Source organism: Ancylobacter oerskovii (genome assembly GCF_018390555.1).
GTDB lineage: Bacteria > Pseudomonadota > Alphaproteobacteria > Rhizobiales > Xanthobacteraceae > Ancylobacter > Ancylobacter oerskovii.
The window spans coordinates 1-56,383 of record NZ_JAHBGB010000027.1 but is presented as its reverse complement, the minus strand read 5'-3'; the positions used below and the strand labels follow the sequence as shown (position 1 = coordinate 56,383).

The 56,383-nt window shown below is 67.8% G+C and carries 49 protein-coding genes and 1 pseudogene (1 of these 50 cut by a window edge); 26 read left to right on the top strand and 24 right to left on the bottom strand.

The window, feature by feature from the left end:
* The 6 genes from KHC19_RS12130 to KHC19_RS12105 all read left to right on the top strand — a co-directional run.
* Window positions 1–928, top strand: partial view of an extracellular solute-binding protein gene (locus KHC19_RS12130; protein WP_378297110.1) — the 3' portion only. Its footprint begins 125 nt before the window's first position; 928 of the gene's 1,053 nt are visible here — the last part of the coding sequence; the start codon falls outside the window, past its left edge; its stop codon occupies window positions 926–928.
* A 220-nt stretch (window positions 929–1,148) separates the two neighbouring features.
* Window positions 1,149–2,015: an ABC transporter permease gene (locus tag KHC19_RS12125; protein WP_213352789.1), complete on the top strand. Its 867-nt coding sequence runs from the start codon at window positions 1,149–1,151 to the stop codon at window positions 2,013–2,015.
* Entirely contained in the window at window positions 2,015–2,809 is a 795-nt protein-coding gene (locus tag KHC19_RS12120) for an ABC transporter permease (RefSeq protein ID WP_213352618.1), read from the top strand. Before KHC19_RS12125 ends, KHC19_RS12120 begins: the two co-directional genes overlap by 1 nt.
* Window positions 2,810–2,812: 3 nt before the next feature.
* Window positions 2,813–3,934 carry an ABC transporter ATP-binding protein gene (locus KHC19_RS12115; RefSeq protein ID WP_213352617.1) on the top strand — a complete coding sequence of 374 codons (1,122 nt, stop codon included), beginning with the start codon at window positions 2,813–2,815 and terminating at the stop codon, window positions 3,932–3,934.
* A 25-nt stretch (window positions 3,935–3,959) separates the two neighbouring features.
* Window positions 3,960–5,345, top strand: coding sequence for an NAD(P)/FAD-dependent oxidoreductase (locus KHC19_RS12110; protein ID WP_213352616.1), 1,386 nt, complete (start codon window positions 3,960–3,962; stop codon window positions 5,343–5,345).
* 59 nt (window positions 5,346–5,404) lie between these two features.
* Window positions 5,405–5,764: a cupin domain-containing protein gene (locus KHC19_RS12105; RefSeq protein ID WP_213352615.1), complete on the top strand. Its 360-nt coding sequence runs from the start codon at window positions 5,405–5,407 to the stop codon at window positions 5,762–5,764.
* A gap of 50 nt (window positions 5,765–5,814) precedes the next feature.
* Here the strand turns inward: KHC19_RS12105 and prpB are convergent, their stop codons facing one another.
* The 4 genes from prpB to KHC19_RS12085 are packed head-to-tail and all read right to left on the bottom strand — an operon-like array spanning window position 5,815 to window position 9,711.
* Entirely contained in the window at window positions 5,815–6,720 is a 906-nt protein-coding gene (gene prpB / locus KHC19_RS12100; RefSeq protein WP_213352614.1) for a methylisocitrate lyase, read from the bottom strand.
* 41 nt (window positions 6,721–6,761) lie between these two features.
* On the bottom strand, window positions 6,762–8,276 hold the full coding sequence (locus tag KHC19_RS12095; protein WP_213352613.1) for a tripartite tricarboxylate transporter permease: 1,515 nt from the start codon (window positions 8,274–8,276) through the stop codon (window positions 6,762–6,764).
* A 1-nt stretch (window position 8,277) separates the two neighbouring features.
* Entirely contained in the window at window positions 8,278–8,718 is a 441-nt protein-coding gene (locus KHC19_RS12090; protein WP_213352612.1) for a tripartite tricarboxylate transporter TctB family protein, read from the bottom strand.
* 9 nt (window positions 8,719–8,727) lie between these two features.
* The gene (locus KHC19_RS12085) at window positions 8,728–9,711 is read right to left on the bottom strand and encodes a Bug family tripartite tricarboxylate transporter substrate binding protein (RefSeq protein ID WP_213352611.1); all 984 of its coding nucleotides are present in this window, start codon (window positions 9,709–9,711) and stop codon (window positions 8,728–8,730) included.
* Window positions 9,712–9,823: 112 nt separating this feature from the next.
* On the opposite strand from KHC19_RS12085, the gene KHC19_RS12080 reads away from it, so the two are divergent.
* Window positions 9,824–10,504 carry a GntR family transcriptional regulator gene (locus KHC19_RS12080; RefSeq protein ID WP_343207703.1) on the top strand — a complete coding sequence of 227 codons (681 nt, stop codon included), beginning with the start codon at window positions 9,824–9,826 and terminating at the stop codon, window positions 10,502–10,504.
* Window positions 10,505–10,582: 78 nt separating this feature from the next.
* On the opposite strand, the gene KHC19_RS12075 is transcribed toward KHC19_RS12080, so the two are convergent.
* The 4 genes from KHC19_RS12075 to KHC19_RS12060 form a co-directional block, all read right to left on the bottom strand.
* Window positions 10,583–11,212, bottom strand: a complete 630-nt coding sequence (locus tag KHC19_RS12075; protein WP_213352788.1) for a pyridoxamine 5'-phosphate oxidase family protein — start codon at window positions 11,210–11,212, stop codon at window positions 10,583–10,585.
* Between the two features lie 114 nt (window positions 11,213–11,326).
* A complete protein-coding gene (locus tag KHC19_RS12070) occupies window positions 11,327–12,223 on the bottom strand; it encodes an alpha/beta fold hydrolase (RefSeq protein WP_213352609.1) in 897 nt (298 codons plus the stop codon).
* Between the two features lie 203 nt (window positions 12,224–12,426).
* Entirely contained in the window at window positions 12,427–13,323 is an 897-nt protein-coding gene (locus tag KHC19_RS12065; RefSeq protein WP_213352608.1) for a LysR family transcriptional regulator, read from the bottom strand.
* Between the two features lie 122 nt (window positions 13,324–13,445).
* Entirely contained in the window at window positions 13,446–14,123 is a 678-nt protein-coding gene (locus KHC19_RS12060) for a GntR family transcriptional regulator (RefSeq protein ID WP_213352607.1), read from the bottom strand.
* Between KHC19_RS12060 and KHC19_RS12055 the strand changes: the two genes are divergently transcribed.
* From KHC19_RS12055 to KHC19_RS12020, 8 genes are all read left to right on the top strand, one after another.
* Complete coding sequence (locus tag KHC19_RS12055) at window positions 14,122–14,835, top strand: tripartite tricarboxylate transporter TctB family protein (RefSeq protein ID WP_213352606.1); 714 nt, start codon at window positions 14,122–14,124, stop codon at window positions 14,833–14,835. The genes KHC19_RS12060 and KHC19_RS12055 overlap by 2 nt on opposite strands.
* 10 nt (window positions 14,836–14,845) lie before the next feature.
* Window positions 14,846–16,360 carry a tripartite tricarboxylate transporter permease gene (locus KHC19_RS12050; protein ID WP_213352605.1) on the top strand — a complete coding sequence of 505 codons (1,515 nt, stop codon included), beginning with the start codon at window positions 14,846–14,848 and terminating at the stop codon, window positions 16,358–16,360.
* Complete coding sequence (locus KHC19_RS12045; RefSeq protein WP_213352604.1) at window positions 16,360–17,265, top strand: isocitrate lyase/PEP mutase family protein; 906 nt, start codon at window positions 16,360–16,362, stop codon at window positions 17,263–17,265. The genes KHC19_RS12050 and KHC19_RS12045 overlap by 1 nt, the downstream gene beginning before the upstream one ends.
* A 45-nt stretch (window positions 17,266–17,310) precedes the next feature.
* Window positions 17,311–18,276 (top strand): Bug family tripartite tricarboxylate transporter substrate binding protein, encoded by a 966-nt coding sequence (locus KHC19_RS12040; RefSeq protein ID WP_213352603.1) that lies wholly within the window; start codon window positions 17,311–17,313, stop codon window positions 18,274–18,276.
* A gap of 74 nt (window positions 18,277–18,350) precedes the next feature.
* On the top strand, window positions 18,351–19,181 hold the full coding sequence (locus KHC19_RS12035) for a sugar phosphate isomerase/epimerase family protein (RefSeq protein ID WP_213352602.1): 831 nt from the start codon (window positions 18,351–18,353) through the stop codon (window positions 19,179–19,181).
* A gap of 33 nt (window positions 19,182–19,214) precedes the next feature.
* On the top strand, window positions 19,215–20,258 hold the full coding sequence (locus tag KHC19_RS12030) for an AbrB family transcriptional regulator (protein WP_213352601.1): 1,044 nt from the start codon (window positions 19,215–19,217) through the stop codon (window positions 20,256–20,258).
* 16 nt (window positions 20,259–20,274) lie between these two features.
* Window positions 20,275–21,240, top strand: coding sequence for an isocitrate lyase/PEP mutase family protein (locus KHC19_RS12025; RefSeq protein WP_213352600.1), 966 nt, complete (start codon window positions 20,275–20,277; stop codon window positions 21,238–21,240).
* Window positions 21,241–21,537: 297 nt separating this feature from the next.
* Window positions 21,538–22,401: a CPBP family intramembrane glutamic endopeptidase gene (locus KHC19_RS12020; protein WP_213352599.1), complete on the top strand. Its 864-nt coding sequence runs from the start codon at window positions 21,538–21,540 to the stop codon at window positions 22,399–22,401.
* 122 nt (window positions 22,402–22,523) lie between these two features.
* Here the strand turns inward: KHC19_RS12020 and KHC19_RS12015 are convergent, their stop codons facing one another.
* From KHC19_RS12015 to KHC19_RS12005, 3 genes are all read right to left on the bottom strand, one after another.
* Window positions 22,524–23,615, bottom strand: coding sequence for a patatin-like phospholipase family protein (locus KHC19_RS12015; RefSeq protein ID WP_213352598.1), 1,092 nt, complete (start codon window positions 23,613–23,615; stop codon window positions 22,524–22,526).
* A gap of 115 nt (window positions 23,616–23,730) precedes the next feature.
* Window positions 23,731–30,051, bottom strand: coding sequence for an autotransporter outer membrane beta-barrel domain-containing protein (locus KHC19_RS12010; RefSeq protein ID WP_213352597.1), 6,321 nt, complete (start codon window positions 30,049–30,051; stop codon window positions 23,731–23,733).
* Between the two features lie 169 nt (window positions 30,052–30,220).
* Complete coding sequence (locus KHC19_RS12005) at window positions 30,221–31,360, bottom strand: LysR family transcriptional regulator (RefSeq protein ID WP_246548777.1); 1,140 nt, start codon at window positions 31,358–31,360, stop codon at window positions 30,221–30,223.
* A gap of 250 nt (window positions 31,361–31,610) precedes the next feature.
* Between KHC19_RS12005 and KHC19_RS12000 the strand changes: the two genes are divergently transcribed.
* Together KHC19_RS12000 and KHC19_RS11995 are read left to right on the top strand one after the other, a co-directional pair.
* Window positions 31,611–32,573 (top strand): VOC family protein, encoded by a 963-nt coding sequence (locus KHC19_RS12000; RefSeq protein WP_246548776.1) that lies wholly within the window; start codon window positions 31,611–31,613, stop codon window positions 32,571–32,573.
* A 29-nt stretch (window positions 32,574–32,602) separates the two neighbouring features.
* Window positions 32,603–33,028 (top strand): putative quinol monooxygenase, encoded by a 426-nt coding sequence (locus KHC19_RS11995; protein WP_213352596.1) that lies wholly within the window; start codon window positions 32,603–32,605, stop codon window positions 33,026–33,028.
* A 209-nt stretch (window positions 33,029–33,237) separates the two neighbouring features.
* Here KHC19_RS11995 and KHC19_RS11990 read toward each other — a convergent pair whose 3' ends face one another.
* The 5 genes from KHC19_RS11990 to KHC19_RS11970 are packed head-to-tail and all read right to left on the bottom strand — an operon-like array spanning window position 33,238 to window position 38,657.
* Window positions 33,238–34,215 carry an oligopeptide/dipeptide ABC transporter ATP-binding protein gene (locus KHC19_RS11990; protein WP_213352595.1) on the bottom strand — a complete coding sequence of 326 codons (978 nt, stop codon included), beginning with the start codon at window positions 34,213–34,215 and terminating at the stop codon, window positions 33,238–33,240.
* Complete coding sequence (locus tag KHC19_RS11985; RefSeq protein ID WP_213352594.1) at window positions 34,208–35,212, bottom strand: ABC transporter ATP-binding protein; 1,005 nt, start codon at window positions 35,210–35,212, stop codon at window positions 34,208–34,210. Before KHC19_RS11985 ends, KHC19_RS11990 begins: the two co-directional genes overlap by 8 nt.
* Before the next feature lie 4 nt (window positions 35,213–35,216).
* Window positions 35,217–36,059, bottom strand: coding sequence for an ABC transporter permease (locus KHC19_RS11980; RefSeq protein ID WP_213352593.1), 843 nt, complete (start codon window positions 36,057–36,059; stop codon window positions 35,217–35,219).
* Window positions 36,056–37,060 (bottom strand): ABC transporter permease, encoded by a 1,005-nt coding sequence (locus KHC19_RS11975; RefSeq protein WP_213352592.1) that lies wholly within the window; start codon window positions 37,058–37,060, stop codon window positions 36,056–36,058. Before KHC19_RS11975 ends, KHC19_RS11980 begins: the two co-directional genes overlap by 4 nt.
* Window positions 37,061–37,088: 28 nt before the next feature.
* On the bottom strand, window positions 37,089–38,657 hold the full coding sequence (locus tag KHC19_RS11970; protein WP_213352591.1) for an ABC transporter substrate-binding protein: 1,569 nt from the start codon (window positions 38,655–38,657) through the stop codon (window positions 37,089–37,091).
* A 363-nt stretch (window positions 38,658–39,020) separates the two neighbouring features.
* Between KHC19_RS11970 and KHC19_RS11965 the strand changes: the two genes are divergently transcribed.
* A complete protein-coding gene (locus KHC19_RS11965) occupies window positions 39,021–41,876 on the top strand; it encodes an ATP-binding protein (RefSeq protein WP_213352590.1) in 2,856 nt (951 codons plus the stop codon).
* A gap of 271 nt (window positions 41,877–42,147) precedes the next feature.
* Window positions 42,148–43,260: an alkene reductase gene (locus tag KHC19_RS11960; protein WP_343207702.1), complete on the top strand. Its 1,113-nt coding sequence runs from the start codon at window positions 42,148–42,150 to the stop codon at window positions 43,258–43,260.
* Window positions 43,261–43,379: 119 nt separating this feature from the next.
* Here KHC19_RS11960 and KHC19_RS11955 read toward each other — a convergent pair whose 3' ends face one another.
* Window positions 43,380–44,963, bottom strand: a complete 1,584-nt coding sequence (locus KHC19_RS11955; RefSeq protein WP_213352588.1) for a Na+/H+ antiporter — start codon at window positions 44,961–44,963, stop codon at window positions 43,380–43,382.
* Between the two features lie 33 nt (window positions 44,964–44,996).
* Window positions 44,997–45,881 (bottom strand): alpha/beta fold hydrolase, encoded by an 885-nt coding sequence (locus KHC19_RS11950; RefSeq protein WP_246548773.1) that lies wholly within the window; start codon window positions 45,879–45,881, stop codon window positions 44,997–44,999.
* A gap of 255 nt (window positions 45,882–46,136) precedes the next feature.
* Here KHC19_RS11950 and KHC19_RS11945 point away from each other — a divergent pair, with 255 nt between their 5' ends.
* Genes KHC19_RS11945 through KHC19_RS11935 form a run of 3 tightly spaced genes read left to right on the top strand, consistent with a single transcriptional unit; the run spans window position 46,137 to window position 49,437 of the window.
* A complete protein-coding gene (locus tag KHC19_RS11945; protein ID WP_213352586.1) occupies window positions 46,137–46,619 on the top strand; it encodes a (2Fe-2S)-binding protein in 483 nt (160 codons plus the stop codon).
* Window positions 46,616–48,772: a xanthine dehydrogenase family protein molybdopterin-binding subunit gene (locus tag KHC19_RS11940; RefSeq protein WP_213352585.1), complete on the top strand. Its 2,157-nt coding sequence runs from the start codon at window positions 46,616–46,618 to the stop codon at window positions 48,770–48,772. The genes KHC19_RS11945 and KHC19_RS11940 overlap by 4 nt, the downstream gene beginning before the upstream one ends.
* 5 nt (window positions 48,773–48,777) lie before the next feature.
* Window positions 48,778–49,437 carry an Isoquinoline 1-oxidoreductase subunit gene (locus tag KHC19_RS11935; RefSeq protein WP_213352584.1) on the top strand — a complete coding sequence of 220 codons (660 nt, stop codon included), beginning with the start codon at window positions 48,778–48,780 and terminating at the stop codon, window positions 49,435–49,437.
* Window positions 49,438–49,650: 213 nt separating this feature from the next.
* Here KHC19_RS11935 and KHC19_RS25900 read toward each other — a convergent pair.
* Window positions 49,651–49,983, bottom strand: a pseudogene (locus tag KHC19_RS25900) (helix-turn-helix transcriptional regulator); the annotation flags it as partial.
* Here KHC19_RS25900 and KHC19_RS25895 point away from each other — a divergent pair.
* The 4 genes from KHC19_RS25895 to KHC19_RS11915 all read left to right on the top strand — a co-directional run bounded on the left by KHC19_RS25895 (window position 49,948) and on the right by KHC19_RS11915 (window position 53,133).
* Window positions 49,948–50,373: an alcohol dehydrogenase catalytic domain-containing protein gene (locus KHC19_RS25895; RefSeq protein ID WP_343207701.1), complete on the top strand. Its 426-nt coding sequence runs from the start codon at window positions 49,948–49,950 to the stop codon at window positions 50,371–50,373. The pseudogene KHC19_RS25900 and the gene KHC19_RS25895 overlap by 36 nt on opposite strands.
* A gap of 60 nt (window positions 50,374–50,433) precedes the next feature.
* Window positions 50,434–51,006: an alpha/beta fold hydrolase gene (locus KHC19_RS11925; RefSeq protein ID WP_465252704.1), complete on the top strand. Its 573-nt coding sequence runs from the start codon at window positions 50,434–50,436 to the stop codon at window positions 51,004–51,006.
* A gap of 328 nt (window positions 51,007–51,334) precedes the next feature.
* On the top strand, window positions 51,335–52,297 hold the full coding sequence (gene dusA / locus KHC19_RS11920; RefSeq protein ID WP_246548771.1) for a tRNA dihydrouridine(20/20a) synthase DusA: 963 nt from the start codon (window positions 51,335–51,337) through the stop codon (window positions 52,295–52,297).
* Window positions 52,297–53,133 carry a sulfite exporter TauE/SafE family protein gene (locus KHC19_RS11915; RefSeq protein WP_213352582.1) on the top strand — a complete coding sequence of 279 codons (837 nt, stop codon included), beginning with the start codon at window positions 52,297–52,299 and terminating at the stop codon, window positions 53,131–53,133. The genes dusA and KHC19_RS11915 overlap by 1 nt, the downstream gene beginning before the upstream one ends.
* A 27-nt stretch (window positions 53,134–53,160) precedes the next feature.
* On the opposite strand, the gene KHC19_RS11910 is transcribed toward KHC19_RS11915, so the two are convergent.
* The 5 genes from KHC19_RS11910 to KHC19_RS11890 are packed head-to-tail and all read right to left on the bottom strand — an operon-like array spanning window position 53,161 to window position 55,881.
* On the bottom strand, window positions 53,161–53,889 hold the full coding sequence (locus KHC19_RS11910) for a retropepsin-like aspartic protease family protein (protein WP_213352581.1): 729 nt from the start codon (window positions 53,887–53,889) through the stop codon (window positions 53,161–53,163).
* Window positions 53,886–54,068, bottom strand: a complete 183-nt coding sequence (locus KHC19_RS11905; protein WP_213352580.1) for a DUF1289 domain-containing protein — start codon at window positions 54,066–54,068, stop codon at window positions 53,886–53,888. Before KHC19_RS11905 ends, KHC19_RS11910 begins: the two co-directional genes overlap by 4 nt.
* A gap of 13 nt (window positions 54,069–54,081) precedes the next feature.
* A complete protein-coding gene (gene cobS / locus KHC19_RS11900; protein ID WP_213352579.1) occupies window positions 54,082–54,876 on the bottom strand; it encodes an adenosylcobinamide-GDP ribazoletransferase in 795 nt (264 codons plus the stop codon).
* Window positions 54,877–54,891: 15 nt separating this feature from the next.
* Complete coding sequence (gene bluB / locus KHC19_RS11895) at window positions 54,892–55,524, bottom strand: 5,6-dimethylbenzimidazole synthase (RefSeq protein WP_213352578.1); 633 nt, start codon at window positions 55,522–55,524, stop codon at window positions 54,892–54,894.
* Between the two features lie 60 nt (window positions 55,525–55,584).
* Window positions 55,585–55,881 carry a HigA family addiction module antitoxin gene (locus tag KHC19_RS11890; RefSeq protein ID WP_213352577.1) on the bottom strand — a complete coding sequence of 99 codons (297 nt, stop codon included), beginning with the start codon at window positions 55,879–55,881 and terminating at the stop codon, window positions 55,585–55,587.
* Window positions 55,882–56,383 lie beyond the last annotated feature (502 nt).

Sequence of the window (56,383 nt, the reverse complement as noted above, 5' to 3'; positions counted from 1 at the left end):
CATCTACCAGGACGGGCAGATCGCGGCGCTGCAGGATTTCGTGCAGAAGTCCGGCGTGCGGCTGCTCAGCGACGGCCCGACCGAGATCGCCAAGGTGCAGGCGCAGGTCGAATCCGGCAACGTCACCTGGGACGTCGTCGACACCGCCGATTTCCCGCCCTACGTGCATTGCGGCACGCTGTTCCAGAAGCTCGACATGTCGAAGCTCGACGTCTCGCACATACCGAAGGGACAGGTCGGCGAGTGCAGCGTGCCGGCGATGAATTACGGCGTGATCATCATGTACAACAAGGACAAGTACAAGGATAACCCGCCGAAGGACTGGAAGGACTTCTTCGATACCGCCAAGTTCCCCGGCGTGCGAGCCATCGACGGCAGCGGCGATCCCGTTCCCGGCCTGATCGAGCAGGCCTTCATCGTCGATGGTGGCGACGTTTCGAAGATGACGCCGGCGGACATCGGCAAGGGCATCGCCAAGATCAAGGCGCTCGGGCCGGACACCATCTTCTGGAAGACCGGCGCGGAATCGCAGCAGCTCGCCGAATCCGGCGAAGCCGACATGATCATGATGTGGACCGGCCGCGCCATGACGGCGGCGAAGAACGGCGCCAACTACGCGCCGGTGTGGAAGAACTGGCTGGTGGTGATGGACCAGATCACCATTCCGGTTGGCGCCAAGGACACCGATGCCGCCTATGCGCTCATCAATGCCTATCTCGGGAAGAAGGCGCAGGAAGTGCTGACCGAGAAGACCTCCTATTCGCCGATCAACACCGAGGCGAAGCCGAAGGTCGACGACTTCACCGCCGCCTATCTCACCAATACGCCGGAGCGCGTGGCCCAAGGCTACCAGTACAACATGCCGTTCTGGGTGAAGAACTATGCGGCGGCCGGCGAGAAGTGGACGGAGTTGATGGCCGGCAACTGAGGCCGCCGCATCGGCTTCCGGCGGCGATGCGGGATGAGGGCGGCGGTGACGATGTCCCGCCGCACCGATCCGGCCGCCTCGTCGCCTTCGCCTCCACATGCGTTTTCCTCGCCATGGCCTGGAGAAGGCGCCCTGCGGGCCGCTCCAGGTGCCCATCCGGCAGCCATCTGCGCAAGGTGATCCCGTGAGCCTCCCCACGTCAGATCCGGCCGCGGCCCCCATGCCGGCAGCGCCACCCGCGAAGGGAGCGCGCAAGGCGCCGCGCTTCATCGCCGGCCCGCTCTGGCTCACCGTGCCGGCGCTGGTGCTGCTGGTGGCGGTGGTCGGCTATCCGCTGCTCATCATCGTGCTGCGCAGCTTTTCCGAGCCCGCCTGGGGCGTGCAGAACTATGTCTGGTTCTTCGGCACGCCGGTCAATCTCGTGGTGCTGCAGCGGACCTTCGAGGTATCCGCCTGGGTGACGCTGGCCTGCGTGATCTCAGCCTATCCCTATGCCTACATGATGACGGTCGTCGGCCCGGCGATGCGCATGCTGCTGATCCTCTGCGTGCTGGTGCCGTTCTGGGTCTCGGGGGTGGTGCGCACCATGGCCTGGGTGATCCTGTTGCAGGATTCCGGCGTCATCAACTCGCTGCTGAAATGGGCCGGCCTCGGCACCGTCCGGCTCATCCGCACCCAGCTCGGCGTGGTGATCGGCATGACGCAGGTGCTGCTGCCCTTCATGATCCTGCCGCTCTACTCGGTGATGCGGGGGATCGACCTGCGGCTGGTGCAGGCGGCGCGCAGCCTCGGCGCCCGCCCGTCCCGCGCCTTCCTGCAGGTCTATCTGCCGCTGTCGCTGCCCGGCGTCTATGCCGGGGCGATCATCGTGTTCATCCTGGCGCTCGGCTTCTACATCACCCCCGCCCTGCTGGGCGGCCCGCGCAGCGTGCTGCTGTCGACGCTGATGCAGAACCAGGTGCTGAGCCTGCTCAACTGGGGACGCGGCGGCGCCATGGGCGTGGTGCTGCTGGTCGCGACCTTCGTGCTGCTCGCGCTCGCCGCGCCGCTGATGCGGCAGCGGCACAAGCAGGGGGCGCGCCGGTGATGCCGATGCAGAAACACACCCGCCTCATCCTCGGCCTCGTCTGCCTGCTCGTCGCCGTCTGGCTGGTGGCGCCGACGCTGGTCGTCATCCCCATGTCGTTCAACGCCAACAAGTCGCTGGCCTTCCCGCCGGTCGGCTTCTCCTGGCAATGGTACGAGAACTTCCTCACCAATCCGGACTGGTCGTCGAGCTTCTTCAACTCGCTGAAGGTGGCGACCCTCGTCGCCGTGCTGGCGACCGTGCTGGGCACGCTCGCCGCCTTCGGCCTCGACCGCATGCGGAGCGCGACGGCGAGCGGGATCCTGCGCATGCTGCTGATCACGCCGATGGTGGTGCCCGGCGTGGTGCTGGCCATCGGCATCTACGCCGTCTATCTCGACGCCCATCTGGTCGGCACGCTCGGCGGCTTCGTGCTGGCGCACACCATCCTGGCGATCCCCTTCGTGATCATCGCCGTCTCCGCCAATCTCGAGGTGTTCGACAAGCGGCTGGAGACCGCCGCGGCGAGCTGCGGCGCCGGCCGGCTGACCGCCTTCCGCACCGTGACGCTGCCGCTGATCCTGCCCGGCATCCTCTCGGGCCTCCTGTTCGCCTTCGTCACCTCGTTCGACGAGATTATCGTCGCGCTCTTCATCTCCAACCCGTATCTGAAGACCCTCCCGGTCCAGATCTTCACCAGCATCACCCGCGACGCCGATCCCACGGTGGCCGCGGTCGGCACGGTCCTGTTCCTCGCCACGTCGCTGGTCATCGCCGGCGGCCTGCTGCTGGGGAACCGGCGGAGGAAAAGCTGATCCATGAAGAGCACCCTCGCAACCGCTGCCGCCAAGGGCGCGGCCATCGACATCGTCTCCGCCATCAAGCGCTATGGGGCCTTCACGGCGCTGGACGACGTGTCGCTGCACATCGAGCCCGGCGAGTTCATGACGCTGCTCGGGCCGAGCGGCTCGGGCAAGACCACGACGCTCAACGTCGTCGCCGGCTTTACCGAGATCACCTCGGGCGAATTGACCGTCGGCGGCACCAGCATGGTCGGGGTGCCCGCGCACAAGCGGAACATCGGCGTGGTGTTCCAGCACTACGCGCTGTTCCCGCACATGAATGTCGGCCGCAACGTCGCCTATCCGCTCACCCTGCGCGGCGTCGGCCGGGCGGAGCGCGAGCGGCGGGTGGCGCGGGCGCTCGACATGGTGAAGATGGCCGACTTCGCCCATCGCTATCCGAGCGAACTGTCCGGCGGCCAGCAGCAGCGCGTGGCGCTCGCCCGCGCCATTGTGTTCGACCCGCCGATCCTGCTGATGGACGAACCGCTCGGCGCGCTCGACAAGAAGCTGCGCGAATGGCTGCAGCTGGAGATCAAGCGCATCCATCGCGAGCTCGGCACCACCTTCGTCTACGTCACCCACGACCAGGAGGAGGCGCTGGTGCTCTCCGACCGGATCGCGGTGTTCAACCACGGCAGGATCGAGCAGATCGGCACCGGCCGGCAGCTCTATGACGAGCCGGCGACGCTGTTCGTCGGCAAGTTCATCGGCGATTCCACCGTGCTGCGCGGCGAGGCGCGGGTCTCGGGCGAGGAAACCGCGATCACCATCGCCGGCGAGACCGTGACGACGCGCCGGCGCATCGCCGATGGCGCGCGCCCGGTCATGCTGCTGCGTCCCGAAAAGCTGTCGCTCGCACGTCCCGGCGCCGGCGCGGGCGGCCGCAACCGCCTGTCCGGCGAGATCGCCGAGGCGATCTATCTCGGCTCCGGCTCGAAATACGAGGTCCGGCTGCGCGACGGCTCGACCGCCATCGTCCGCTCGCCGCTGGAGGCGGAGAGCTTCGCCATCGGCGACGCCGTGTCGCTCTGCTTCGCCGAGCGCGACGCCAAGCTGCTGGCCGACGACGACCAGGCCGACCTCATCCTCACCTGACCATCCCAACCCGAAAGCCGCCGCCATGGACGTGAAGACCAACGGCAACATCTCGTTCTGGTATGCCGATATCGGCGGCATACCGGCGCCCCGCTCTCCGCTGCCCGGCGATGTCGAGGCGGATGTGTGCATCGTCGGGGCCGGCTATACCGGCCTGTGGACCGCCTATTACCTGCGCAAGGCCGACCCTTCGATCCGCATCGTGATGGTGGAGCGGGAGTTCGCCGGCTTCGGCGCCTCCGGGCGCAATGGCGGCTGGCTGTCCGGCGGGTTCTGGTGGTCGCGCGAGAAATATCTCAAGACCTCCACGCGCGGCGGCGTCGTCGACATGCAGCGTGCCATGGCCGGCACGGTGGACGAGGTCATCGCGGTGGCGCAGGCGGAGGGCATCGACGCCGACATCGTCCGCGCCGATAACCTCAACGTCGCCGTCAACAAGCCGCAGCTCGACCGGGCGCGAGCGGAATACGAGACGATGCTGCAATGGGAGATGCCGTCCGAGCGGGTGGAGATGCTCGATGCGCGGCAAACCACGGCGCGCATCAATATCCGCAACGCACAGGGCGCCTTCGTCATCCGCGACATGGCGCGGGTGCAGCCGGCCAAGCTGGTGCGCGGCCTCGCCGAAGCCGTCGAGCGCCTGGGCGTGCCGATCTACGAGCAGACGGAAGTGACCCGCATCGAGAAAGGCCGGGTGACGACCAATCGCGGCACCGTGCGCGCGCCGCTGATCATCCGCGCCACCGAGGGCTTCACGCCGGGGCTGCCGGGCTATGAGCGGGCGATCCTGCCGCTGAACAGCGCGCAGATCATCACCGAGCCGCTGCCGCCATCGCTGTGGGACGAGATCGGCTGGAAGGGGCACGAGCTGCTCGGCGACTACGCCCATGCCTATTGCTACGCCCAGCGCACCCGCGAGGGGCGCATCACCATGGGCGGGCGCGGCGTGCCCTATCGCTTCGGCTCGAAGACCGATGTGCGCGGCCAGACGCAGCAGGCGACCATCGACAAGCTGAAGGCCATTCTCGACCGGCTGCTGCCGCAGGCCTCGGGCGCGCGCATCGACCATGCCTGGTGCGGCGTGCTCGGCGTGCCGCGCGACTGGTGCACCAGCGTCGGCCTCGATCCCGCGACCGGCATCGGCTGGGCGGGCGGCTATGTCGGGCTCGGCGTATCGAGCTCCAATCTCGCCGGCCGCACGCTGAGCGACCTGGTCCTGCGCCGCGACACCGAGCTGACCCGGCTGCCCTGGGTGAACCGCACGGTGGCGCCGTGGGAGCCCGAGCCGCTGCGCTGGCTCGGCGTGCACAGCATGTACCAGCTCTACCGCATCGCCGACGAGCGCGAGGAGGCGGGGCTCGGCCACACGTCGCGCCTCGCGCATATCGCCGACCGCATCACCGGTCATTGACCCCTGTTTGCCACGGGCGCCGGGGCGCCCGTCCGCTTCTATCCGCTTTGGAGTTTCCCATGATCGATCTCGAGACCTATCCGGGCGCCGCCACCATCGATCTCGGCCCGGCCCAGCTGAAGCCGACCTCGACGACCGGAAACCAGTTCGAGGCGGCGAAGGCGCTGTTCACCTCGGAGGATGGGCGGGTCGAGATCGGTCTGTGGGAATGCACGCCCGGGCATTTCACCGCCGACCGCTCCACCTCCTCGGAAATCTGCCACGTCATCTCCGGCCGGGCGAGCCTTGCGCGCCGCGACGGCGAACTGCGCGAGATCGGCCCCGGCGACGTGCTCGTGCTGCCGCGCGGCTGGACGGGGGCATGGACCATCCTCGAGACGATGCGCAAGCTCTACATCCTGCATCACGACGCCGGGTGACGCGCGGGCGGCATCGGGAGGCCGTGCCGCCGGCGGCCGCGTCGCTGCCCCTAGGACGGAAGCACCGTGGTGACGATCGACCGGTCCAGTGCCTCGTAATCGAAGTAGCGGATGGTGTCGTAGAGTTCGGCGCGGGTCTGCATCCGGCCGATCAGCGCCTTCGGCGTGCCGGCGCGACGGATTTCGTCGAAGAGTTCCTCCTGCGCCTTGGCGGCCACCCGCAGCGAGGAAACCGGCCAGATCACCATCCGGTAGCCGAGTTCCTCGAATTCCGCGGCGGTCAGCGCCGGGGTGCGGCCGAACTCGGTCATGTTGGCGAGCAGCTTCACGCCCGGCAGGCGCTGCGCCACGTCGCGGAACATGTCGACCGAGGTCAGCGCTTCCGGGAAGATCGCGTCGGCGCCGGCTTCCAGATAGAGCCTGGCGCGCGCCACCGTGCCCTCGATGCCCTCGCTGGCGGCGGCATCCGTGCGCGCGATGATGACGAGATCGCGGCGGGCCCTGCGGGCGGCATTGACCTTGGCAGCCATGTCCTGGGGCGAGGCGAGATGCTTGTCGTTCAGGTGCCCGCATTTCTTGGGCAGGATCTGGTCCTCGATCTGCACCGCGCCGGCGCCGGCATCCTCGAAGCTGCGGACCATGTGCATGACGTTGAGCGCCTCGCCATAGCCGGTGTCGCCATCGACCAGGACCGGAAGGTTCGAGGCGCGGGCAAGCTGGCGGATGTGGAACGCCATGTCGTCGACGGTCAGGATGCCGAGATCCGGCACGCCCATCGCGGCGCTCACCGCCGCACCCGACAGATAGAGCGCCTCGAAGCCGGCATCGCGCGCCTGGATGGCGGCAAGCCCGTTATGGGCGCCCGGCATCTGCAGGATCGTGTCGCGCTCGATCAGGGAGCGGAAGCGCGCGCCGGCCGGGGCGGCGGGAAGATCGGCGCTGAGGAGGTAGGTCACGGCGTTGATCCTTGTGGAGATGCGGTTGAACCGAAGCGGCCTCAGCCGCCTTCGCTGTCGGAGACGGTGCGGATGCGCCGGCCGAGATGCGGCGCCAGCACCGGCACCAGCAGCGTCAGCGCGGCGAGCAGCCAGAACAGGATGGCGACCGGCGAGGAGAACAGGGCCATCGGGTCGCCGTCGGAGATCGAGAGCGCGCGCCGGATGTTGTCTTCCAGCAGCCGCGCCAGCACGAAGGCGATGAGCATCGGGATGAGCGGGATGCCCATCTTGCGCATCGCATAGGCGGCGATGCCGATGCCGGTGGTGAGCAGCAGCTCGAACATCGAGTTGGTGGCGGCGTAGACGCCCGCGAAGGAGAGGCCGAGCACGCCGGGGAACAGGATCCAGTTCGGCACCAGCAGCAGGCGGGCGAACAGGCCGACCAGCGGCAGGTTCAGCACCAGCAGCATCACGTTGCCGATATACATGGAGGCGATCAGCCCCCAGGCGATCTCCGGTCGCTGGGTGAACAGCAGCGGGCCGGGGGTGATCGAGTACATCAGCAGCGCGCCGAGCATGACCGCCGTGGTGCCCGAGCCGGGAATGCCGAGCGCGAGCATCGGCACCATCGAGGCGGTCTGCGCCGCATTGTCCGCGGTCTCGGGCGCGGCAAGGCCCCGCATGTCGCCCTTGCCGAAGGTGTCGTTGCGGTTCGAGACCCGCTTCTCGGCGGTGTAGGCGAGGGCGGAGGCCACCGCCGCCCCGGTGCCCGGCAGCACGCCGAGGAAGAAGCCGATGCCGGTGGCGCGCAGCATCGCCGGCAGGCACCGCACGAGTTCGCCGATCTTCAGCCGGTCGCCGGAGCCGAGATGCGTCACCGCGCCCGACCGCATGCCCTCGGCGACGATCAGGATTTCGCTGACCGCGAACAGGCCGATCGTCAGCGTGGTGAAATCGATGCCGCCCAGCATCTCCAGCGAGCCGAAGGTGAAGCGCTCCACGCCCGAGCCGCCGTCGATGCCGATCATCGCGCCGAGCAGGCCGAGGCAGATCGCCGCCCAGGTCTTGGCGGTGCGCCCCTGTCCCATCGTTGACAGCAGGGCAAAGGCGAGCACCATCAGCGCCACATATTCCGCGGGTCCGAACGCGACGGCGAGGCGGGCGATCGGCACGGCGAGGAAGGTGAGCAGCAGGACGGTGAGCGTGCCGCCGACGAAGCTGCCGATGCCGCTGAGGGCCAGGGCCGCCGCGCCGCGGCCCTGGCGGGCGAGCGGGTAGCCGTCGAGCGTGGTCATGACCAGCCCGGGATCCCCGGGAATGTTCAGAAGAATGGACGAGATGCGTCCGCCATAGCCCGAGCCGTAATAGATGCCGGCCAGCAGGATCAGCGCGCTCTCCGGCGGCAGCTTGAGCGAGAAGCACAGCGGCAGCAGCAGCACGATCGCGTTGATCGGGCCGATGCCCGGCAGCGCGCCGATCGCCGTGCCGAGGGCGGCGCCGGCAAGGGCCAGCGCCAGGTTGAACGGGGTGAAGGCGACGCTGAAGCCGAAGGCCAGCGAGGACAGCGCTTCCATGTCAGATCCCCAGCGGTCCGCGCGGCAGCGGCAGGCCGAGCAGGGTATCGATCAGCAGCAGGAAGGCCGCGGCGAGCGCGAGCGAGGCGATCGCCGTGCCCACCGTCGGGCCGCGGAAGGCCTTGCCGCAGGCGAAGCAGAGCAGGGCCGTCGCGGGGACGAAGCCGAGGAATTCCAGCGCCAGCGGATAGAGAAAGCTCGCACCGGCGACCACGGCGACCCGGCCGTAGTCGCCGACTTCCCACTCGATCTCCTCGGGCCGCAGCAGGATGGAGGCGCCGGCGATCGCCAGCAAGGCCCCGACCACCATCGGGAACGCCTTCGGGCCGACCGGGTCGGCCGCGAAGGGAACGTCCAGCGACCAGGCGTGCCAGATCGCGCCGATGCCGATGAGAAGAAAGAGAGAGCCGGTGATGCGGTCCCCCGACAACCCTGCCTTCATGACCAGACCTCAGTTGCCGGTGGTCTTCAGGCCGACTTCGGCGGCGAGCTTGCGGAAGGCGTCGGTGCGCTGCTTGGCGAAGGCGTCGAAATCCGGGCCGACCAAGTCATAGGCGAACAGGCCCTGATCGGTGCGCACCTTCTGCCATTTGGGATCGGCATTGAGCTTCTTCAGCGCATCGACCCAATAGGCATATTGCTCGTCGGTGATCTTCGGCGGCGCGTAGAAGCCGCGCACGATCGGCCACTGGACGTCGTAGCCCTGCTCCTTGGCCGTGGGCACGTTGGCGAAGACGCCCGGCAGCCGCTCCTCGGAGAAGGTGGCGAGCACGCGGATCTCACCGGCCTCGAGCTGGCCCTGCACTTCCGAGGCATCGCCCGGCACCGCCTGGATGGTGCCGCCGAGCAGCGCGGCCAGCGCTTCGCCGCCGCCTTCATAGGACAGGTAGCGCATCTTGCGCGGATCCACGCCTGCCGCCTTGGCGACGAGAGCCGGCTTCATCCAGTCCTGGCTGCCGACCGTGCCGCCGGCACCGATCGTCACCGAGCCGGGATCCTTCTTCAGCGCGTCGACGAAGTCCTGCAGCGTCTTGTAGGGGCTGTCCTTGCGCACGGCCAGAACGCCGTAATCCGCGCCGATGGCGCCGAGCCAGCGCACGTCGTTCTCGGTGAAGCGGCCGAACTTGCCCTGGGCGAGGTTGACCCAGGAGCCGGTGGACACGGCGATGATCACGTTGGGATCGTTGGGGCGCCGGGCCTGGATGTTGTTGTAGGCCACCGCGCCGATGCCGCCGGGCATGTTGGTGGTGCGGATCGTCGGCTTGACGATGCCGAGCTCGTTGAGCTGCTGGGAGGTGACGCGGCAGGTGAGATCGAAGCCGCCGCCCGGCGCAGCGGGTGCGATGCATTCGGGGTTGGCGGGCTGGAAGTTCTGGGCTGACGCGGCGCCGGCGAGGGCGAGGCCGGCAGAGACGGCCAAAAGCAGGCGTATCATCTGGTTATCCTCCCTAATTTTCATTATTGTCGACACATCGCAGAGAATCGCCGTGACTGCAAGTCATGGAACGAGGATTGATCGGGAGGGGTCTCTGGGTTTGCCCGCTAACGTGTCGACAAGAATCGTTCGCCCGGAGAGTGATCGCCGCGCGAACCAGTCCGATGCGCTGTTCGACATTCTGACGTCGGCGATCATGGCCGGGCGCATCCGGCCGGGCGAGAAGCTGAACGAGCCGGCGCTCGCCGACGAGTTCGGCGTCAGCCGCGCGCCGGTCCGCGAGGCGCTGCGGCGCCTTCAGGAGAAGGGGCTCGTCACCCATGTCGCCCATCAGGGCGTGCGGGTGATCTCGCCGACGCTGGAGGATTTTCTGTCGCTGCTCGACGTGCGCGAAGCGCTGGAGGGAATGGCCAGCCGGCTGGCGGCGACGGCTATGACCGATGCCGAGCTCGAGCAGCTCGCCACCATCGTCGACCGGCACGGCGAGGACCTGCACTCCAACCCGGAGGGGCCCTATGTCCAGAACGACTTCGACAACGACTTCCACGTGCGCATCGCGGTGGGCTGCCGCAATCCGGTGCTCACCGGGCTGCTGTGCGAGCAGTTCTATCCGCGGCTGAAGCTCTGCCGCTCGCGCCACGGGCTGCTGAAGGGGCGCGGGTTCGCCGCCTGGAAGGAGCACCGGCGCGTCCTCGCGGCGCTGGTCGAGCGGGACGGCGACGTCGCGGAAATCCTCATGCGCCGCCACATCCGGTCGGCGCGCGAGGCGCTGCTGGCAACGGTGCCATCGTGACCTCGCCGGGCCGGCGCCGGCCCGCAAGGCGGCTGCCCAGCGAAGCCGTCGCGCCGGAGCGGAGACGGGCGGGTGCGATCAAGCGTCGCCACGGTTTTCGAGCTGCGCGCGCAGCGCCGCGTTCTCGGCCTCCAGCCGGGCAAGGCGTTCATGGAGCGGAAGGATCGCCCGCGTCACCTCCGCCTCGGTGAAGCGGGGGAGGATGTGCTGCTGGCAGTTCCAGTCGAAGGCTTCCAGCCGCAGCCGGAAAAGCCGCTCGGGCTTTCCCCGGTACGCGACATCGACGACCCGTTCGGCCAGGGCCGGATCGGCGTCCAGTGCCAGCTTCTCGACATGGGCGTAGATCTTGAGGCGCGCGCGCCGTGGATAGTCCATGAGGATGAGGCACGCCCGGTCGTTCGCCGCGAGATTGCCGGTGCTGACATATTGCCGGTTGCCGCGATAATCGGCGAAGGCCAGGGTCCGGTCGTCGATCATCTTCAGGAAGCCAGGCGGCCCGCCGCGGTGCTGGACATAGGGCCAGCCGGTCTCCGAGACGGTGGCCATGTAGAAGCTGTCGCGCTCCGCAATGAAGGCGGTCTCGTTCTCGGTGAAGCGGTCGAATTCGCGATGCCCCTCGAAATCCGTCCAGAGGCGATCGGCTCCCATCTCCGCCTGCGCGGCCCGGACGCTCGGGGTGATGGCAATATCCAGAAACCCATAAGACATGACGGTTCTCCAGGGTGAAGCCGGGGCGGGAGGCGCACGACCATCCCGGCGGCTCGCGCCGTCGGGCATTCTACTCCCGACGGCCTTCGTGCGGTTGCGGGCGCCGGTGCGCGGTCAGCGCGCCGCCACGGCGCGATCGAGGAAATCGCGGATGAGCGGGGCCATTTCGTCGAGCTTGTCTTCGAGCGCGAAATGGCCGGTATCGAGAAGATGCAGCTCGGCGGCCGGCAGGTCGCGGAGATAGGGATGGGCACCTTCCTCGGGAAAGATGGTGTCGTTCTTGCCCCAGACGATCAGCGTCGGCGGCTGGCGCTCGCGGAAAAACTGCTGGAATTGCGGATAGAGCGGAACGTTGGTGCGGTAGTCATAGAGCATGTCGAGCTGGATATCCCGGTTGCCCGGCCGGTCGAGAAGCGCTTGGTCGTGCACCCAGTTGTCCGGGCTGACGCGCGACGGGTCGCGGACGCCGTCAACATACTGGAACCGCGTGGCATCGAGGGTCACCAGCCAGGAAAGCGCGTCCCGGTGCTCGGCGGAACCATCCGCCCAATAGGCCTTGATCGGGTCCCAGAACGCGCGCAACCCCTCTTCATAGGCATTGCCGTTCTGGACGATCAGACCGCTGACCCGCTCGGGATGCTTGAGAGCGAGGCGGTAGCCGACGGGCGCGCCGTAATCCATGACATACATGGCGTAGCGCGTGACGCCCAGCTGGCCGAGCAGCGCATCCACCATGTCGGCATAGCGCGCGAAGGTGTAGGAGAACGCCGTGTGATCCGGGGCGTCGCTCTGGCCGTAGCCGGGATAGTCCGGGGCGATGACGCGATACCGGTCACCCAGCAGCGGCATCAGGTTGCGGAACATGTGCGACGAGGTCGGGAAACCGTGCAGAAGCAGCACGACGGGCCCGTCGGCCGGCCCGGCCTCCCGGTAGAACATCTCGACGCCGTCGACCGTCGCGAAACGGTGGTGAATGGTGATCGGCGCGTGGGACGTGATCGGTCGATTCATGATGTCCTCCTCGTGGTCGAGAGCGGTGAACGGCTCGATGTCCGCCTTGCGAGGAGAGATAGCCCCTGTCGCCGGATGCTTTAATCGGCAAAACGCGGAAGTTATTGTTCCGTTGATCGGAACAATCCGTCAGGCCCGAACGATAGGATGTGAGGAGGGGGCGGACACGGAGGACGCCCGGAGCGCCATTCGATGGCGTGGCGTCAGTTGAACAAGCGGTTCGCGCGCAGGCGTTCGACCGCCAGGTCGACGAAGGTTCGCACCTTGGCAGGCGCGCGCCGGCCTTCCGCATGCACGACATGGATCGGCACCGGCTTTTCTTCATGCTCGGTCAGCACGGCCTGCAGGCGTCCCTCCAGCAGGGCAGGGCCGATCTGGTAGGAGAGCACGCGGGTGAGCCCCCAGCCCTGTTCGGCGGCGGCGATCGCGGCCTCGTTGGTGTTGCACAAAAGGCGAGGGCGAACGGTGACGCTGGTCTTTCCGTCCTGTCCGAAGCGCCATTCCGGCGAGGCCCAGGCCGCCGTCGCCGCGATGATCCGGTGATGCGCCAGGTCGCCGGGCTTCCGCGGCATGCCATATGTGTCGAAATAGGAGGGGGCCCCGCAGATTACCCGCCGGACCGAGCCGACCCGGATGGCGCTGAGGCCGGAATCCGGCAGGTGGCCGATGCGGATGGCGACGTCGATGCCTTCCTCGACGATGTTCACCACCCGATCCACGAACAGGCTGCGCCCGGTGACCGCCGGATAGCGATCCAGATATTCGAGAAGGATGGGCAGCGCGTACATCTGGCCGAACATCACCGACCCGGTGACGATGAGCGTGCCGGTGGGATTGGCATGAATGCCGGCGGCCGATGCCTCGGCATCGGCGATATCGGCAAGGATGCGGCGGCAGTCATCGAGATAGCGGCTGCCCGCCTCGGTCAGCTTCACCGATCGCGTCGTCCGGGTGAGCAGCCGGACACCGATCTGTTCCTCCAGCGTGTGGACGGCCCGCGTGACCGCCGGCGGGCTCATGTGCAACTGGCGGCCGGCCTCGGCGAAGCTCTCCGTCTCGGCAACCTTGACGAACACCCTCATGGCCTGCCAGCGATCCATTCCCACCTCCTTCGACCGCATGGCCGCCGGTGAAGCTGCTCGCGGTCGTGGCCGGCGGTCAATGCGTCACAGCGCGGTGACGGCCGATCGCGGGAGGAATTCCGGTCGGCAGGCCCGGAACGTCACCGGGAGGCGACATCCGTAAGCTGGCCCTCGTCCATGGTGTGGGCGGCGGCCCGGCGGATGTGGGCCCGCATCAGCGACTCGGCGAGGTCGGCATCGCGCGCCTTGATGGCGCGAATGATCTGCCAGTGCTCCGAATAGGCGTCATGCTTGCGCTGGGGCACATGTCCCTTGATGCGCCGCATCATCCGAAGCAGATGGTAGAGGTCGCCATACAGGGTGGAGATGAGCCGCGCATTGCCGCTCGCCCGGATGATCCGGGAATGGAAGTCGAAGTCCGACAGCGATTCCGGCTGGCCATCCCTCAAATAGTCCTGCCGCGCCGTTTCGAGGGCGGCGATCAGTTCGGCGAGATCCTGATCCGACATGCGTTCGGTCACGAGACGGCAGGCATAGCCCTCCAGGGCCTCGCGCATCTCATAGAGATCGGCGAGCGCCTGCCTGGAAAGCTTCACGACGCGCGCCTTGGCGAAGGGTTCGCGCGTCACCAGCTGGATGCCCTGCAGCCGCCGGACGGCTTCGCGGATGGGCCCGCGGCTCACCTGGAAACGCACGGCCAGCGCCGCTTCGTTCACGACGGAGCCGGGGGCGAGATCCCCGCGATAGATCATGTCGAGCATCTGCTCGAACACGCGCTCGCCCAATGTCGAGGCTTCGGAAGCGGTTCTGTCGACCATGCGCAATCTGATGCTGCATCTGCGTTATTGTCAACAGATATGGGGCGAAAATCCGAGTGTTAGGCAATTCAAACTCAAAAGTGTTGACACTTTGAGCGTCATTGAGGTTCAAATGGCAAAACGCCGACAGAGAGCGGCGAGTGGGAGGGACGACATGGGTCAACGAAAAGACGTGGCCTCGGCCATGACGCCGCGGATCGGCGAGGGCTCGTCCGCCGGTCGGAAACGCCTGCCGCTTCGGCTGTCCGGCGCCGGGTGGCGACAGGCGGCGTTCGGGTTTTCCGTCTTCGTGCTCGGCGGAGCGGCCGCCATGCTGACGAGCCGGTTTCCTGTCGGGTTCAGCTATGATTCCGCCGGCCCCCGGCTGTTTCCTGGTCTGGTGGCCGCCGGGCTGATGCTCAGCGGGCTGTGCGCCGTGACCGATGCGGTGACCAGTCCGGCCAGCCAGGACGACGAGGAGTACGACCTGCTTCCGGTCGCGCTGATCGCGGGGACCCTGCTGGTCCAGATATTCATCCTGAAATGGGCGGGCTGGCCGCCGACCGCGGCGATGGTGTTCGCGGTGACGGCGTGGGTGATGGGGAGCCGCAATCTTCTGCGCGATCTCGCCATAGGGCTCGGCTTCGGCATCGTGACGCTGCTCGTCTTCAATGTCGGCCTCGGTCTCAACCTGCCGCTCGGCGTGATCGCCGGCCTGTTCCCGGCCGGGTGAGGGGGAAGTGATGGATACGTTCCTCGCCTTGCTTCACGGCTTCGAAGTCGCCCTCCAGCCCCTCAACCTGTTCTGGGCCGCCGTCGGCGTCACGCTGGGGACGGCGGTCGGCGTGCTGCCGGGCATCGGCCCCTCGGTCGCCATCGCGCTGCTGCTGCCGATCACCGGCGGGCTCGACCCGACGCCGGCCTTCATCATGTTCGCCGGCGTCTATTACGGCGCGCAATATGGGGGCTCGACGGCTTCCATCCTGCTCAACACCCCCGGCGAATCCGGGGCGATGATGACAGCGCTCGACGGGCATGCGATGGCCCGCAAGGGGAGGGCGGCGCAGGCGCTGGCGACGGCGGCGATCGGCTCCTTCGTCGCCGGCACCATCGCCACGATCGGCCTGACGCTGGTGGCGCCGCTGCTCGTCGACCTCGCCCTGCTGCTCGGCGCGCCCGAATATTTCGGGCTGATCGTGCTGGCGCTCGCGGTCATCACGACCATTCTCGGCAATTCGCTGTCGCTCGGCTTCATCTCGCTGTTCCTCGGCCTGCTGATCGGCTGCGTGGGCCTCGACCCGCAGACCGGGCAGGCGCGGTTCTCCTTCGGCGCGATGGAGCTGCTGGACGGCATCGACACGGTGATCCTCGCCATCGGGCTGTTCGCCGTCAGCGAGATTCTGTTCGCGGCCTCGCGCGCCCGCTACCACACGGAGGAGCTTTACCGGCTGGCCGGCAGCCTGTGGATGAGCGCGCAGGACTGGAGCCGCTCGTGGCGCTCCTGGCTGCGCGGCACGGCGATCGGTTTCCCGCTCGGCGCCTTGCCGGCGGGCGGTAGCGAACTGCCGACCATATTGTCCTACACGCTGGAGCGCCGTCTCTCTCCCCACAAGGAGGAGTTCGGAAACGGCGCGATCGAAGGCGTGGCCGGCCCGGAGGCGGCCAACAACGCCTCCGCCGCGGGCGCCATCGCGCCGCTGCTGGCGCTCGGCCTGCCGACCTCCGCCACCGCGGCCATGCTCCTCGCCGGCTTCCAGCAATTCGGCATCCGGCCGGGGCCGCTGCTCTTCGAGACCAACGCCTCGCTGGTCTGGGGCCTGATCGCCAGCCTCTATATCAGCAACGTGCTGCTGCTCGTGCTCAACCTGCCCATGGTGGGGCTGTGGGTGCGGCTGCTGACGCTCCCGCGCCCGCTGCTGTTCGGCGGCATCGTGGCCTTTGCCTCGCTCGGCGCCTACACGCTGAACTACAACACCTTCGACCTCGCCCTGCTGTTCCTATTCGGCCTGCTGGGGTTCGTGATGCGCGTGGTGAACGCCCCGGTCATCCCGGCGATCCTCGGCCTGATCCTCGGGCCGCTGCTGGAGCAGCATCTGCGCCGCTCGCTGGCCATCGGCGAGGGCAGCCCGATGATCCTGTTCGAGCGGCCGATCTCCTGCACGCTGATCCTGCTTGCCATCGTCGTGGTGCTGTCGCCCCTGGCGGTGCGCATCTGGTCGGCGCGCGCGGACCGGCGCGCTTCGACGGGAGCGGCATGATGAGCGCCCGTGCCACGTTCCGTTCGCTGCTGGAGGCACCCGAGCTCCTCATCCTTCCGGGTGTCTACGACGCCTTCTCCGCCCGTATCGCCGAGAGCGTCGGCTTCCGGGGCCTGTCCGCCGGCGGCAATTCGACCACGGGCGGGCTGCTCGCCGGGCCGGATCTCGGCCAGTCCAACATGCGCGACATTGCCGACGCCTATGGGCGGATCTGCGACGCGGTGCAGATACCGGTGACCGTGGATGCCGATACCGGCTTCGGCTCGGTGCACAATACCTGGCAGATGGTGCGCGCCTTCGAGCGCGCCGGCGTCGCGGCCATCCAGATCAACGATCAGGCATTCCCCAATCGCTGCCACTATTTTCCCGGCCGGCAGATCGTGCCCGCCGCCGAAATGATCGGCCGCATCAAGGCGGCTCTCGATGCGCGACGCGACACCTCCCTCAGCCTCGTCGCGCGGACCGATGTGGGTGCCGAGAACCTCGACGAGGCGATCGAGCGCTGCCAGCTTTATCTCGAAGCGGGAGCCGACTACGCCAAGGCGCAGGGCATAGACAGCGAGGCCGGTCTTTCCCGTCTCGTCGCCGAGGTGCCCTGTCCGATCACCGCGACGCTGTCGCAGGCCGCCGACAACGACCTGCTCGACTTCGCCGACATGGAGCGCATCGGCCTGGCCGGGGTGACGCTTCCCACCATCGCCATCTACGCCGCCATGCAGGGCCAGCTCGCGGTGATGCGGGCGCTGCGCGAGGGCAGGTCCTTCCGCGCCATAGGCGCCACGCTGCCCAGCGCCCAGGCCTATTACGAACTCGTCGGGCTGCACCGCGAGATGGAGCGGGAGCTCGAATTCGAGAAATCCGCCGCGGCGGTGATCGACGCCGCGCGGGCACGCCGGGACCCATGAACGACTAACGACCGGCGACAAAAACAACGTCAGGAGGAAACGAGGATGAAGCATTTCGCCAAGGGACTTTTCGCCTTCGCGATGACCGGCGTCGCGATTTTCGCCGCCCCCGCCGTCGCCGAGTTCAAGGGCCTGGAGATCATCGCGCCGGGCGGCCCCGGCAGCGGACAGGACCAGGCCGCGCGGGCCATGGCCGACGCGCTGGCAAAGGACAGGCTCGCCTCCAACGTCCAGGTGGTGAACATTCCCGGTGGCGGCGGGATGATCGCGCTCTCGCAATTCGTCACCAGCAAGGAGAACAACAACCACGCCGTGCTGACGCAGGGCTTCGGCCACGTGATCTTCCCGATCTCCAACAAGTCGCCGGTGTCGCTGGCCGACGTGAAGCCGCTGGCGTTGCTTGCCGGCGAATATGAGGTGATGGTGGTTCCCGCCGATTCCCCGCTCAAGTCGATCGACGACGTGATCGCCAGGTTCAAGGCGGATCCCGGCAAGTTCATCTGGGGCGGCGGCTCGGCGGGCTCCACCGAGAACATCTTCTATGCGCTGATCGCCAAGCAGGTCGGCATGGATCCGAAGAAGGTGAACTTCCTGCCGCACGCCAACACCGGCGAGATCATCACCTCGGTGCTCGGCAAGCAGGTGAATGTCGGCGGCGGCGGCTACCAGGACTTCGCGCCGCAGATCGAGGCCGGCAAGCTGCGGATCATCGCCGTCGCCTCGCCCGAGCGTCTTCCGGGGATCGACGCGCCGACGCTGAAGGAGAAGGGCATCGACGTCGTGCTGGCGAACTGGCGCGGTGTCTCCGTGCACAAATCGCTGACCGACAAGCAGACCGCCGAGGTCGCCGCGGTGTTCGACCAGATGGTCAAGTCGCCGCGCTGGCAGCAGATCATGAAGGAGCGCGGCTGGCTCGACCTGTACAAGCCGAGCGCCGACTATGCCGTCTTCCTCGAAGGCGAGCAGAAGAAGGTGCGCGAGATCCTCGTCGAACTCGGCCTCGCGCAGTGATCCCCTTTTCGGTCCGGCCGTCCTGCGCGCCGGACCGCCCGGCTTCCCCTTCATTCCGACCATTGAGGTGAAACATGAGCTTCATCGAACGCATCGGTGTCGATGTCGGCAGGCGCGCGCGCATCGAGGACGGCATCCAGCAGGCGATCGCGCACGGCATCCGATATCTCGACCTCAAGATCGACGTGGCGCCGAACAATGTCGAGTCGCTCACCGATGAGCGGATCGCCGGCATTCGCCGCATGTGCGACGAGCACGGCATCAGGATCGGCATCCACACCATGTCGGCGGTCAACGTCGCCGAGGTGGCGCCGCATGTGCGCGACGGTGTCGATCGCTATCTGCTCGGGCATCTGGAGGCGTGCAAGCGGCTCGGCGGCGAGTGGATGGTGGTGCATGCCGGCTACCACTTCACCTCCGATGTCGAGATGCGGCGCGAAGCCGGCCTCGCCAGGCTTCAATGGCTGGCCGGACATGCCGAGCGGCTGGGGATCGACCTCCGGCTCGAGAACATGAACTGGGAGCCGGACGACGCCGAGGTGCACTACCTCGCGCATAATCTGGAGGAGACCCGGTACTATTTCGATCGGCTGACCTCGCCGCGCATCCGCTGGGCCTTTACCGCCAATCACGCCCATCTCGTGCCGGAGGGCATCGAGGGCTTCATCGCCGGTCTCGATGTCGGGCGCTGCGACGAGGTGCGCCTCGCCGATTGCTGGCGCAACGGCAAGGAGGTCCATCTGAGGCCCGGCGAGGGCGACCTCGATTTCGGCCGGCTTTTCCGGCTGCTCGACGAGGCGGGGTTCAAGGGGCACTACATAAACGCCTTCGGCTCGATGCAGGACATGATCGAGGGGCGCGAGCGGCTCGGCCGCATGGGGGATGCGGCGTTGCAGGCGGCGTGAGGCAACGGGTGAAAGCGCGCGCCGATGCCCGGCATGTCCACTCCTCCAGCCTTGCGGCGGGGCGCGCCCTGTCTCGCGGCCGGCCTCGCCGGGGGTGCGGTGTTCGGCCTGCTCGGCCTGCCGCTTCCCTGGATGCTGGGCGCGCTCTGCGCGAGTGCGGCGGCCTCGATCGGCGGCTTCGACTGGGCGCTGCCGGCTTCGGCGCGCAACCTCGCCCGGCCGGTGATCGGCGTGCTGGCGGGGAGCGCCTTCACCGCCGAGATCGCCGGAGGCCTGCTGCATCACTGGCAGGTGATGCCGGTGCTGCTGGCCTTCCTGCTGGCGACGCCGTTCCTCGGGCGCGCGTTCTTCGTGCGGCTGTGCGGGTTCGACCGCGTCACCGCCTTCTTCGCCTCCACCATGGGCGGCCTCAGCGAGCTGACCCTGCTCGGCGGCCACCATGGCGGGGACATGCGCCGGCTGGTGCTGGTCCATGCCGTCCGCGTGATCGCGGTCGTCTTCCTCGTTCCCTTCGCGGTGCGGTTCCTGTTCGACCTGGATCCGTCGGTCGGCCCGATGCCGGTTCACGCGCCGGCACTGGCCGCCGCCGACTGGCTGATCCTGATCGCATGCGGGGTGCTGGGCACGGCGATCGGGTGGAAAATGCGCATCCCGAGCGGCGCGATGATCGTGCCGCTGCTGCTGAGCGCGGCCTGCCACATTGCCGGCCTGACCGTGGCGGCGCCGCCCGGCTGGCTGGTGGCGGGGATGCAGGTGCTGATCGGCTGCATCGTGGGCGCCCGCTTCGCCGGGATCCGCCTGCGCGACTTTCACCTGACCATCCTGCAGTCGCTGGCATGGACGGCGCTGCTGCTGATCGCGGCGCTCATGCTCGCCTTCATGGTCTCCGGTTTCGTCGAGGTGCCGCGCGAGGCGCTGCTGCTCGCCTTCGCGCCCGGCGGCATCGCCGAAATGACGACGGTGGCCTTCGCCATCGGCACCGACGTCGCCTTCGTGGTCACCTGCCACGTTCTGCGGGTGACCTTCCTCGTTCTCGCTGCGCCGTGGCTGTTTCGCCTCGGCCTTACCCGCCCCTGATCACGGAGAAGCCGCCATGCATCTGAGGAAGACGGTCGTCGACGGCAAGATGAGCACGGAGCTCCGGCGACAGATCCGCGAGGACGCCTGGCCGCTGCCATGGATCTCCGGCGCGACGCCGCATCACGCCCAGCTCGCGGAGGCGGCCGGCTTCCGGCTGTTCGGCCTCTCGGGCTCGCAGGCCGCGGCGCACATACTCGGCCTTCCCGATGCCGGGCTCATGACCCTCACCGAGGTGGTCGCCAATATCCGCCACGTCTGCGAAGCGGTCTCGATACCGGTGATCGCCGATTGCGAGACCGGGTTCGGCAATGTGGTGAACACCACCCGTGCCGTGCACGAGTTCATCAAGGCGGGGGCCGCCGGCTTCTTCCTCGAGGACCAGGTGTTCCCCAAGCGCTGCGGCTACACCAAGGGGGTGCAGGTCATTCCCGTCGACGACGCCGTGGCGAAATACCGGGCCGCCTGCGACAAGCGCGCGGAACTCGATCCCGACGTCGTCATCCTCGCGCGCACGGATTCGCGGGCGGCCGTCGGGGGCAGCGTCGACGAGGTGCTGCGCCGCTGCGATGCCTATCTGCGCACCGAGGTCGACATGCTGATGATCATGGCGCTCCAGTCGCGCGAGGAAATCCGCAGGGTGCGCGAGGCCTTCCCCGACGCGCTCATGTACATCAATGCCAGCGCGGTGAAGCCGGCCCTCGGCAGCGACGAATATCGCGAGTTCGGAGTGGTGACCTACAACATCTCCATCGCGAAGGTCGCCCAGCTGATGATGCAGGACTTCCTCGCCGATTGCCGGGCGCGCGGCGCCGACGCGCTGAACGACTTCAATGCCGGCCGTGCCGCCAACCCGCTCGGCGAATTCGGCTATCTCGAACTTACCGGCTTTCCGCAGGTGGTCGAGATCGAGCGGCGCTACCTGCCCGAGGCTTCCCTTGATCGCTACGATTCCTCGCTGGGCGTCTATGATCCGCGCTGACGGCGGGCCATGTCAGGGGTGGCGGCGGAAACAAGCCTGGCGTGGCGATCAAGCTTTGCGGGGCTCACTATGTGGAGCGGATTTTCGTAGCGGGCGGCGTTCCGCGTCGTGCGGCGTCGAACAGGCGGCCGACCGGATCGGGGCCGATCCCATCGTGTTCGAAAGTCATGCTCGTCGAAGGCAAGGTCGGCGCAAGCAAATGCGGGCCCGATGATCCGGTGAATACTCGATTCCCGGCGTTTTCTTCGCGGTGCCGATTTGCTATCGCTCTTCTTGCATGCTGGAGGGGCTGGCGCTGTGGGAAACCTGATCCGCCGTTATCCGATTATCGCCTATTTCGTCATCGCTTACGGCGGCTCATGGTTCGTATGGGCCTTTTTCTTCCTCTCGCAGGAAGGAAGCGGCTTGCTGCCGTTCCACGCGCCCGCGAGCTTCCTGCTGCTGACGGCCGTCGGCACGTTCAGCGGACCGACCGTGAGCGCCTTCGTGGTGACGGCTGTCACGGAAGGCCGGGAAGGCGTCGCCCGATTGTTGCGGCGCATTGTGCGCTGGCGCGTGGGCCTGCTCTGGTACGCCTTCGTGTTCATCGGTTTGCCGGCGATCGAAACCATCGGCACGATCGCCATTCCCGGCGCGCTGGCGGAAACGACACCCATCGACATCGTGCCGGAACTGGCGGCCGCCGCCGTGTTCTTCGCCTATCCGGGGCTGCTGGCGGGACCGCTCGGCGAGGAAATCGGCTGGCGTGGATATGCCTTGCCGCGGCTGCAGGAAATCTGGGGGCCGGTGAAGGCGAGCCTGATCCTGGGCCTGCTCTGGGCGTTCTGGCATTCGCCGATCTGGTTCAGCGGGCAATGGACCGTGCCCAGCCTTCCGAACATCGCCGCCTATGTCTTCTGGATCACGGCGGTGACCTTCATCTATACATGGGTCTTCAACAACACCCGGGGCAGCGTGTTCGTGGCGATCCTGCTCCATGGCGTCATGGATGTGTTTCCCAACGCCTTCCTGATGGAGCACCTGCCGGGCCTCGGCCAGATGACGAGCCTCGGCGTGCTGTCGATGTATCTGGGGCTGGGTCTCGGCTTCGGCGTGTTTGCCCTGCTGCTCGTGATCTTCACAAAAGGCCGACTGGGCTACCGGGCGGCCGAACCGGATTGACCGGCGGGCTTCGGGCTGGCCGTCGATCCGCACCGGGCGGGGGGCTCAAAGGCCCCCCATGAGCGGCCCGGTCCACCGGCCTCACATGATGCGTTGCGCGATCATGGCGTGTTGCGCGATCGCTAGGCCCAGAAGGCGCGTATCCTGGGGGCTTCCGTTTTGGACCGCTCATACCCGGCCCGCAGGGCGGGCTCGATCTGCCGGGGATCGAGCAGGCTTATGCCGGGTGGCGTGCCGGCGATGATGAGCATCGTCTTCGTGCCCACGGCTTCCAGCGCCGCGATCTCGTCGTGGATGTTGTGGGGAATGCCGGTGAGCAGGCTGCCCTCATAGCCATTGGTCAGCGTGATCACCAGCGCGCGCCTGGAGCCGGCGACCAGATCGGTATGCGCCCATGTCTTCGATATGCCGCCATCCATGCAGTAGCGCTGCCCGAGCAGCGTCGGCCCGATGATGCCCGGCAGGGAGGAACTGGCGCCGGCCGCACGCGCGAGCGGGATATCGTTGCGGCGGGCGACCTCCTGGTGCACGACGATGCGCTCGCCCGTGTAGCAGTCATTGGCGGTGGTGAACATTTTCGGCGTCGGCCAGCCCGTGCGGCTGTCGCCGGTGAGCAGCCAGGCCAGGCGCGCGACGCCGTCGCCGTTCAGATGATTGTCCGAGGCGAGCGCGGCATGGCCGATGGCCCGGATCGTCTCCTGCGACCCGTCCTTGACGGCGGCGTTGATGTCCTGCGCCCGCTTCTGGCTCGCATTGGGGGCCGTCACCGGCGCGAGCCTGGCGAAAAGGCCCGGGAAATGGCCGAAGAAGTCGAACTCGGTACGCAGCTGCCCGAACCGCCCGGACAGCAGGGACGAGCCCAGATAGGAGCCGGCGGAGGTGCCGACGACCATCTCCGCGATCGTCGGATCGACGTTCTGTTCGAGCAGGCCGTGGAAGAAGCCGCAGTACCAGGCGACGTAATATTCGCCGCCTCCACCGAGCACCAGCGTGCGGTCCAGGTTCTTCGCGAGATCGGAGACGGTCGGGCTGTCCGGCACCGGCCGGGCGAGGCCGTCGCCGTCGAACAGCTGGCCGGAAATGGAGGCCGCTATCTGCGCGGCTCCCGTCGGGGGCGTTGCCGCCTCCGCGGCCGACGCGGGCCCCGCCACCGGGAGCACGGCCGACGCCGCGAGGCCGGTGGCGCACTGGATGAGATGTCTGCGAGAAAACATCGGCTTTCCTTGGTCTGAAGCTGCACGTTGAAGGGCATGGGTGGAAGGCTGGCGGAGACGATCCGGCACGGGCGCGCCGGTGCGCGGCGCCCGGCGGGCAGGGGAGGTGGAAGGCTCAGAAATGATAGGCGAACCGCACGCTGCCGCTCTGCACCTGGAAGGAATCGCCGGCCGAGAAGCCGTACTCCGCCTTCAGCTCGAAGCCGCCCGCCTTGTAGAGGTCGAGGCCCGCGGAGATGGTGCCGAGCACGGCGGGTGAATTCAGATAGGTCTGGAAGGTGCCGTCCCGGGCGGAAGCTCCCGCGAAGCGGGCGCTGACTACGCGCGAATCGTTGGAGCTGAAGCTCACGCCGGCGGTCAGGAACGGGCGCAGGATCAGGTCGTCGAGATCGTAGCGGCCGCCGATCTCCACCATGGGCGAGACGATCACGCCGGCATAATCGCTGCCCTGCACCTCAAGCGCATAGATCGAGCCGCCCTGTTCTCGGTAGCCGGGCGCGTTGGCGTAGACGACATCCAGATCGGCATAGGGGCGGATGTACCAGTTCGGGAAGGTGAACTCGTAGCCCGCCCGCAGGCGGCCGGCGACGAAGGTCATGCTGGTGTCGCTGTCGAGCACCGCCGGCGCCATGCCGTCGACCGGCAGCTGGACGAGCCGGCTGTTGCTGTAATCGCCATAGGCCAGGGCCAGCGAACCGGCGAACAGCCAGGGGCCGGCCACATGCTTGAGCGAGACGCTGCCGTCGACCGTGTAGCCGGAGCCGTTGGAGCCGTTGTCGGAGGAGGACGAGGTCGGGCCGGCGCCGAGCGAGCCGCCGAGATACCAGCCGGGCACCAGCTCCTTCTGGGCGCCGAGCCGGTAGATCACCTGCGAGACGTCGAAGCCTTGCGTGTCGCGGGTCTGCGACTGGCTCATCCAGCTGCCGGCGACCTTCGCCCAGGCGCATTCATCCTCGCCGAGCAGCGTCCCGGAGGTGACGAAGACCGGGCAGCTCAGCGCCGCGCCCAGTATCGTGCCGGCATTGTTCAGAAGGGCGGTGGCCTGCGCCTGCGAGGCCTCCGGGGAGAGCGCCGTGATCGCCGCGGAATAGGAACTGCCGTCGCCGATCTGCGAGAGCGCGCCGAACAGGGGGGCTAGCCCCGCATCCGCATTGGCCCAGGCGGTGCCGAGATAGGTGGCGAAGGAGGCCTCGCCCGGCGTCAGCGTGACGCCGGCCGGCGCGAAATCGGCGGTCGGCGTGAGCGCGGCCGTGTTCGTGCCCGCGTCGATGTCGACGCTCCAGTCGAAGAGCAGGGTGGACGGCACGGTCGCCACGCTCAGGGCGTTGCCGCTCGCGACCGAGAGGAATTCGTAGGACCCCGGCAGCAGGGCCTTCGCCGTGGGGACGACCGTCACGAGCCAGGCCTCGCCGCCCAGCACGGAGAGCATGTCCGCCTTCTGCGTCGCCAGGGCATCGATATCGATCGCGAGGGTGCCGCTGGACTCGAGCCAGCCGGTAAGGGTCGTCGTCGCGACCTTTCCGGTGCCGCCTATGTTGATGGTCCCGTCATTGTCGATTTTCCCGACATCGATGATGGTTCCGGTATTGAGCGTGCCGGTATCGTTGTTCCAAAGCATGCCGGATGTGCCGAGCTCGACGCGGCCGGTGATGGTTCCGTTGTTGACGACATTCGTCGCGCCATAGTAGCCGGCGAGGGCGGTGCCGTTGATGCCGTCGACGGTGCCGAGCGAGCCGGTGGCGCCGATCACGACCTGGTTCTCGGTGTCCCATTGGGCCCAGGTCCCGTAGCCGCCGCCGGAAAGCACGAGGCCGGCGGCGCCGATGGTGCCGCTGAAGCCGGCCATCGTGCCGCCGAGAACGCTGCCGTTGATGGTGATGTTGATCGGCGCGTAGTCGTTGTCGCCGTGGATGACGCCGGTGCTCTGGGCGAGGATGCCGATGGAGCCGGCGCCGGCGGCCTTGATCGACGCGCCCGCTTCGACCGTCACCGACACCGCGCCCGCGGTCGCCACATACTGACCCTCCGAGGTGCCGTTGATCGTCGCGCTGTTGCCGAACGCGAGGCTGGAATTGTCCGGGGAATTGGCGATGCCGCCGCCGCCGCCCACCGACTGGGCGACGACGCCATGGGCATTGGCGCCCGTCGTGGAAATGCTGCCATAGAGATCGACGACGACGTTGCCGGCCGAGATGATGTTCCCGTTCGAGTCGACCACCTTGTCGGGGCTGCTCAGCTGGTTGGCGGTCAGCGACCCTATGGACAGGGAGGGATCGCCGGCGAAGCCGCCGCCGCCATAGAGGCTCTGGGCGAGGATGCCCCAGCCGCCATCGCCCGTCGTCGCGATGCTGGCACCGGTCGCCTGCGTGACGGTGACCGTCCCGGAGGCGCCGTCATTCGCGCCGGCCCTGGCCTGCAGGTTGACCGCGTGCGTGTTGGCGGCCGCGACCGTGACCAGCCCGCCGCCGCCGCCGATGCTCTGCGCGATCACGCCGATGCTGCGGGCGCCGCTCGTCGACAGCGCGTCGTCGACATTCACCGCGACATCGCCGCCGGCGCCGCTGGCACCGGAGCCGCCGCCCATATGGATGGTGAAGGAGGAGGCGTCGTTCCACGGCGCGAAGCTGCCGGTGGTGCCGGCCGGATTGCCGAAGCACAGGGTGGCGGCGATGCCGCTGGTCGAGGCCTGGGTGGAATTGCTGCAGCCGGCGCTGCCGAGGCCGCCGCCGCCGCCGATCGATTGCGCGACGATGGCATGCGCGTCGTCGCCGAGCGTCGTGACGGTGCCGGCGGTGACGGTGACGCTACCGCCATGGCCGGCCGCACTGCCCGAGCCGTTCCAGCCGGCGCCGAGGCCCATGGTCGTGGTGTTGTCGACGGTGCCCTCCGCACCGACGCCGCCGCCGCCGCCGATGGACTGGGCGAGGATGCCGATGGCGCCATAGCCGGCGGTGAGCACGCTGCCGTCGCCTTCGACATTCACGGTGCCGCCATTGCCGCCCGCGCCGCCGCTGCCGCCCACCGATACGGTCAAGGCATAATTGCCCGACTTGTCGTCGACGGGTCCCGCGACGATCGAGTTCGCCGCCACCGTCGCCGTGCCGGCGCTGCCGCCGCCGCCGCCGATCGCCTGAGCCAGGATGCCGTGGGCGCGCTCGCCGAGCGTCGTGACGCTGCCCTCGTTGTCGACGGTGACGGTGCCGCCGTCGCCGCCGCCGCCGCCGCTGCCGCCGACGGCGAGGCTGAAGGAATAGCTGTTGCTCGGCGCGTTCAGCAGGTCCTCGATCTGGAACAAGGCGGAGATGGTCGCCGCCGCGTCCGAGGAGCCGCCGGTGCCGCCGCCGCCGCCGATGCTCTGCGCGAGGATGCCCACCGCATCGCCGCCGGTGGTGTAGGTGCCGCCGCTACCCTGATCGGCGACCAGCTGGCCGGTGGAGATGGCGCCGTCATTGGTCACGCTCACCGTGCCGCCCGTGGCGCCGCTGCCGCCGGATCCGCCGACCGCCACGTTCATCACGATGCTGTCGCCGCTGCCGGTCGCCACGCCGCCGCCGGCATTGCCGCCACCGCCGCCGATGCTCTGGGCGAGGATGCCCTGCGACCCCGAGCCATAGGTCCGTATGAGGCTGCCGGCGCTGTTGGCGACCGTGACCGTTGCGCCGGTGCCGCCGTCGCTGCCATCGCCCCCGATCGCGATCGCGGTGTCGTAGGACGTGCCCGTCTCGGTGCCGAGATTGGGGCTGCTGACGCTGCCATTGCCGACGGCGCCGTTGCCGCCGCCGCCGCCGATGGACTGGGCGAGGAGGCCGGCGGCGTTGTTGCCCTGGGTAAGGATGGTACCGACGCAGCTGGCGTCGCAGCTGCCGGTGTCGCAACCATCGGCGCCGCAGGGGGCCGCGCCGCCATTGTTCACGCTGACGGCGCCGCCGTCGCCGCCCTGGCCGCCCGCGCCCCCGACCGCGACGCTGACCTTGATGCTGGACGAGGCTCCCTCGACGGAGCGCGCGAAGGCGCTGGAATCGCCGCCATTGCCGCCGCCGCCGCCGATGGACTGCGCGAGGACGCCGGTGGAGCCGTCATCATCGGTGGCGATCGTGCCGGTGGAGCCGCCGGCGACCGCCGTGCCGGTATTGGTCACTATGACGGTGCCGCCCGCCCCGCCGCCGCCGCCGGTTCCCCCGACCGCGGTATCGACGGAGATTTGCCATTCGGTCCCGGCGGGCAGCGTTTCCGAACGCGCCAGGGCCGAGCCGCCATTGCCGCCGCCACCGCCGATGCTCTGGGCGAGGATGCCGATCGAATCCATCCCGCTGGTGGCATAGGTCGTGCCGGTCCCGTTGACGGTGACGGTGCCGCCTGCGCCGCCGTCGCCGGCATCGCCGCCTATGGCGGTGGTGACCGTGACGCCGGCATTCGCCGTGTAGACCGCCGCCGCGCCGCCATTGCCGCCACCGCCGCCGATGGACTGTGCGAGAACGGCCGCGGCATGCGCCCCGCTCGTGGTGACTGAGCTGCCGGTGGTGGCGATGTCCACCGTGCCGCCGGCACCGCCGCCGCTGCCGGTGCCGCCGATGGCTGCCGAGATGGCAGAGGTCGAATAGGTCTTGGCATAGCCGCCATTGCCACCGCCGCCGCCGATCGACTGGGCGCCGATGCCCACGGCGAAATCGCCGGCCGTCAGAAGCGTCGAGGCTTGCAGCGTGACGTCCACCTCGCCGCCGGTGCCGGAGGCTCCGCCCTGGCCACCGACCGAGGCGGCGAGGCCGGTGGCATTGGCGCCGTTGCCGCCGCCGCCGCCGATGGATTGCGCGAGGATGCCGAAGGCGCCGTCGCCGCCGGTGGTGAGGGCGCCGCCGAGCTTCTCGACATCGACCAGGCCGCCATCGCCGCCGACCCCGCCATTGGTGCCGACGGCGATGACGCCCGAGGTGCCGGTCGTCGTGCCGCCGCCGCCGCCGACGCTCTGGGCGAGGATGCCGATAGCGGCGATGCCGGTGGTGGAGATGCTGCCGCTATCGGTGATGGTCACCGTGCCGCCGGTGCTGCCCGTACCGGCGGTGGTGCCGCCGAGAAAATTGAGCAGGCCGGGCTTGCTGTCCATCACGCCTCCCGAGCCGCCGAGGCTGAGGCCGAGAATGCCCATGGCGCCGACGCCGGAGGTGGAGATGGTGCCGGAATTGACGACCGTCACCGTTCCGGGCGAGCCGCCGCCGGGGCCGACCTGCCCGACCTGGTCGATCACATAGCTCCCGTCCTCCGCCTTCTCCAGCAACTGCCCGGCGCCGCGCCCGCCCGTCGCGCTGACGGCGGCGATGCCGATGGCGACGTCGCCTTCGGTGGTGATGGTCGCCGCGCTGTTCACTGTCACGGCGCCGGCATTGCCGGCCGGGGCGTAATCCTGGGGTTTGGCATTCTCGCCATGGTCCTGCAGGCTGTCCGGCGGCGTCAGGTCCGGCGAGGAATTGCCTCCGGTGCTCAGGGCGAGGATGCCGATGCCCAGTTCGCCCGAGGTCGTGATGGCGACGTTCGGTTGTGCGTCGACCGTGACCTCGCCGCCATTACCGTTCTGGTGGCCCCAGTCGGTGCCGTTGTCGGCGTACCAGGACAGCCCGCCGACGCTCGCCGCGAACACCGCGATGGACCCGTCACCCGACATGGCGATCGAGGCGCCGGAGGCGAGCGTGACGTTGACCGTGCCGGCATAGCCGCCCAGCGCCGAATACGCGCTGTCGGTCGCGCCCGACGAACCGCCCACCGACAGCGCGTAGATGCCGTAGGCATCGTCGGCACCCTGCCCGTTAAGGCTGCCGGCGAACGTGACGGTCACGTCGCCTCCGGTCCCGCCCGCTCCGACGAGATGGGTGAGGTCCTGGGTGTAGGCGCCGCCCTGTCCCCCGGCACTAAGTGCATAGATTCCGGCGGTGTTCGAGCCGAGCTCAATCACCGTGCCGGCATTGGCGGTGACGGTGACCGATCCCGCCGTGCCGCCCTGGCCGACATAGTGGCCGGTGGCGACATTGCCGCAGCCGCCCAGCGATTGCGCCCAGACGACGGCGCTCTGGGGAAGATAGAGCCCGCCGAGGCCCAGCACGGCGGCGGCGGTGCCGTCCGGCGCGGAAATGGTGCCGTCCGTGGTGAGGCTCACATTGCCGGCGGCGCCGCCTTCCACCGCGGTATCGTAGCCGCCGGCGCCATTGGCGCCGAGCGATTGCGCATAGGCCGTCGCATAGGTGCTGCCGGAGGCGTTGCCGGGATAGGAGGCGCTGATCCCGCCGGTATTGATGCCGTTCTGGGCGCCGCCGGTCACGAGGCAGGTGACCGACTGGATGACCTGGGCATGGCCGAGGGTGGGAAAGAACAGCAGCGCGGCGGCCGAAAGCGCGTAGGCGAGACGCCTGCCGCCTGCGGGCGCAGCCTCGAAGCGCGCACATCCCATGGGACCTACCCTCTGCGTTCGCGCCGACACGTCGCGGAAGCGCCGCCCCTATGGAGGCGACGGCCGGATCACCCGGTGGCGAACGGGAGAGAAGCCTATGTTACCGTCTGACCGGCCGCAATTGCAGAGTTCTCAGCAACCGCTGAACGATCTTCATGTGGCATCGCGCTCAGGCGACGTCCTCCTGCGTGTCCTCGCTGGCCGCCTGTAGCTGCGCGCGCAACCATGCGAGGCCCTCGTCCCCCTCGTCGCAGGCGCGGTAGGCCATCTCCAGGGTCACCTCGATCGGCTCCAGGGCGGGGTCGAGCCTGCGGAGGCCGCCTTGCGCGAGCGCCGAGCGTGCGAGGCGGGCGGGCAAGGTCGCCACCAGATCCGATCCGCGCAGAAGCGGGGCGAGGGCGGTGAAATAGGGCACGGAAACAGCGACCCGCGGCGCCGGGGTGACGCTTGCGGGCGCCTCCAGAACGGCCCGCTCGATCCAGACGCGCCGCACGAGGCCGCGGTCGTCCTGAAAGCCGTCGGTGCGCATCTCGTCGGTTCCGGTCAGTTCGACGACGGCATGCGGATAGGCGAGGAGGCGGGCCGTCGTCACCTCGCCATCGAGCAGCGGGTGGCCTTCCCGCACGAGGAGCGCCGCGCGCTCGGTCATGAGCTCGGTCCTGCGCAGGGTTTCCGGCAGGGTCTCGAACCAGCCGATGAGGAGGTCCACCGAGGCGCTTTCGATCTGCCGCCGGAAGTCCGTGCGGCTGAGCGGCACCACCTTGAGATCGACGGCGGGCGCCGCCACGGCCAGGCGCGCCAGCAGCTTCGGCAGGGTGATCGAGCAGAAGAGGTCGCCGGCGGCAATCCGAAAGGTGCGGCGCGATTCCGCCGGCACGAAGGGAGAGGCATTGAGCGCCGCGCCGAGCAGCATGACCGCGTTCTGGACCGGCCCTGCGAGCGCCAAGGCCCGCGCGGTCGGCACCATGCCGTTCTCGCCGCGCACGAAAAGCTCGTCATTGAGGGTCTGGCGCAGCCGCGCCAGCGCGTGGCTGACCGCGGAAGCGCTCACATTGAGCTCCTCACTGGCGAGGGAAATGCTGCGATGGGTCATCACCTGATGGAAGACATACAGCAGATTGAGGTCGATCTGGCGCAGATGCATGACGACTCGGGTTCCCATCTGGGGAGGGCGATCGTGGCATGTCGCCGGTCTCGATGCATGGGGATATCGGCGAGAACGGCGGCCGGCAGTGTTCGGAGCGCCGGTGAAGAAGGCGAGGGCGGACGCTGTTTTACGGTTTTTCACCTCGTCGCCAAAGTCAATCAAGCTTCCATAATCTCCCGCCTACATCATGTTTTCATCGTCTGTTCTGGATGTGCGTTGATGTGCTGCGCGTTTTTGTTCCTGCGGGACGGCGGACCAGATGCCGATCCCGGCCTCCAGATCGTCTGGCGGTCGCTGCTCGGGACGCGCGTTTTTACTTCGCTTAACTCGCCTGGGGTCGAGCGCTGAAGCAAGATCCCTTGCGTCATCGAGCGAGGTGAAAGGCCCCGCCCGTCTCGCGCCATGACGGACCATGGCGCGGAGAAGCTCGTTCCTTTCGCGCCGTAATCCTGAGGTCGCGACGCTTCTCGAAGGGCCGATCGGCCAATCCTCCCGAACAGCAAGATGGAGATCGAGGATGAGTAATGAGCATGACACCAATGGTTTCGGCGTTGATCGTCGGGATGCGCTGCGGGTCGCCGGGGCGATGGTCCTGGCCGCAACGGGGGCGGGTGCGGCGGGCGCGGCTTCGGCGCAGAGCGCTCCGCCGGTTTCGACAGCGGTCCGTGATCGCCGGCCATTGGGAGCGCGGCTGCAGGGCGTTCAGCACTTCGGCCTGACCGTGCAGAACATGGATCGTGCCTTCGAATTCTACACGGAAGTGCTCGGCGGCACCGAGGTGATGCGCGATGGCGACTTTCAGGGCGAGCGCATCCACAACACGCTGCTGACCGACCAGGAGATCCTGGCGCGCGAGCGCGGGGTGAACCCGCGCACCATCGGCGTGCCGGACCTGCAAGGCGGTGCCCAGCGCCTCGACGTGCGTTTCGTGCAGTTCGACAATGTGGTGATCGAGCTTCTGCAGTATCGCGATGCCGCGCAGCCGATGGGTGGCGGCCATAGCTTCGCCGAGCCGCTCGATCACATGAGCCCGGCCTTTCCGCGGATGATGCATATCTGCTTCCATATCGGCGACGATGTGGACTTCAACACGTTCATCCAGGATCTCGAGGCGGAATCCGCGCGCCGGGGCATGACGCAGGTGAGAGCCAATCGCGTCGTGACGGTGCGCTCCGAGACGGCACGTCTCGCCGCACCCAGGGAGGCCAACTCCAATCCCATCACCGAGGGAAAATCGAACGGCTGGACGCTCATCTACTGCAAGGGATGTGAAGGTGAGCAGCTCGAATTCGTCCAGGCACTGGGCCCGGTGAAGAAGACGTTCGACGACGCTCTGGCCGCCCGGCGGCGCCTCGCAAGCGCCAGCGGAAACTGAAGCCGCCCGGATCGGAGGAGGAACGTTCCATGGCTGGAAAAATGCGGCCGGTCGCACTGGCGGCCCTGTCCGTGCTCCTTGGGGGCTGCTTGGGCGCGCCGGCGGCACTGGCTCAGTCGGGCCCGGGCGAGGGATATGCCCGGATCCCTGCGGGCGCCTATTCCGTCGTTGCCGAAGTGCGGGCAAAACCCGGCAAGGAAAACGAGCTGCGCGCCGCGACGCTACCCCTGATCGACCTCGTGCGGAGCGATCCCAAGAACCTCGTCTATTTCCTTCAGGAAAACCGCGAGGCGCCCGGGCATTTCATCTTCTACGAGATCTTCGCCAATCAGGTCGACTTCGAGGCCCACAACGCCATGCCATATGTGCAGGAATGGTTTGCCAGACTTCCCGACCTCGCCGTCGGAGGCGTGAAGGTGATGCGGATGGAGGTTCTGCCCGACGCGGGCAAGTGAAGCTACGCCGCCTCCAGCAGAGATACGACCCGTCGAGGGAGGAGCCCGCCTCCCTCGCTTACGGGTCTACGCGCATGCGAGCGGGAAGCGTCGCAAGAGAAGCGTCGCAAGACTTGCCTGCCAATACAGGGCGATACATCGAAGGATCGGAGCCGTTGCCTCCGCTCGTTCCGACACCCTGCGGGCCGGGTATGCCCGTGGCTGCTCGCCTAGGGACGCCATTCCAGGCAAGCGACGCCATGAGCTTCCTTGATGACGAGCCGAGGGTCGATCCGGGTACAGGCCAGCGTGCCGATGGGGCAGCGCGTCCGGTACCCGCACCCCTGGTGCATGTCGGCCGGGAACACGGGCTCACCCGGCATGCCCAGGCGATCCGTCACGCGCGGGCCGCCGATGCGCGGCAAGGAGTCGACCAGGGACCGGGTATAGGGATGGCGGGGCCTGCCCAGCACCTCGCGCGTCGGTCCGATCTCGACGATCCGGCCCAGATACATCACCGCCAGGCGATCGCACATCGAGCCCACGACATTGAGATCGTGGCTGATCATGAGATAGGTCAGGTTGAACATGCGCCGAATGCCGCGGATCAGCGCCAGCACCGTCGCCTGCACGGAGAAGTCGAGCCCCGATGTCGGCTCGTCGAAGACGACGATCTGCGGTCCGAGCACGAGGATGCGCGCCAGCCCCGCGCGCCGCTGCTGGCCGCCGCTCAGCTCATGCGGGTACAGGTCGAGATGTTCCTCCGCCAGACCGACGGCGCCGGCAATCTCCCGAACCTTCGCCTCGCGATGCTCGCGTGACCAATCGGTGTGGATCACCAGCGGCTCATGCAGGGAGCGCCTCAAGGTCCAGCGCTGATCCAGAGAGGCGCCGGAATCCTGGTAGACATATTGCAGCCGGGCACGCACGCTCAGCGGCCGTCTCGACCGTTGCGTGGCGATCGGCTCGCCGGCCAGGCGGATCACGCCGTCGGTCGGATCGTGAATGCCGCCGAGCGTCTTGCCGAGGGTCGACTTGCCGCTGCCGGACTCGCCGACGATGCCGAGCGCCTCGCCCTCCCGAAGGCTGAGAGACACGTCGTCGACGGCCCGCAACGTCCCGGCACGACGGCCCAGCAGGCCCCGGATCGGAAAGTGGCAGGACAGGCGTTCAAGCTCGAGAAGGGGCGGAGACGACGGCTCAGACATGAGCGGGCGAGGACGCGGCGGCCCATGGGTGATGGCAAGCCACCAGATGACCGTCCTCGCTGCGCGACGGCAACGGGCGCGCCTTCCGGCAGATGTCGGATGCCATCGGGCAGCGCGGGTGGAACCGGCATCCGGGGGGAGGGGAAAGCGGGCTGGCGGACTCGCCGGATATGCCGATCGCCTCGCGTCCGGGCTCGGGCAGGCTGGCGAGCAGCATGCGCGTATAGGGATGGCGCGATTTCGCGAAGAACGCCGTTCGCGGCAGGATTTCGGCGATCTGGCCAGCATACATGACGATGATCCTGTCGCAGATCTCCCAGGCCGCGCCAAGATCATGCGTCGTGAACAATATGGCGACACCCCGTTCGGCCGCAATGCGCCGGAGCAGCCCGAGAATCTGCACCTGCACCGTGACGTCCAGCGCGGCGGTCGGCTCGTCCGCGATGATCATGCGGGGCTGCGGCAGGAGCGCCATCGCCAGCATCACGCGCTGGCGCTGCCCCCCGGAAAGCTGGTGCGGATACCTGTCCAGCAGGGCGCGGGACTGCGGCAGCTGCACGGCGTCCAGCATTTCGAGGATCGCCGTCTCGCGGGCGTGCCGCGCATTGCCGAAGCGGCCTTCCTTCGCGGGCGGGGCTCGGTAGCGCATGATGTCGGCAAGCTGCGTTCCGACCCGGAAAAGGGGGTTGAAGCTGTCCAGCGGGTCCTGCGGCACGAAGGTCACGACGCGGCCGCGCAGACTCTCCGCGGCCTTTCCTCCACGCAGCATATCGACGCCGTCCAGCCGGATGCGGCCGCTTGCTATCTCCGCCTGGGGCACCGGCAACGCGCCGAGGATGGCGCGGGCCAGGCTGGTCTTGCCGCTGCCGGACTCGCCGACCAGGCCGACGATCTCGCCGGGCGCCACGGTGAGATCGACGCCATCCAGTACCTGGGCCGGACCCTTGTCCGTCCGAAAGGCGAGGCACAGATCGCGGATCTCGAGCAGCGCCGTCATGCGTTCACCCACTGCGCCGGGTCTTGGGATCGAGGATGTCGCGCAGCCCGTCGCCAAACAGGGAGAAGCCGAGAACCGTCACGAAGAGGGCGAGGCCGGGCGCTGCCGCATACCACCACGCTTCCGGCAGATATTCGCGGCTCTCCGCGATCATGCGCCCCCATTCCGGTGAGGGAGGCGGCGGGCCGAGCCCGAGGAATCCGAGGGTTGCGGAGGCGAACATCGTCGTCCCCACGGCGACGGTGGTGCGGACGACGATGGACGAGGCGATGTTGGGCAGGATGTGAAGGAATATGACGCGCCAGGACGAGGCGCCGAGCGCGATGGCGGATTCGACGAAGATCTCGTTGCAGATCGAGCGCGTCTCGGCATAGACGAGCCGTGCCCAGAACGGCCAGTAGGTGATGGAGAGCGCCAGGATCACGCTCCCGATCGACGGGCCGAGCGATTGCGTGATCGCGATGGCGAGAATGATCTGCGGCACCGCCAGGAGAACCTCGGCGACCCCCATAAGCGCGATGCTGAGCCCGGTATTGAAGTATCCGGCGATCAGGCCGATGGGCACGCCGATGATCACCCCCGAGCACACCACGGCGGCGGTGATGAGCAGCGTCATCCGTGCGCCCAGAATGACCCGGCTGAAGATGTCGCTGCCCATCCGGTCGGTGCCGAGGATCGCCTCCGACGACGGGGGCATCAGCCGACGGTCGATATGAAAGCTTTCCGCCGCGTCGGGATGGGGCGCGATCAGCGGAGCCGCGATCGCGATGGCGGTCACGAGGACGAGCAGCAGGAGGCCCGCCAGAGCCGTGCGATGGCCGATGATGGACTTGATCAGCTTCGTCATTTCACTCCGCGGGGATCGATGACCATCTGGAGCAGGTCGACCAGCAGATTGGAGATCGCGAACACGATGCCGGCGCAGAGCGTCACTCCCATCACCGCGTTGTAGTCGGAGTGCAGGATCGAACGCGCCGCATAGGTGCCGAGCCCCGGCCACTCGAAGACGGCCTCGATCACCACCGCGCCGGTGATCGAAATGCCGAACACCAATCCGAGCTGGGTTACCGTCGACGTGAGCGCCGAGCGCAGGATGTACTTCCAGACGATGACGCGGCGGGGCAGGCCCATCGCCGTCTGATACGCGACCGAGGGCGAGGTGACGGCGTCGAGCACGGCGGTGCGCGTGAAACGCATCACCACGGCCCCACCGGGCAGAGCCAGCGTCAGCGCCGGAAGCACGAGGTGGCGCAGCGCCGAGAGGAAAAGCTGCAGATCGCCGGCGAGCAGCGCATCGATGGTTATCAGGCTCGTCACCGCCTCGGGCGCGACGTCGTCGATCCGGCCGGAAAGCGGCAACCAGCCCAGCTGCATCGAGAACAGCATCTGGAGTTGCATCGCGATCCAGAACGGCGCCACCCCGATGAGCAGGACGCTCGCCAGGCGCAGCATGTGATCCAGCCACGAATTGCGATGGAGGGCGCTCAGCACGCCGAGCGGCACGCCGATGAGCGCCGCCGCCAGCACGCCGACAAAGGTGAGCTCGAGCGTCGCCGGCAGCCTTTCGGCCAGGTCGCGGATAATCGGCTGCTGGGTATAGACGCTGGTGCCGAGATCGCCCCGCGCCACCTCGCGAAGATATTCGACGAACTGTTCCAGCAGCGGCCGGTCGAAGCCGAGGCGATCGCGGGTTTCCTGCACCTGCTCGGCCGACGCATTCTCGCCGGCGGCCAGAACGGCGGGATCGGACGGCACGATGCGCGCGAGCACGAAAACGACCGCGAGGAGCCCGAGCAGGGTCGGCAGGAACCAGACCAGCCGATTTGCCACCACGGAATATGCGTTCACGATGCCGTCTCCAGGCCGCCTGTCTTGGTCAGCGCTTGATCGACGCCCAGCGAATGTCGTTGCCGTTGCTTGCCGGCGAGAACCGGATTCCCGAAACCCTGGTGGAATAGGGGCCATACCACCGCGTATTGTAGATGAAGATGCCGGCCGCATCGTCGCTGACGATCTGCGTCATTTTTTCGTAAAGCATGCGGCGCTCTTCATGGTCGCTTGTCAGAAGAGCCCGGTCGAGCAACTGGTCGAATTCGGGGTTGCTGTAGTAGGACATCGTGCGCGTGCCATGGTAGCGCGTGCCGAAACCTTCCCCGACCCAGTTGTTCGGGTCGACATAGAAGGTGCTCCTCCAGACCGGCGTGACATCGGCCTGGGTTTCCGCCTTGGCGAAGCGGCTGGCCACCACCGGCCAGGGCGTTACGTCGATGTCCGCCTCGACGCCGATCTGGCGTAGCGCGCCCTGGAAGAGCACGGCCGCCTGCTCGGATTCGCTGTAGCCGGCCAGCGAATTGATGCTGATTTTCCGCAGAGGCTGCTTTACCTGCGCGAGTTCCTCGCGGGCCTTGGCGAGGTCGAAGCTGTAGCCCTTCAACCCGGCCGGCGATCCCCAGATGGTGACCGGATTGGGACCGGGATTGCGGGTCACCGAATCCTTCATGATGTTCTTGATGAAGCCGTCATAATCGAAGGAATAGGCGAGGGCCCGCCGGAAGTGCACGTCGTTCATCAGCGGCTTGCTGTTGTTGAGCGCCAGCAGGAAGATGCGCATCGACTCCTGTTCGAGTATCTGCACGTTGGGGGACTGCTTCAGGCGCAGGATCTGATCGTAGGGCAAGCCGTCCGCCCCGTCGAAGTCGCCGCGCATCAGTCCGAGCACACGGGTATTGGTCTCCAGCACGGTGCGGAATTCGACCTCGTCGATCGGCTGTCCGGCCCAGCCGGCGAAGTGTTCCGCGAAGCGCTGTCCGGTCCAGCCGATCGCCGGCTCGTAACGGCGCAGGACATAGGAGCCCGTTCCGGCTTCGTTGCGGGCCAGCCAGCCCGCGCCCCAGTCTCCGTCCTTCTCCCTGGACTTCACGAGAGTGCTGTTCACCACGAGAATGTCCGGCACCGTCGTCAGGAAGAGCGCCGAGGGGGTGGCGAGATTGAAGATGACGGTGTGCGGATCGGGTGTCTGCGTCGTGCCGGGCTTGATGAGGTCGAGATAGAAGCTCGCGGGGCCCTTCCTCAGCGCGATGATGCGCTCGACCGAATAGGCGACGTCGGCAGACGTCACCGGCGTGCCGTCGTGAAACCTGGCATCGGGCCGCAGCTTGAAGGTGTAGGTCTTCCGGTCGTCGGAGACCGTATGGCTCTCCGCCAGCCAGGGAATCAGCTTCGGCGGGTTGTCCACGAAACGGTAGAGCCCGTCATAGAGATTGAAGCGGACCGCGGCACGGCCCTGATCGAAGACCGTATGGGGATCGAGACTGTCGAAGGCGCTGCTATTGGCAAAGACGAACTTGTTCCTCGCTTGCGCCGAGGCGCTCTCGGTTCCTCCCCCCGCGAGCAGCGCCAGGCACAAGAGGCCCAATTTCAAAGCGTTACGACGAGATGTCGTCATGCAGTCACTCCGCCAGGCAAAGACGTCCCAAGAAAGGTCGATCGACTTTCAAGCTATCACCCCATCCTCCGGCCCGCTGCGAACGGACCGTCCTGCGGCGTTAAACTTGGTAAGAAACGGTAAATTGAGGCGTCGGCACTGCGGAGCCGCGCCGGGGAAGCTGTTGATTTCCCATGCAAGAACAGGAGAAAACCAGAATAGACGTCCTCACGGGATGCCAGCCGCCGCGCTGTGATCTTGTATGGGGTAAGTCCTTGGGGCATCCTCCTGTCGGGAAGCTGCAGCCACATGAGAACTTTGTAGACTTGGCCGCGCTTTGGAAGGAGCGACGGGCGACAGCTTCAACAAGGGCTATTGCAGGGCATGGAAGCACAGTGTCCCGAACCCGATGGCACAACCTATGTGTTCGGCCCGTTCAGGCTCGTGCCTAGCCGCCAGCTGCTGCTTCGTAACGGTATCCAGGTGCGCATAGGCGGCAGGGCGCTCGACATACTGACCTTGCTTGCACGAAGGCCGGGCGAAGTCGTCACCAAGAACGAGCTTCTGCAGTTCGTCTGGCCGGATACATTCGTGCAGGAGGCAAATCTCAAGGTCAACATGGCGGCGCTTCGCCGGACATTGGCCGAAGGCTCGTCGGATCCCTACATCGCGACGGTCGCCGGCCGTGGGTATCGCTTCGTCGCGCGTGTCGAGATCGAGCAGCAGACGGCTTTCGTTCAGGCGTCGCCGGCGCCGCCCGCCCGGTCGCTTCCCAAGCGTCCGGCCATCGTCGGGCGTTCGAACGAGATCGCACAGATCGTGGCGACCCTGACCGTGGCCCGTTCGATTACCGTCGTCGGGCCCGGTGGCGTCGGCAAGACGGCGATCGCCCTCGCCGTGGCTCACCATATGTCCGATGCCTATGCCCATGGCGTCGCCTTTATCGATCTGTCGACCGTGGGGGACGCGCAATATGCGATGGCGGCCATAGCGGCGGGGGTCGGTGTTCGCCAGCGATCGGAGGATACGCTTTCGGAAGTCATCGACCTCTTGCACGGTCGACACATGCTGCTCATCCTCGACAATTGCGAGCATCTCGCCGCCGCCGTCGCGACGGTGGTGAATCGGCTTCTGGAAGCCATACCGACGATCACGCTGCTCGCGACCAGCCGCGAACCGCTGCGGACGACCTCCGAACAGGTGCACCGCCTCCCGACGCTGGCGCTGCCAACGGAGGCGGCCCGTCTCACCGCGGAAGAAGCCCTGGACTTCGGGGCCGTCCAGCTCTTCGTCACCCGCGTGCAGGAGAAGGGCCCCTATGTCCTGACCGATGACGACGCACCGCTCGTCTGCGCGATCTGCCGGCGTCTCGACGGCATCGCCCTGGCGATCGAATTGGCGGCCAGCAAGGCGCTCGCCCTGGGCGTCCCGCAGCTGTCGAGCATGCTGGAGCAGAGATTCCTGCTGGTGAGGAACGGCGAGCGCTCGGCGCCGCTCCGGCAGCAGACCCTGCTCGCCACGCTGGATTGGAGCTACCGGCTGCTGTCGGAGGACGAAGCCGCGCTCCTCAGGCTGCTCTCGGTCTTCGCCGGCGCGTTCAGGTTGCAGGATGCGGTCGCCATGTCGCGGGCCGCGGGTTTCGATGCGACCCAGACGATCGATGCCCTGGAGCGGCTGACGAACAAGTCGATCGTCTGCGCGGACTATCGGGATGGAAAGCTCAGCTACCGCCTGCTGAAGAGTACGCGCGCCTACGCTTCGGAAAGACTGGCAGATGCGGGCGAGCAGGAGCGGGCTCTGCAACTGTGCGCCTGGCACGTCCTCGAGCTTTTCGAACGCGCCGCCGAAGAGTGGGAGTGGCGCGAGAAGTCCGACTGGATGGTCGACTATGCCGATCGGGTCGACGATCTGCGCAACGCCATGGCCTGGGCCTTGGGCCCCGGCGGCGACAGGATGATGGGCATTCGGCTCACGGCCGCGGCGATACCGCTGTGGAACGAGCTGTCTTCCATGGGCGAAATGCAATCGCGCGTGGAGCGCGCTCTGCTCGCCGCCCGCGAGATGGGCAACTGCCCTTCGGATCTCACCGCGAAGCTGATCGCCGCGCGCGCGTCCGGGATGAGCTTCGCCATGCATCTCGCTCTCGATGCGGAGAGCGCCTGGCACGAGTGCTACAAGCTCGGCATCGAGATCCAGAGCCCGAAATACCAGCTTTATGGCCTGTGGGGCCTCGCCTCCTATCTCGTCTTCATGGGACGCAATCAGGAGGGGATCAACTGGTTCAACCAGTTCATGAGCCTCGCCGAGACGCAGGGCGACTGGCCGGCCCTGGCCGAAGGCAACCGCTCTCTTGCGATGGCCGAGATCTATACCGGCAAGATCGCCAGCGCGAGGCAGAGGCTGGAGCGACTCGTCACGCGTCATCAACGGTCCACCGATCCGGTGCATTTCGCGCGCTTTCACGCGGAGCGGGGCGTGGCCATCCGATGCTCGTTCGCGATCGTGCTCTGGATATCGGGCGAGCCGGACCGTGCGATGGACATGGCGCGGGAGGCGGTCGACCGCGCCGAGGCGACCGGACATGTCGTCTCCCAATCGAACGCGCTGGCCGTCTGCGCCATCCCCATAGCGCTCTGGACGGGCGACCTGCAGAGCGCGGCCCGTTTCCTGACGTCGCTCGAACAGAACGGCCTGAAGGAAGACATCGGCATCTGGCGCGAAGTCTGCCGCTTCTTCAGGAGCGTGCTCCGTGCCAAGCGCCAGGAACCGGGCGCCGCCGCCGAGATGCGGGTCCGGCTGGAGGAGCTCATGGCGGCGCGCTTCCTGCTGCGCGCTCCCATGCATTTCAGCATGGTCGCCGAGGCGCTCCTGGCGTCGGGAGCCAGGGAGGAGGCGCGCGAACTGATCGAGGAAGCCCATTCCATGGCGTGCATCCAGTGCGCCGAATGGTGCATGCCCGAGATTCTGCGCATATCCGGCTTGATCGAGCTTCGCTCGGGTAACGCGGGCGAGGCTGAACGCCTGTTGCGGCTTGCGATCGGCAAGGCCAGGGAAATCGGCGCCCTGACGCTGGAGCTCCGCGCGGCATTCGCATTGTCGGCGAAGCTGGAGACGGACGGGCACGTCGCCGATGCCTATGAGCTTCTCGATCGAACCTGTGCCCGGTTCAAGGACGACACGCAGTTCACGGAGCTGACCGACGCCCGGCGTCGACTTCATGCCTTCCTGACGCTCGATTGATCCGGTTTCAGCCGCTCTTCGCATGATCTCGGCGATCCGCGGGCTGCCGTCGCGCGGGGGCGGCCGGTGGCTGGCCGTTCCTGCATGGTTCATCGGGTGGCAACGGGCCGGAGCGGACGGAGCGTTTACCGCTTTTGACCAGCTTTGACGGGCTCGCAGCGACGAGGTCGCTAAGCTGCTTCCTGCAAACCCGCCGGTCGCTTGACGGCAGGATCCGTCGAGGCGTGGTTCGCGCATCTTCCCGCTTTGCCGCGCAATCGAGGTTGTCGACGTGTCAACTGATGGCTCTTCATCCCTGTTTTCCCCGGCGACGATCGGGGCCATGAGCGTTGCCAACCGCATCGCGATGGCACCGCTTACACGCTCGCGCGCCGACGCCGACGGCGTTCATTCCGAACTCGCCGTCGAATATTACCGGCAGCGCGCGTCGGCCGGCCTCATCATTTCCGAGGCCACCAATATTTCAAGGCAGGGGCGGGGTTACGCCTTCACCCCCGGGATCTACACGGATGCGCATGTCGCGGCCTGGCATCGCGTCGTCGAAGCGGTGCATGGTGCCGGCGGCAAGATCGTCTGCCAGCTCTGGCATGTCGGCCGCATGTCCCATGTCGACCTGCAGGAGGGCGGCGCCGCGCCGGTCGCGCCGTCGGCCATTCGCGCGGGTGAGCTGATCTTTCTCGAAACCCAGACGCAGGCCCCGCCCTCGATGCCGCGTGCGCTCGAGACCGGGGAAATCCCCAGCCTGATCGAGGATTACAGGAACGCCGCGCGTCGGGCCAGGGAAGCGGGCTTCGACGGCGTCGAGGTTCATGCGGCCAATTGCTATCTGCTGGAGCAGTTCATCCGCGACAGCACCAACAAGCGCACCGATGCCTATGGCGGCTCGATCGAGAACCGGACCCGGCTCCCCATCGAGGTCGTCACGGCCGTCGCGGAGATCGTCGGCGCCGACCGTGTCGGCGTAAGGCTTTCGCCGCTCACGCGCGCGGTCGGGGACACTCCGTTGGACAGCAATCCCCGGGCGACCTACGGCTATCTGGCGCATCAACTGGGGCAGCTCGGATTGGCCTATCTCCATTGCGTGGAAGGCCAGACGCGCGGACCCAACGCCGCCGCCGACTTCGACTTCAAGGCGCTGCATGCCGTATTCGGCGGCAAGTATATCGCCAATAACGGCTATGACCGGCAGCTGGCGCTCGACGCCATCGGATCGGGGCATGCCGCCATGATCGCCTTCGGTCGCCCGTTCATCAGCAACCCGGATCTGGTCGAGCGGCTGCGTCGCGACGCGCCGCTGGCCGATGCCGACAATACGACGTTCTACGGCGGCGGCGCCGAGGGCTATACGAGCTACGGAACCCTAAGCGAGCTTGCCGCCTCCTGATCCTGATCGGTGAGGTCTCCCCGTCTTCCGGTGATCCGATAGCGCTCCGCGTGCTGCCGCAAGGCCCACCGCATGGACGGCGCCGAACGGCGCCGACGGGCGTTGCCTCGGAGGCGGAGCTACGCCTTTTCGGCCAGGGCGCCGAGCTCTTCGAGATCGAGATCCCGCTCGAGCTCCTGCAGCGTCTCCTCGTCGATGTCGCCGCTGCGATGAAGACGCAGCAACTCGGCTCGTCCGGCGCGGACGGCCTCCAGCACGACATCGAAATGAGCATGCATGGACGGCGCGAAGTCGACCTCGCGGCCGGCATAGTCCGCCATGTGCTCGGCCTTGCGCCGATAGCGCTCGAGCAGCAATGGATGGATCAGGTGGCCGGCCTCGTCATAGGCGAGCGTCGCGACACGCTCCGCCTGTACGCGCGCCATCGCCGCCTCCGCCTGGCTCATGGTGAGGCGCGGCCGGTCGACGGCCGCCTCCTCGAAATTCGCCCAGCGGATCAGACTTCCGAGCGTCATGCCCTGGATGAGGACCGTGACGAGAATGACCGCGAAGGCGGTCACAAGCATGAAGTCGCGCCCCGGAAAATTCTCCGGCAAGCTGAGCGCCACCGCCAGCGTCACCACGCCCCGCATGCCGGCCCAGCCGAGTGCCACGGCGCAGCGCGGCCCGAGGGGGGCGTAGCGGCGGAAGCCGAGCATGCGGGCGATCAGGATGATCGCGTCGGAGCCGAAGACCCACACGAAGCGGGCGGCGGTCATGGCGAGGAGAATGATCAGGATGGGCCCTGCCATCTCGTCGAGCACCACAACGAAGCCGCCGACCCGCTCGATCACCCCGCGCAGCGACAGGCCGATGAGCAGAAAGACCAGCGCTTCCATCAGGAAGATCATCACCGTCCAGAATGACGTTCCCCGCATTCGGACCGAGGCTGGAAAGAGCGCGTGCTGATAGCAGCCGCAGATCAGCCCGGCCATCACGGTGGCGATGACGCCGGATACGTGGAGACTTTCGGCGACAAGATACGCCGCCCAGCACACGAGAACCGACGCCGCAATGATGAGGTAGTCGTCGCCGAGCCGCCGGACGAGGAGAACCCAGATCGCGCTCACGACCACGCCGACGGCGGCGCCGCCGAGCGCGAGGGCGACGAAGCTCTGCAGCGCGGCGGTGGCGCTGAAGGCGCCCGTCACGCCGGCGGCAATGGCGAAGCGGAAAAGCACCAGACCGGTGGCGTCGTTGAACAGGCTCTCGCCCTCGAGCAGGATCGACAGGCGGCGCGGCAGCTTGAGCTGGCTCAGCACGGCCCGTGCCGAGACGGCGTCGGGCGGCGAGACGATGGCGCCCAGGGCGGCGCAGGCGGCCCAGGGCAGCTCGGGCAGCAGCGCGTGTGTGACCACGGCGACAACCACCGTCGTAAACAGCACGGCGCCCACCGCGAGCGCGGCGATGCCGAACATGTGCCGACGCAAGGGGCGAACCGCGATGAACCATGCGCCGTCCATCAGCAGCGGCGGCAGGAAGATGACGAGCACCAGGGCCGGATCGAGCGTTACCGTGGGCAGGCCCGGCAGAAAGGCGAGGGCCGAGCCGCCTGCCAGCAGCGCCACGGCCGGCGGCAGCTTCAGCCGCGTCGCGAGATAGTGGAGGGCGATGATGGCGAGCAGCATGGCGATCATCAGCTCGAAGAATTGCATCGATGGCATGGCTCTCTCCGATGCCGGTTCGAGTGGGTGCGTTCAGCTCGGCAGGTGGCGCTGCAGGAAGTCACGCATCAGCGGGACGATTTCGTCCCCCTTGTCCTCGAGAGCGAAATGCCCGCTGTCGAGGAGATGCAACTCGGCATCGGGAAGGTCGCGCAGGAAGGCTCGGGCGGCCTCGACCGGAAAGATGCGGTCATTGGCGCCCCAGACGATCAGGGTCGGCGGGCGAAACGTGCGGAAATAGGACTGGAAGGCAGGGTAAAGCTCAACATTGGTGCGATAGTCGTAGATGATGTCGAGCTGGATATCGACATTGCCCGGTCGATCGAGAAAAAGCTGGTCGTGCAGCCACGCAGCGGGATCGAGGCGCGAAATGTCCCGCACGCCGTCGACATATTGGAACCGGGTGCCGTCCAGCGTCATGAAGCCGCGCAGCGCATCGCGATTGGCGGCGCTGTTGTCGGCCCACAAGGCGCGGGTCTGATCCCAGAAGTCCTGCAAGCCATCTTCATAGGCATTGCCGTTCTGCGTGATCAATGCGGCGATGCGCTCGGGGTTCTTCAGGGCCAGCCGAAAGCCGGTCGGGGCGCCGTAATCCATCACGTAGAGCGCGAACCGCCCGACGCCGAGGTTGTCGAGCAGCCCCTCGACGATATCGGCGAAGCGTCCGAATCCATAGTCGAACTCCGTGCGCGCAGGCATGGCGGACAGGCCGAACCCCGGCAGGTCGGGCGCGACGACCCGGTAGCGGTCGGCGAGCGCGGGAATGAGGTTGCGATACATGTGCGACGAGCTGGGAAACCCGTGCAGCAGGACCACCGCGGGGGCATCGGCAGGGCCCGCCTCGCGGTAGAAGATCTCCAGCCCGTCGATCCGTGCGGTGCGATGATGAGTGACGGCCGGTGGCGCCTGCGTGCGCATCGAAGCTCTCCATTGAGCGCGGCGGGGAAGAGAAGGGCCCGGCGTCGTGGCCGGCGATAACGCGCCCATCGCCTCGATGCGGCCCCGAGCGGCATCCTTGCCGCAACTGTTCAATAAATAATGGATAGATACAGGATAGATATGCGCGAAATAACCAGTTTTTACCTAAATTAACCTAATAAATCTGCGCAACAATATAGCGTCCATTACGTAGGGAAGATGTTGCGGCCGCTGTTCGGGAGAGGGAGCCTCCAGATGGCCTATTCGCTCAACGTGAATGGAAAGAATTATTCTGTCGACGTAGATGCCGATACCCCGCTTTTATGGGCGTTGCGCGATGTTATCGGTCTTACCGGTACCAAATTCGGCTGCGGCGTCGCCCAGTGCGGCGCCTGCACCGTGCATCTCGACGGACAGGCGGTACGGTCCTGTGTGACGACCGTCGAAAGTGCCGGCACCGCGGCGATCATGACGATCGAAGCCGTCGGCTCGACGCAGGTCGGCAATCGTGTCCAGCAGGCGTGGCTGGAACAGGAAGTCGTCCAGTGCGGCTATTGCCAGTCCGGACAGATCATGTCTGCAACCGCGCTGCTGAATGAAAATCCCTCTCCCAGCGACGACGACATCGATGCCGTGATGTCGGGCAATATCTGCCGCTGCGGTACCTACCCGCGCATCCGCGCCGCCATCAGGCAGATCGCGGCCGGCCCCGGCTTCCACCGGAGGAGGCTGAGATGAGCGCCTTTGCCAGGATCGGGACGGCATCGCTTTCCCGCCGCACCTTCCTCATCTCGGTAGTGCTCGCCGGAGGTAGCCTCGTCATTGCTCCCCGCCTGGTCGGCCCGGCGCAAGCCGCCGATGCGACAGCGCTCACTCCCTTCATCCGCATTCCACCGGCCGGAAAGATCGAGCTGGTCATCGCGTCGGTGGAGATGGGGCAGGGCGTCTATATGGGCCTGTCCACCCTGCTCGCCGAGGAGCTGGAGGTGAGGCTCAACCAGATCGTCGCGGTTGCCGCACCCGCCGATCCGGCACGCTACGCCCATCCCATGCTGGGCGATCAGATCACCGGCGGTTCCGTCACCATACGCGGCTTCTGGGAACCGATGCGCCAGGCCGGGGCGACCGCGCGCAGCATGCTGATCGCCGCGGCCGCGGATGAATGGGGCGTCGCGCCCGCGACCTGCCGTGCCGAGGCGGGGGAGGTGATCCACACGGCAAGCGGGCGGCGGCTCGCCTATGGCGCACTCGTCGACAAGGCGGCGACGCTGCCTGTCCCGCAAGGTGTCGCCCTGAAGCCGGCGAGCGAGTTCCAGCTGATCGGCAAGCCGGCCCGGCGCATCGACACGCCGGCAAAGGTGAACGGCAGTGCGAAGTTCGGGCTGGATGCCCGTCCTGCGGAGGCGAAATTTGCCGCGATCGCCATCTGTCCAACATTCGGCGGAACGCTCCAGAGCGTCGACGAGGCTCCGGCGCTGAAGGTGAAGGGCGTGCGCAAGGTCGTCCGGCTCAGCGACGCGGTGGCGGTGGTGGCCGACCATACCGGCGCGGCCCGCAAGGGCCTCGCGGCCCTCGATATCGCGTGGAATCGCGGCGCGAACGGCGATCTCACCATCGGGGAGCTGGAGCGCAGCGCCGACGCGGCGCTGGACGGTACCGCGCGGGTCGCGTTCGACCAGGGCGACGTCGACGCGGCGGAGGCGCGGCACCCGCGCGGCATCGAAGCCATTTATCGCCTGCCCATCTTGCCGCACACCACCATGGAGCCGATGAACTGCACCGTGCATGTTCGGCCCGATGGTTGCGACGTCTGGGTGGGGACACAGGTGGCCGGCCGGGCCCGCCAGGCGGCGGCAGATCTCACCGGCCTGCCGGTCGAGAAGGTCGTCATCCACAACCAGTTCCTCGGCGGCGGCTTTGGCCGCCGGCTGGACCATGACGTCGTGATCATGGCGGTGCGGGTGGCGCAGCAGGTCGATGGGCCGGTGCAGGTGGTGTGGAGCCGCGAGGAGGACGTGCGGCACGATTCCTATCGCTACCTCAACCGCAGCCGCATCGACATCCGGCTCGGCCCGGACGGCATGCCGGTGTCGTGGCGCCACCGCGTGGTCGGGCCGGCGATCATGGCCCGCTTTCTTCCGGTGCTGTTCAAGGACGGCATCGATCTCGACATCGTGGACGCCGCGGAAAGCCCCTACGACGTCGCCAGCAAGCGCGTGGAATTCGTACGCCACGAAGCGCCGGACGGCATGCTGACCGGCAATTGGCGGGGCGTCGGTCCCACGCGCAACGCTCCCGCCGTCGAAGGCGGGATCGACGAGGCCGCCCATCTGGCCGGGATCGATCCGGTGGAATATCGCCGACGCCTCCTCGGCAACAATCCGCGGATGAAAGCCGTGCTCGACCTCGCCGCCGACCATGCGGGCTGGGGGCGCGATCCCGGGGCGGAACGGGGCCGCGGCGTCGCGCTGCTGTCGGCCTTTGGCAGCTTCGCGGCGATGGTCGCGCAGGTCCATGTTCGGCCGGACGGCACGCTGAAGGTGGAGAGGATCGTCGCGGCCGTCGATTGCGGGCTCGTCGTCAATCCCGATGTGCTGCGCCAGCAGGTGGAGAGCGGCATCGTCTACGGGCTCAGCGCGGCGCTGTACGGGCGCCTCACCATAGAGCAGGGGGCGATCGTCGAGGGCAATTTCGACGACCAGCCGGTCCTGCGCATGAACGAATGCCCGCTCATCGACGTCCATGTCATGGCAAGCGCGGAGGCGCCGGGCGGCATCGGCGAACTGGGAACGCCCGGCGTGGCCCCTGCGCTGATGAACGCGATCTTCGCGGCAACCGGCAAGCGGCTGCGTAGCCTGCCCCTCGCCACCACCGATCTGCGTGGGAGCTGACCGTCATGCGACGCTTTCAGGAGGTGTCAGGCGTGGCGTTCGCCGCGTGCGCCGCGGAAGCGCTGCTCGCCGTGACATTGGCGGTCGGCAGCGGCCTTGCGGACGACAAGATCCAGCCCCCGGCCGATGGCACGCTCAAGGGCGTTGCCGATTTCCAGTCGATCGGCGAGCCGAGCGCCCGCTCGCGCGCGCTTTTCACCGAGGCTGCCAAGGTGATTACCGGCCCGCGTTGCATCAATTGCCACCCGGCGACGCGCAGCCCGACGCAGGGGGATGACCGGCATCCGCACCGGCCGCCGATACAGGCCGGCGAGAGTGGCATGGGCGTTGCCGGCCTCAACTGTCATTCCTGTCATCGCTTCAAGAACACGTCCCTGCCGGGCAGCCGTGTGGGATCGATACCGGGCGCCGAGCACTGGTTGCTCGCGCCGGCGAGCATGGCCTGGCAGGGCCTCACTCTCGGCGAGATCTGCCGGCAGCTCAAAGATCCCGCCCGCAATGGCGGACGATCGCTCGCCGATATTCACAAGCATATGAGTACGGATCATCTCGTCGCCTGGGCGTGGCAGCCGGGGGCTGGGCGCCGTCCCGCGCCGGGAACGCAGGAAGTCTTCGGCGCGCTGATCGAAGCCTGGATCGCGACGGGCGCGGAATGCCCGTCGTGACCTGTCGCCGCCGAAGCAGCACGGTCGATGGCGTGGGCGGCCAAGTAAAGGTCTGCTCGGCTGTTCAGGAGAAACCTCGGAATGTTTGCCGCATAGTGCGGCAGGCTGCGTGGCGACCTCGCGCACCGACTGGGGACGTGCGCCAATCCCCTCAATGTGCCCGGGCGGACGGGCCTCGGCGGCCGTGTCACGCAGGTCCTCGCGTTCGCGCCATTCGCCCGGCGTGACGCCCTCCCAGTCGCGGAACGCGCGATAGAACGAGCTCGCATCCTGGTAGCCGAGCAGGCAGGCTACCTCCTCGATGTCGGTCGAAGGATCCGCCAGCAACTGTCGGCCGAGTTCCCGCCGAGCTTCGACGAGCAGTGCGCTGAAGGTCGTCTGCTCGTCGGTGATGCGCCGCTGCAGGGTGCGCTCGCTCGTGCCGAGGTCCCGGGCGACGTCGGCGAGTTCTGGCCTCCCGCTCGCCAGACTGCGCTTCAGCACCGTCTTCACTCGGGCGCCGAAGGAACTGTGCGCCTGCGCGTGCAGGCCTGCGGCGTCTGCCATTCCGACGCGAGCACGGTCGAGGGCGCGTTTCCGATCGCCTGGCCGCGCGTGCCGGGCCATGAGGCGGTGGGCGTGATCGACACGATCGGCGACCATGTCGAGGGCTGGACGCTCGGGCAGCGCGTCGGCGTCGGCTTCCTCGGCGGCAGCTGCGGCCATTGCGAGGAGTGTCGCCGGGGCGACCTCGTCAATTGCCGGAACCAGGAATTCACCGGCGTCCACCACGATGGCGGCTACGCGCAGTCCATGCTGGCGCGGGCCAGCGGGCTGGTGTCGGTCCCCGACAGCCTCTCATCCGAGGCCGTCGCGCCGCTGCTCTGCGCCGGCCTCACCACCTTCAGCGCCCTGCGCAATTCGCCGGCCCGCTTCCGCATCGTCCTCACCATGTGACCCTCCCGCCATTTCCAACCCGTCGTGACGTCGAGCCGGCCGGCTCGCGAAGGACCGATCATGTCGCTTGAAACCGCAATCACCGAATTCCTCGACGGCATGCTGGCGCAGCTCCTCGCCGTGCAGCAGCCGGATCTGGTCGCCCGGATCATCATCGCCGGCGCGGCACCGCGCGGCGGCGAGGAGCACCTGCTCGCCGTCGTAGAGGAAGCGTTTGCGAAGGGCGCGCCGGATGTGCGGCTGCCGCTGTTCTTCACGCCCTCCGAGGCGAGCCAGCGCGCCGGCCGGGCCTTTGTCGCCCGCGCCGCCGCCCGCAGGCGAGACCGCGACCTGGAGAGCGGCGACGATGTCAGCGGGCCGCAGGCGAGGGCGATCATCGGCTGGTGCGCGCGCCAGGACGAGGGCGAGGCGACGCTGCGCTCCATCGGGCAGCCCGCGCTGATCGTGCATGGCGGCGACGACACCATGTTTCCCAGCCTCAACGCCTACAACATGTTCAAGGCGATGCGGAATGCCGAGCTGATCCTCTACCCGGACTCCGGCCATGGCGCGCTGTTCCAGTACCCGGAGAGGTTCGTCGCCCATTGCCGTACCTTCCTGGACGGGGCCAGCACGATCTTCCACGGCAGGTGATCGAGACCCGGCGGCACCCTCGTCGGTCGAGGCGTGAGCGTGTCGAGTGCCGGCGCTTTCGATCGGCGGGGTGCCGTGCCGGCTTCGACCATGTCGGCGATTGGGAGAGCGAGGCGGGCGCCGATGGGGGAGGGCGGCGCTGCGGGGCGGAGTGGCCTCGAGCCGAAGGAGGCTCGGGTCCAGAGCTCCATTTTCGCCGACATTTCGGTGTCGAACGTAGCAAAAGCGGCATGCGATAGCGTAGAAACGTGCACACGAAACGGGACGTGTGCACCGGCCGACAAAAGAAATGAATATTTATCAACGGCTTAGGTTCTCCGTCGCCCCCATGATGGACTGGACGGACCGTCATTGCCGGGCGTTTCACCGTACCTTGTCGGCCCGGTCGCTGCTTTATACGGAGATGGTGACTGCCAATGCGGTGATCCATGGCGATCGTGAGCGGTTGATCGGTTTCGCCGCGGCCGAGCACCCTCTGGCGTTGCAACTGGGCGGCTCCGACCCAGACGCCCTGGCGAAGGCGGCGGCCATCGCGGCGGCATGGGGATATGACGAGATCAACCTGAATGTCGGCTGCCCTTCCGATCGGGTGCAGGGGGGCAATTTCGGCGCCTGCCTGATGCGCGATCCGGCGCTGGTCGCCCGCTGCGTCGCGGCGATGAAGCGGGAGGTCGGCCTTCCCGTCACCGTGAAATGCCGCATCGGCGTCGACGAGCAGGACCCGGAAGTCGCGCTCGACGCGCTGGCCGACGCGGTGCTGGCGGCCGGTGCCGACACGCTCACCGTGCATGCCCGCAAGGCGTGGCTGCAAGGCCTGTCCCCGAAGGAGAACCGGGACATTCCGCCGCTCGACTATGACCGGGTCTACCGGTTGAAGCGACGCCTGCCGCAGGTGCCGGTCATCATCAATGGCGGCATCGGCTCGCTGGAGGAGGCGCAGGCGCACCTCGCCCATGTCGACGGCGTGATGCTGGGGCGTGCCGCCTATCAGCAGCCGGAGATCCTGCTCGCCGTCGATTCCCGCCTGTTCGGCGCGCGCGATCCGCATGAGGACGCGTTCTCGGCCGTCGCGGCGTTCGAGCCCTATATCGCCGCGCATCTTTCCGCCGGCGGACGGCTGCACGACATCACCCGCCACATGCTCGGCCTGTTCACCGGCCGTCCGGGCGCGCGGGCCTACCGGCGACGCCTCGCCACGGACGGCGTGAAGCCGGAGGCGGGAATCGAGCTATTGCGCGCGGCGGTGGACGAAGTGCGCCGCGCCGAGGAACGGCGGATATTGGTGGCCTGATGATCGCATCGCTTCCCCTCGATCAGATTCTCTGGCTGGTCGGCATATTGATCGTGGCGGGCTTCGCCACCGGCATACTGGCCGGGCTGTTCGGCATAGGCGGCGGCGCCATCGTGGTGCCGGTGCTCTACGAGGTGTTCGGCGCCGTCGGCGTGCCCGATTCCGAGCGCATGCACCTGGCGGTCGGCTCGGCGCTCGCCATTATCCTGCCCACTGCGCTGCGCTCCTTCTTCGCCCATCGCTCGCACACCAAGATCGACACCGGGGTGCTCAGGCAATGGGTGGTGCCGATCGTCCTCGGCGTGGTGGCCGGCACCGGACTGGCGGCGGTGTCGCCGGACCGCGTGCTGCAACTGGCCTTCGTGGTGTTCGCCACGCTGATGGCGATCCGCCTCCTTTTCGCACGCGAGAGCTGGGTGCTGGCGGACAAATTGCCGGGGCCATGGCCGATGCGGGCCTATGGGGCCTTCATCGGCGTGATCGCTTCGCTGGTCGGGATCAGCGGCGGCGGTATCGCGGTGGCGATCCTGTCGCTCTACCGGGTGCCGATCCATACCGCGATCGCGACATCCTCGGGTCTGGGCGCGCTCATCGCGGTGCCGGGGGTGATCGGCTATGTGCTGGGCGGCTGGCCGCATCTGGCCGAATTGCCGCCGCTATCGCTGGGCTTCATCTCGCTCCCCGGGGCGGTGCTGGTCGGTACCATCGCCGTGCTGGCGGCGCCGTTGGGGGCGAAGCTGGCGCACCGCTTCACCAAGCGCCAGCTGGAGGTGGGCTTCGGTCTCTATCTCGCGCTGATGGGGCTGCGCTTCCTGGTGGCGCTGATCGCCGGCTGAGGGCGCACCCTTGGAAACAGGTTCAGCTTATTGGTCCAGGGCCTTGGCCCGCATGACCAATTTCTCGCCGCGAATCTCGAAGCTGTCGAGGCGGGACAGGAAGGTCATGCCGAGCAGGCTGTGCTTGAGCGTGCCGGGGCTGGCGATCAGCGCCGGCACCTGCCGCTCCTCGATGCTGCCGGCGATCGACACCCGGTCGAGCACCACCGCGGCGGCGCGGCCGCGGCCATTGGCGGTGTCGATGGGAATGTCGTAGCGCAGCAGCTCCATCGGCAGGCCGGCGGCCACCGCGTCCTCCGGGGTGAGCACGACGCTGGAGGCGCCGGTATCGACCAACATCGGAATGCGGTTGCCGTTGATCTCGACGCGGATGTTGAAATCGCCGTCGCGGGCGCGGGCCACCTCGATCGCCGGCCCGGTGTCGTGGCCGACCGGCACCGCATAGCCGGGGGCGAGCTCGGCGAGCACGCGATAGGCAACGCCATGGATTTCAAAGCGATAGGTGTAGCCGAGCCCCAGCACGGCGAAGATGACCAGCCAGAGCGCCGCCGCGCGCAGCGCGTCGCCCAGGCGGCCGGCAAAGGCGGCAACCGCGCCGGCGCCGACCACCAGCGCCACCGCCGACAGGGCGATGAGGCGGGTGAGCTGGTTGGTGGTGAGGCCGGCTATGCCCCCGGCCTCGGCATTCCACACGATCAGCCCGATGCCGGCGGCGAGGCCTATCACCACCACCCACATGAAGCGGTCGGCATTCATCGCCCGGACTCGCGGCGGTTCTGGCGGGCGAGGCGGTTCATGATCGCGCGGCGCGCGGTTTCGTCGAGGCTGGGCCAGGCGCCGATCTCCTCGAGCGTGCGCCCGCAGCCGATGCAGGAACGGCCGGCGGTATCGAGCGCGCACACTCCGATACAGGGGGTAGAAACACGTTTGGGCATTGGAATCGGCGGTTCATCCGATCGACCGCGCGAAGATAAGCGCCCCCAGAAGGAACGCAATCTCGACGGTCAGCGCCGCCGCACCGGCGACGTCGCCGGTTTGCCCGCCAAATTTGGCCGACGCAAGGCGAATGATGCCGATCCAGGCGATGGCGGCGAGGAAAAGACCGCCGGCCAGTTCCTTCCAACCATTTGCCAGCGCTAGGGAAATGGCGGAGATGGCCAGGGCGGCGATCCCCGCCTTCCACAATGTGGCGACGGAGGGGCGGCCGGCGCGGCCGGCAAGGCCATCCGGCCGGGCGGAGGGCAGGGCGCCGACCACCGCCAGCGCGCCCAGGCGGGCAAGGCTGGAGGCGGCGAGGAGCGCGCTGGCGGCGCCCGCCCAGGATATCGCGGCGAGCCCTTCGAGCGCGCCGATCCGCAACAGCAGCGCCAGCATCAGCGCCAGCGCCCCGAAGGTGCCGAGGCGGCTGTCGCGCATGATGGCGAGCCGGCGCTCCCTGTCCATGCCGCCGAGACCGTCGGCGGTATCGGCGAAGCCGTCCTCGTGCAGCGCCCCGGTGGCGAGGACCATCGCCCCGACCGCCAGCGTCGCGGCGACGAATCCGGGCAGGAGGACGAGTGCGGTGAGGTGGACGATGAGGCCGATCAGGCCGATCAGTGCACCGGCGAGCGGAAAGCTGGGGCCGAGACGGTCGAGATCCGGCGGGCCCGCCTCCGGTTCCCATGCGAAGCGCGGCACCGGCAGCCGGGTGAGGAAGCGGAGCGTCTCCGGGAGGTAGAGCAATATGGTCGGGCGGCGGGCCATGGGATCCGGGTTCGCTCAGCGCTCCAGAAGGACGTCGTCGGGCGGCAGGCGATGCTCCCAGCCGGCGCGCTCGAGCTCCGGGACGTCGGAAGGCGCGCGCGGATAGCCTATGCACAGATAGGCGGTGAGCCGCCAGTGCCGGGGCACGTCGAGCGCCTCGGCCACCGCCGGCGCGTCGAGGATCGACACCCAGCCGAGGCCGAGGCCGCGCGCGGCGGCGGCCAGCCACAGCGTGTGCACGGCCAGCACGGCGGAATAGGAGAGGGTCTCCGGCATGGTGGCGCGGCCGAGACCGTGGCCGATCTGCGTCTGCGTGTCCACGAAGACGGCGACCTGCTCGGGCGCATCGTCGAGGCCGGCGAGCTTCAGCCGGGCATACAGGCCGGCGCGCGCCTCCGGCTGGGCGGCCAGCGCCTCGGCATTGCAGGCCTCGAAGATGGCGCGCACCGCCGCCCGCCGCCCGGCCGAGGCGACGCGCACGAAGCGCCAGGGCTGGCTGAGGCCGACGCTCGGCGCCTGGCAGGCCTGGCGGAGCAGGATATCGAGCAGCCCTTCCGGCAGCGGCCGCGTCTCGAAATGCCGGACATCCCGCCGCCAGCGGAACAACTGGTCGAGTTCGGCGCAGAAGGCGGGAGACGGGGCGATCATGCGGCATCCCCTAGCAGAAATCGCCGCGGGGTGTCAGCCGGGGTGGCGACGCGCGGCGGATCAGGCGGTGCCGTCGAGCGGGCGGATGTCCACGACATCGGCGGCCGCCCGCTCGGCGCGCCCGAGATCGTGGGCGGCCTGAAGGTTCATCCAGAATTCCGGTCCGGTGCCGAACAGGCGGCCGAGCCGCAGGGCGGTGTCGGCGGTGACCGAGGTTTGCTCCCGCGCCAGCCGCTCGATCCGGGTGCGCGGCACATGCACCGCCCTGGCCACTGCATAGGGGCTGAGGTTCAGCGGCAGCAGGAATTCCTCGCGGAGGATCTCGCCGGGGTGGATGGGGGGCTGGGGGCCGTGCATGGGATGGTCCTGAAGGAGGGGCGGCGCGACAGGCTCTGCCTGCCCGGGGAAGAGCCTTTCACGCCTCCCGATGGCGTCGCCCCTCACCGACCCGCTTCGCGGGCCACCTCTCCCCAACGGGGAGAGGGAGAGGAAAGAAGAGGTCGGGGAGAGGGAGCGGGGAAGGCAATGCGTCGAGGATGTCAGCCTATCACGAAAGGGCGGCCCCGGCGGATGGGGCGAGCGAGGTGGGGTGCATGATGATGCGGTCGGTTGGCACGTCGTGGGAGGCGAGGGACGAGGGCGAGGAGCGCGGGGCTGGCTTCACTTCCCGATGTCGTCGCCCCTCACCGACCCGCTGCGCGGGCCACCTCTCCCCAACGGGGAGAGGGAGAGGAAAGAAGAGGTCGGGGAGAGGGAGCGGGGAAGGCAAGGCGTTGGTGATGTCAGCCTGTCGCGAAGGGCGGCCCCGGCGGATGGGGCGAGCGAGGTGGGGTGCATGATGATGCGGTCGGTTGGCACG

Excerpts from the sequence above, each read along its gene's own strand:
- KHC19_RS12125 (WP_213352789.1), top strand. The coding sequence starts at position 1,149 with ATGCCGGCAGCGCCACCCGCGAAGGGAGCGCGCAAGGCGCCGCGCTTC.
- KHC19_RS12120 (WP_213352618.1), top strand. The coding sequence starts at position 2,015 with ATGCCGATGCAGAAACACACCCGCCTCATCCTCGGCCTCGTCTGCCTG.
- KHC19_RS12115 (WP_213352617.1), top strand. The coding sequence starts at position 2,813 with ATGAAGAGCACCCTCGCAACCGCTGCCGCCAAGGGCGCGGCCATCGAC.
- KHC19_RS12110 (WP_213352616.1), top strand. The coding sequence starts at position 3,960 with ATGGACGTGAAGACCAACGGCAACATCTCGTTCTGGTATGCCGATATC.
- KHC19_RS12105 (WP_213352615.1), top strand. The coding sequence starts at position 5,405 with ATGATCGATCTCGAGACCTATCCGGGCGCCGCCACCATCGATCTCGGC.
- KHC19_RS12095 (WP_213352613.1), bottom strand. The coding sequence starts at position 8,276 with ATGGAAGCGCTGTCCTCGCTGGCCTTCGGCTTCAGCGTCGCCTTCACC.
- KHC19_RS12090 (WP_213352612.1), bottom strand. The coding sequence starts at position 8,718 with ATGAAGGCAGGGTTGTCGGGGGACCGCATCACCGGCTCTCTCTTTCTT.
- KHC19_RS12085 (WP_213352611.1), bottom strand. The coding sequence starts at position 9,711 with ATGATACGCCTGCTTTTGGCCGTCTCTGCCGGCCTCGCCCTCGCCGGC.
- KHC19_RS12075 (WP_213352788.1), bottom strand. The coding sequence starts at position 11,212 with ATGTCTTATGGGTTTCTGGATATTGCCATCACCCCGAGCGTCCGGGCC.
- KHC19_RS12070 (WP_213352609.1), bottom strand. The coding sequence starts at position 12,223 with ATGAATCGACCGATCACGTCCCACGCGCCGATCACCATTCACCACCGT.
- KHC19_RS12065 (WP_213352608.1), bottom strand. The coding sequence starts at position 13,323 with ATGGATCGCTGGCAGGCCATGAGGGTGTTCGTCAAGGTTGCCGAGACG.
- KHC19_RS12055 (WP_213352606.1), top strand. The coding sequence starts at position 14,122 with ATGCGCAATCTGATGCTGCATCTGCGTTATTGTCAACAGATATGGGGC.
- KHC19_RS12060 (WP_213352607.1), bottom strand. The coding sequence starts at position 14,123 with ATGGTCGACAGAACCGCTTCCGAAGCCTCGACATTGGGCGAGCGCGTG.
- KHC19_RS12050 (WP_213352605.1), top strand. The coding sequence starts at position 14,846 with ATGGATACGTTCCTCGCCTTGCTTCACGGCTTCGAAGTCGCCCTCCAG.
- KHC19_RS12045 (WP_213352604.1), top strand. The coding sequence starts at position 16,360 with ATGAGCGCCCGTGCCACGTTCCGTTCGCTGCTGGAGGCACCCGAGCTC.
- KHC19_RS12040 (WP_213352603.1), top strand. The coding sequence starts at position 17,311 with ATGAAGCATTTCGCCAAGGGACTTTTCGCCTTCGCGATGACCGGCGTC.
- KHC19_RS12035 (WP_213352602.1), top strand. The coding sequence starts at position 18,351 with ATGAGCTTCATCGAACGCATCGGTGTCGATGTCGGCAGGCGCGCGCGC.
- KHC19_RS12030 (WP_213352601.1), top strand. The coding sequence starts at position 19,215 with ATGTCCACTCCTCCAGCCTTGCGGCGGGGCGCGCCCTGTCTCGCGGCC.
- KHC19_RS12025 (WP_213352600.1), top strand. The coding sequence starts at position 20,275 with ATGCATCTGAGGAAGACGGTCGTCGACGGCAAGATGAGCACGGAGCTC.
- KHC19_RS12015 (WP_213352598.1), bottom strand. The coding sequence starts at position 23,615 with ATGTTTTCTCGCAGACATCTCATCCAGTGCGCCACCGGCCTCGCGGCG.
- KHC19_RS12010 (WP_213352597.1), bottom strand. The coding sequence starts at position 30,051 with ATGGGATGTGCGCGCTTCGAGGCTGCGCCCGCAGGCGGCAGGCGTCTC.
- KHC19_RS12000 (WP_246548776.1), top strand. The coding sequence starts at position 31,611 with ATGGCGCGGAGAAGCTCGTTCCTTTCGCGCCGTAATCCTGAGGTCGCG.
- KHC19_RS11995 (WP_213352596.1), top strand. The coding sequence starts at position 32,603 with ATGGCTGGAAAAATGCGGCCGGTCGCACTGGCGGCCCTGTCCGTGCTC.
- KHC19_RS11990 (WP_213352595.1), bottom strand. The coding sequence starts at position 34,215 with ATGTCTGAGCCGTCGTCTCCGCCCCTTCTCGAGCTTGAACGCCTGTCC.
- KHC19_RS11985 (WP_213352594.1), bottom strand. The coding sequence starts at position 35,212 with ATGACGGCGCTGCTCGAGATCCGCGATCTGTGCCTCGCCTTTCGGACG.
- KHC19_RS11980 (WP_213352593.1), bottom strand. The coding sequence starts at position 36,059 with ATGACGAAGCTGATCAAGTCCATCATCGGCCATCGCACGGCTCTGGCG.
- KHC19_RS11970 (WP_213352591.1), bottom strand. The coding sequence starts at position 38,657 with ATGACGACATCTCGTCGTAACGCTTTGAAATTGGGCCTCTTGTGCCTG.
- KHC19_RS11965 (WP_213352590.1), top strand. The coding sequence starts at position 39,021 with ATGGAAGCACAGTGTCCCGAACCCGATGGCACAACCTATGTGTTCGGC.
- KHC19_RS11955 (WP_213352588.1), bottom strand. The coding sequence starts at position 44,963 with ATGCCATCGATGCAATTCTTCGAGCTGATGATCGCCATGCTGCTCGCC.
- KHC19_RS11950 (WP_246548773.1), bottom strand. The coding sequence starts at position 45,881 with ATGCGCACGCAGGCGCCACCGGCCGTCACTCATCATCGCACCGCACGG.
- KHC19_RS11945 (WP_213352586.1), top strand. The coding sequence starts at position 46,137 with ATGGCCTATTCGCTCAACGTGAATGGAAAGAATTATTCTGTCGACGTA.
- KHC19_RS11940 (WP_213352585.1), top strand. The coding sequence starts at position 46,616 with ATGAGCGCCTTTGCCAGGATCGGGACGGCATCGCTTTCCCGCCGCACC.
- KHC19_RS11935 (WP_213352584.1), top strand. The coding sequence starts at position 48,778 with ATGCGACGCTTTCAGGAGGTGTCAGGCGTGGCGTTCGCCGCGTGCGCC.
- KHC19_RS11925 (WP_465252704.1), top strand. The coding sequence starts at position 50,434 with ATGTCGCTTGAAACCGCAATCACCGAATTCCTCGACGGCATGCTGGCG.
- dusA (WP_246548771.1), top strand. The coding sequence starts at position 51,335 with ATGATGGACTGGACGGACCGTCATTGCCGGGCGTTTCACCGTACCTTG.
- KHC19_RS11915 (WP_213352582.1), top strand. The coding sequence starts at position 52,297 with ATGATCGCATCGCTTCCCCTCGATCAGATTCTCTGGCTGGTCGGCATA.
- KHC19_RS11910 (WP_213352581.1), bottom strand. The coding sequence starts at position 53,889 with ATGAATGCCGACCGCTTCATGTGGGTGGTGGTGATAGGCCTCGCCGCC.
- KHC19_RS11905 (WP_213352580.1), bottom strand. The coding sequence starts at position 54,068 with ATGCCCAAACGTGTTTCTACCCCCTGTATCGGAGTGTGCGCGCTCGAT.
- cobS (WP_213352579.1), bottom strand. The coding sequence starts at position 54,876 with ATGGCCCGCCGCCCGACCATATTGCTCTACCTCCCGGAGACGCTCCGC.
- bluB (WP_213352578.1), bottom strand. The coding sequence starts at position 55,524 with ATGATCGCCCCGTCTCCCGCCTTCTGCGCCGAACTCGACCAGTTGTTC.
- KHC19_RS11890 (WP_213352577.1), bottom strand. The coding sequence starts at position 55,881 with ATGCACGGCCCCCAGCCCCCCATCCACCCCGGCGAGATCCTCCGCGAG.